55 protein-coding genes (1 of these 55 running past the window's edge) are annotated in these 57,671 nt (G+C 40.0%); 39 read left to right on the top strand and 16 right to left on the bottom strand.

Annotated features, from left to right (window positions below; genetic code table 11):
• A protein-coding gene (locus HF078_RS07535) for a GGDEF domain-containing protein (RefSeq protein WP_169290576.1) crosses the window boundary here: on the bottom strand, positions 1-507 show its 5' portion. 165 nt of this gene lie to the left of the window's left edge; only the first 507 of its 672 coding nucleotides appear in the window; it begins with the start codon at positions 505-507; its stop codon lies beyond the left edge, outside the window.
• 342 nt (positions 508-849) lie between these two features.
• Between HF078_RS07535 and HF078_RS21180 the strand changes: the two genes are divergently transcribed.
• From HF078_RS21180 to HF078_RS07505, 6 genes are all read left to right on the top strand, one after another.
• Positions 850-1,401 (top strand): bifunctional transcriptional activator/DNA repair enzyme AdaA, encoded by a 552-nt coding sequence (locus HF078_RS21180; protein ID WP_346775323.1) that lies wholly within the window; start codon positions 850-852, stop codon positions 1,399-1,401.
• 43 nt (positions 1,402-1,444) lie between these two features.
• A complete protein-coding gene (locus HF078_RS07525; protein ID WP_169290575.1) occupies positions 1,445-1,918 on the top strand; it encodes a DUF1203 domain-containing protein in 474 nt (157 codons plus the stop codon).
• A 586-nt stretch (positions 1,919-2,504) separates the two neighbouring features.
• A complete protein-coding gene (spxA, locus tag HF078_RS07520) occupies positions 2,505-2,900 on the top strand; it encodes a transcriptional regulator SpxA (protein WP_169290574.1) in 396 nt (131 codons plus the stop codon).
• 38 nt (positions 2,901-2,938) lie between these two features.
• Complete coding sequence (locus HF078_RS07515) at positions 2,939-3,349, top strand: RrF2 family transcriptional regulator (RefSeq protein ID WP_169290573.1); 411 nt, start codon at positions 2,939-2,941, stop codon at positions 3,347-3,349.
• 134 nt (positions 3,350-3,483) lie between these two features.
• A complete protein-coding gene (mscL, locus tag HF078_RS07510) occupies positions 3,484-3,750 on the top strand; it encodes a large conductance mechanosensitive channel protein MscL (protein ID WP_169290572.1) in 267 nt (88 codons plus the stop codon).
• Positions 3,751-3,921: 171 nt separating this feature from the next.
• Positions 3,922-4,137, top strand: a complete 216-nt coding sequence (locus tag HF078_RS07505; protein ID WP_346775322.1) for a nucleoside transporter C-terminal domain-containing protein — start codon at positions 3,922-3,924, stop codon at positions 4,135-4,137.
• A 3-nt stretch (positions 4,138-4,140) separates the two neighbouring features.
• On the opposite strand, the gene HF078_RS07500 is transcribed toward HF078_RS07505, so the two are convergent.
• A complete protein-coding gene (locus HF078_RS07500) occupies positions 4,141-4,338 on the bottom strand; it encodes a hypothetical protein (protein ID WP_169290571.1) in 198 nt (65 codons plus the stop codon).
• A gap of 83 nt (positions 4,339-4,421) precedes the next feature.
• On the opposite strand from HF078_RS07500, the gene HF078_RS07495 reads away from it, so the two are divergent.
• The 8 genes from HF078_RS07495 (at position 4,422) to HF078_RS07460 (ending at position 14,971) form a co-directional block, all read left to right on the top strand.
• Entirely contained in the window at positions 4,422-6,005 is a 1,584-nt protein-coding gene (locus HF078_RS07495; protein WP_169290570.1) for a diguanylate cyclase, read from the top strand.
• Between the two features lie 2 nt (positions 6,006-6,007).
• A complete protein-coding gene (locus HF078_RS07490; RefSeq protein WP_169290569.1) occupies positions 6,008-7,063 on the top strand; it encodes a HEAT repeat domain-containing protein in 1,056 nt (351 codons plus the stop codon).
• A 49-nt stretch (positions 7,064-7,112) separates the two neighbouring features.
• Complete coding sequence (locus tag HF078_RS07485; RefSeq protein WP_169290625.1) at positions 7,113-8,462, top strand: glycosyltransferase family 2 protein; 1,350 nt, start codon at positions 7,113-7,115, stop codon at positions 8,460-8,462.
• Positions 8,463-8,495: 33 nt separating this feature from the next.
• Positions 8,496-8,873, top strand: a complete 378-nt coding sequence (locus tag HF078_RS07480; protein ID WP_169290568.1) for a response regulator transcription factor — start codon at positions 8,496-8,498, stop codon at positions 8,871-8,873.
• Entirely contained in the window at positions 8,857-11,298 is a 2,442-nt protein-coding gene (locus tag HF078_RS07475; RefSeq protein WP_169290567.1) for an ATP-binding protein, read from the top strand. Before HF078_RS07480 ends, HF078_RS07475 begins: the two co-directional genes overlap by 17 nt.
• A gap of 66 nt (positions 11,299-11,364) precedes the next feature.
• On the top strand, positions 11,365-11,886 hold the full coding sequence (locus HF078_RS07470) for a YehS family protein (RefSeq protein ID WP_169290566.1): 522 nt from the start codon (positions 11,365-11,367) through the stop codon (positions 11,884-11,886).
• Positions 11,887-11,937: 51 nt separating this feature from the next.
• Positions 11,938-13,059, top strand: coding sequence for a Gfo/Idh/MocA family protein (locus HF078_RS07465; RefSeq protein ID WP_169290565.1), 1,122 nt, complete (start codon positions 11,938-11,940; stop codon positions 13,057-13,059).
• Between the two features lie 244 nt (positions 13,060-13,303).
• A complete protein-coding gene (locus tag HF078_RS07460; RefSeq protein WP_169290564.1) occupies positions 13,304-14,971 on the top strand; it encodes an SWIM zinc finger family protein in 1,668 nt (555 codons plus the stop codon).
• Between the two features lie 32 nt (positions 14,972-15,003).
• On the opposite strand, the gene HF078_RS07455 is transcribed toward HF078_RS07460, so the two are convergent.
• Positions 15,004-15,957 carry a nucleoside hydrolase gene (locus HF078_RS07455; protein ID WP_169290563.1) on the bottom strand — a complete coding sequence of 318 codons (954 nt, stop codon included), beginning with the start codon at positions 15,955-15,957 and terminating at the stop codon, positions 15,004-15,006.
• Positions 15,958-16,187: 230 nt separating this feature from the next.
• On the opposite strand from HF078_RS07455, the gene HF078_RS07450 reads away from it, so the two are divergent.
• From HF078_RS07450 to xylF, 7 genes are all read left to right on the top strand, one after another.
• The gene (locus tag HF078_RS07450; protein ID WP_169290562.1) at positions 16,188-17,297 is read left to right on the top strand and encodes a sugar ABC transporter substrate-binding protein; all 1,110 of its coding nucleotides are present in this window, start codon (positions 16,188-16,190) and stop codon (positions 17,295-17,297) included.
• A 244-nt stretch (positions 17,298-17,541) separates the two neighbouring features.
• On the top strand, positions 17,542-19,062 hold the full coding sequence (locus tag HF078_RS07445) for a sugar ABC transporter ATP-binding protein (protein ID WP_169290561.1): 1,521 nt from the start codon (positions 17,542-17,544) through the stop codon (positions 19,060-19,062).
• A 12-nt stretch (positions 19,063-19,074) separates the two neighbouring features.
• Positions 19,075-20,247 carry a sugar ABC transporter permease gene (locus HF078_RS07440; RefSeq protein WP_169290560.1) on the top strand — a complete coding sequence of 391 codons (1,173 nt, stop codon included), beginning with the start codon at positions 19,075-19,077 and terminating at the stop codon, positions 20,245-20,247.
• A 342-nt stretch (positions 20,248-20,589) separates the two neighbouring features.
• Positions 20,590-21,567: a sugar ABC transporter substrate-binding protein gene (locus tag HF078_RS07435; RefSeq protein WP_169290559.1), complete on the top strand. Its 978-nt coding sequence runs from the start codon at positions 20,590-20,592 to the stop codon at positions 21,565-21,567.
• A complete protein-coding gene (locus HF078_RS07430) occupies positions 21,564-22,991 on the top strand; it encodes a sensor histidine kinase (protein ID WP_169290558.1) in 1,428 nt (475 codons plus the stop codon). The genes HF078_RS07435 and HF078_RS07430 overlap by 4 nt, the downstream gene beginning before the upstream one ends.
• Before the next feature lie 182 nt (positions 22,992-23,173).
• Complete coding sequence (locus HF078_RS07425) at positions 23,174-24,715, top strand: response regulator transcription factor (protein WP_169290557.1); 1,542 nt, start codon at positions 23,174-23,176, stop codon at positions 24,713-24,715.
• Positions 24,716-24,736: 21 nt separating this feature from the next.
• Positions 24,737-25,795, top strand: coding sequence for a D-xylose ABC transporter substrate-binding protein (gene xylF, locus HF078_RS07420; RefSeq protein ID WP_169290624.1), 1,059 nt, complete (start codon positions 24,737-24,739; stop codon positions 25,793-25,795).
• 62 nt (positions 25,796-25,857) lie between these two features.
• Here the strand turns inward: xylF and HF078_RS07415 are convergent, their stop codons facing one another.
• Positions 25,858-26,565, bottom strand: a complete 708-nt coding sequence (locus HF078_RS07415; RefSeq protein ID WP_169290556.1) for a metallophosphoesterase family protein — start codon at positions 26,563-26,565, stop codon at positions 25,858-25,860.
• Positions 26,566-26,687: 122 nt separating this feature from the next.
• Here HF078_RS07415 and HF078_RS07410 point away from each other — a divergent pair, with 122 nt between their 5' ends.
• The 4 genes from HF078_RS07410 (at position 26,688) to HF078_RS07395 (ending at position 30,734) form a co-directional block, all read left to right on the top strand.
• Positions 26,688-27,638, top strand: coding sequence for a multidrug resistance efflux transporter family protein (locus HF078_RS07410; protein ID WP_169290555.1), 951 nt, complete (start codon positions 26,688-26,690; stop codon positions 27,636-27,638).
• A 231-nt stretch (positions 27,639-27,869) separates the two neighbouring features.
• Positions 27,870-28,907 (top strand): Delta(5) desaturase DesA, encoded by a 1,038-nt coding sequence (gene desA / locus HF078_RS07405; protein ID WP_169290554.1) that lies wholly within the window; start codon positions 27,870-27,872, stop codon positions 28,905-28,907.
• 281 nt (positions 28,908-29,188) lie between these two features.
• A complete protein-coding gene (locus HF078_RS07400; protein ID WP_169290553.1) occupies positions 29,189-29,743 on the top strand; it encodes a hypothetical protein in 555 nt (184 codons plus the stop codon).
• 64 nt (positions 29,744-29,807) lie between these two features.
• Positions 29,808-30,734 (top strand): HD domain-containing phosphohydrolase, encoded by a 927-nt coding sequence (locus HF078_RS07395; RefSeq protein ID WP_169290552.1) that lies wholly within the window; start codon positions 29,808-29,810, stop codon positions 30,732-30,734.
• 19 nt (positions 30,735-30,753) lie between these two features.
• Here HF078_RS07395 and HF078_RS07390 read toward each other — a convergent pair whose 3' ends face one another.
• Genes HF078_RS07390 through HF078_RS07380 form a run of 3 tightly spaced genes read right to left on the bottom strand, consistent with a single transcriptional unit; the run spans position 30,754 to position 35,077 of the window.
• Positions 30,754-31,140 carry a carboxymuconolactone decarboxylase family protein gene (locus HF078_RS07390; RefSeq protein ID WP_240951695.1) on the bottom strand — a complete coding sequence of 129 codons (387 nt, stop codon included), beginning with the start codon at positions 31,138-31,140 and terminating at the stop codon, positions 30,754-30,756.
• A gap of 2 nt (positions 31,141-31,142) precedes the next feature.
• Complete coding sequence (locus HF078_RS07385) at positions 31,143-32,810, bottom strand: thiamine pyrophosphate-binding protein (RefSeq protein WP_240951694.1); 1,668 nt, start codon at positions 32,808-32,810, stop codon at positions 31,143-31,145.
• Positions 32,811-32,827: 17 nt separating this feature from the next.
• Positions 32,828-35,077 carry an EAL domain-containing protein gene (locus tag HF078_RS07380; protein ID WP_169290551.1) on the bottom strand — a complete coding sequence of 750 codons (2,250 nt, stop codon included), beginning with the start codon at positions 35,075-35,077 and terminating at the stop codon, positions 32,828-32,830.
• Between the two features lie 323 nt (positions 35,078-35,400).
• Here HF078_RS07380 and HF078_RS07375 point away from each other — a divergent pair, with 323 nt between their 5' ends.
• From HF078_RS07375 to HF078_RS07360, 4 genes are all read left to right on the top strand, one after another.
• Entirely contained in the window at positions 35,401-36,066 is a 666-nt protein-coding gene (locus HF078_RS07375; protein WP_169290550.1) for a type 1 glutamine amidotransferase domain-containing protein, read from the top strand.
• A 75-nt stretch (positions 36,067-36,141) separates the two neighbouring features.
• Positions 36,142-37,305, top strand: coding sequence for an iron-containing alcohol dehydrogenase (locus HF078_RS07370; protein WP_169290549.1), 1,164 nt, complete (start codon positions 36,142-36,144; stop codon positions 37,303-37,305).
• Positions 37,306-37,332: 27 nt separating this feature from the next.
• The gene (locus HF078_RS07365) at positions 37,333-37,620 is read left to right on the top strand and encodes a putative quinol monooxygenase (RefSeq protein ID WP_169290548.1); all 288 of its coding nucleotides are present in this window, start codon (positions 37,333-37,335) and stop codon (positions 37,618-37,620) included.
• 74 nt (positions 37,621-37,694) lie between these two features.
• Positions 37,695-38,570 carry a LysR substrate-binding domain-containing protein gene (locus tag HF078_RS07360; RefSeq protein ID WP_169290547.1) on the top strand — a complete coding sequence of 292 codons (876 nt, stop codon included), beginning with the start codon at positions 37,695-37,697 and terminating at the stop codon, positions 38,568-38,570.
• Positions 38,571-39,077: 507 nt separating this feature from the next.
• Here the strand turns inward: HF078_RS07360 and HF078_RS07355 are convergent.
• On the bottom strand, positions 39,078-40,778 hold the full coding sequence (locus HF078_RS07355; RefSeq protein WP_169290546.1) for a transglutaminase-like domain-containing protein: 1,701 nt from the start codon (positions 40,776-40,778) through the stop codon (positions 39,078-39,080).
• 205 nt (positions 40,779-40,983) lie between these two features.
• Between HF078_RS07355 and HF078_RS07350 the strand changes: the two genes are divergently transcribed.
• The 3 genes from HF078_RS07350 (at position 40,984) to HF078_RS07340 (ending at position 44,225) form a co-directional block, all read left to right on the top strand.
• Positions 40,984-41,985, top strand: a complete 1,002-nt coding sequence (locus HF078_RS07350) for a DUF1835 domain-containing protein (RefSeq protein WP_169290545.1) — start codon at positions 40,984-40,986, stop codon at positions 41,983-41,985.
• Positions 41,982-42,935 (top strand): DUF4097 family beta strand repeat-containing protein, encoded by a 954-nt coding sequence (locus HF078_RS07345; RefSeq protein WP_169290544.1) that lies wholly within the window; start codon positions 41,982-41,984, stop codon positions 42,933-42,935. Before HF078_RS07350 ends, HF078_RS07345 begins: the two co-directional genes overlap by 4 nt.
• 96 nt (positions 42,936-43,031) lie before the next feature.
• Positions 43,032-44,225: an aminotransferase-like domain-containing protein gene (locus HF078_RS07340; RefSeq protein WP_169290543.1), complete on the top strand. Its 1,194-nt coding sequence runs from the start codon at positions 43,032-43,034 to the stop codon at positions 44,223-44,225.
• Between the two features lie 120 nt (positions 44,226-44,345).
• On the opposite strand, the gene HF078_RS07335 is transcribed toward HF078_RS07340, so the two are convergent.
• The 4 genes from HF078_RS07335 to HF078_RS07320 all read right to left on the bottom strand — a co-directional run bounded on the left by HF078_RS07335 (position 44,346) and on the right by HF078_RS07320 (position 46,300).
• Complete coding sequence (locus HF078_RS07335; RefSeq protein ID WP_169290542.1) at positions 44,346-44,876, bottom strand: DinB family protein; 531 nt, start codon at positions 44,874-44,876, stop codon at positions 44,346-44,348.
• An 18-nt stretch (positions 44,877-44,894) separates the two neighbouring features.
• Entirely contained in the window at positions 44,895-45,140 is a 246-nt protein-coding gene (locus HF078_RS07330) for a hypothetical protein (RefSeq protein ID WP_169290541.1), read from the bottom strand.
• A 24-nt stretch (positions 45,141-45,164) separates the two neighbouring features.
• On the bottom strand, positions 45,165-45,950 hold the full coding sequence (locus HF078_RS07325) for an endonuclease/exonuclease/phosphatase family protein (RefSeq protein ID WP_169290540.1): 786 nt from the start codon (positions 45,948-45,950) through the stop codon (positions 45,165-45,167).
• Between the two features lie 140 nt (positions 45,951-46,090).
• Complete coding sequence (locus HF078_RS07320) at positions 46,091-46,300, bottom strand: hypothetical protein (protein WP_148988601.1); 210 nt, start codon at positions 46,298-46,300, stop codon at positions 46,091-46,093.
• A 160-nt stretch (positions 46,301-46,460) separates the two neighbouring features.
• Between HF078_RS07320 and HF078_RS07315 the strand changes: the two genes are divergently transcribed.
• Positions 46,461-48,245, top strand: a complete 1,785-nt coding sequence (locus HF078_RS07315; protein ID WP_169290621.1) for a sulfatase family protein — start codon at positions 46,461-46,463, stop codon at positions 48,243-48,245.
• A gap of 58 nt (positions 48,246-48,303) precedes the next feature.
• On the opposite strand, the gene HF078_RS07310 is transcribed toward HF078_RS07315, so the two are convergent.
• Positions 48,304-48,936 carry a LysE family translocator gene (locus tag HF078_RS07310; RefSeq protein ID WP_169290539.1) on the bottom strand — a complete coding sequence of 211 codons (633 nt, stop codon included), beginning with the start codon at positions 48,934-48,936 and terminating at the stop codon, positions 48,304-48,306.
• A gap of 131 nt (positions 48,937-49,067) precedes the next feature.
• The gene (locus HF078_RS07305; RefSeq protein ID WP_169290538.1) at positions 49,068-50,288 is read right to left on the bottom strand and encodes a helix-turn-helix domain-containing protein; all 1,221 of its coding nucleotides are present in this window, start codon (positions 50,286-50,288) and stop codon (positions 49,068-49,070) included.
• Between the two features lie 127 nt (positions 50,289-50,415).
• Here HF078_RS07305 and HF078_RS07300 point away from each other — a divergent pair, with 127 nt between their 5' ends.
• Entirely contained in the window at positions 50,416-51,726 is a 1,311-nt protein-coding gene (locus HF078_RS07300) for an MFS transporter (RefSeq protein WP_169290537.1), read from the top strand.
• A gap of 185 nt (positions 51,727-51,911) precedes the next feature.
• On the opposite strand, the gene HF078_RS07295 is transcribed toward HF078_RS07300, so the two are convergent.
• Together HF078_RS07295 and HF078_RS07290 are read right to left on the bottom strand one after the other, a co-directional pair.
• The gene (locus tag HF078_RS07295) at positions 51,912-52,562 is read right to left on the bottom strand and encodes a class F sortase (RefSeq protein ID WP_169290536.1); all 651 of its coding nucleotides are present in this window, start codon (positions 52,560-52,562) and stop codon (positions 51,912-51,914) included.
• Between the two features lie 70 nt (positions 52,563-52,632).
• On the bottom strand, positions 52,633-53,991 hold the full coding sequence (locus HF078_RS07290) for a copper amine oxidase (RefSeq protein ID WP_169290535.1): 1,359 nt from the start codon (positions 53,989-53,991) through the stop codon (positions 52,633-52,635).
• Positions 53,992-54,146: 155 nt separating this feature from the next.
• On the opposite strand from HF078_RS07290, the gene HF078_RS07285 reads away from it, so the two are divergent.
• The 5 genes from HF078_RS07285 (at position 54,147) to HF078_RS07265 (ending at position 57,488) form a co-directional block, all read left to right on the top strand.
• A complete protein-coding gene (locus tag HF078_RS07285) occupies positions 54,147-54,770 on the top strand; it encodes a YdcF family protein (RefSeq protein ID WP_169290534.1) in 624 nt (207 codons plus the stop codon).
• A 38-nt stretch (positions 54,771-54,808) separates the two neighbouring features.
• Positions 54,809-55,393, top strand: a complete 585-nt coding sequence (locus tag HF078_RS07280; protein WP_169290533.1) for a hypothetical protein — start codon at positions 54,809-54,811, stop codon at positions 55,391-55,393.
• Between the two features lie 71 nt (positions 55,394-55,464).
• Positions 55,465-55,902 carry a cell wall hydrolase gene (locus HF078_RS07275; RefSeq protein WP_169290532.1) on the top strand — a complete coding sequence of 146 codons (438 nt, stop codon included), beginning with the start codon at positions 55,465-55,467 and terminating at the stop codon, positions 55,900-55,902.
• 127 nt (positions 55,903-56,029) lie between these two features.
• Positions 56,030-56,782 carry a hypothetical protein gene (locus HF078_RS07270; RefSeq protein ID WP_169290531.1) on the top strand — a complete coding sequence of 251 codons (753 nt, stop codon included), beginning with the start codon at positions 56,030-56,032 and terminating at the stop codon, positions 56,780-56,782.
• Positions 56,775-57,488 carry a hypothetical protein gene (locus HF078_RS07265; protein ID WP_169290530.1) on the top strand — a complete coding sequence of 238 codons (714 nt, stop codon included), beginning with the start codon at positions 56,775-56,777 and terminating at the stop codon, positions 57,486-57,488. The genes HF078_RS07270 and HF078_RS07265 overlap by 8 nt, the downstream gene beginning before the upstream one ends.
• Positions 57,489-57,671 lie beyond the last annotated feature (183 nt).

Raw genomic sequence — 57,671 nt, 5'->3', positions numbered from 1 at the left:
GAGGTTTTCGAGTTTATCCTCTAGTTTTTTAAGAACTGCTCCTATTCCCGTCTCTTCATGATAGTGTCCAATAATCAAAAATTCGTCCCCACCCCAACGAGCAACTATGTCACTTTTTCTTGTAGTATTAACAAGTATTTCACTTATCATTGTTAAAACCATGTCGCCCCTATGATGTCCATATGTATCATTAATAGTTTTGAAATTATCACAATCTACCACTAATACAAAGAGTTTACTATTTGTTCTCTCTGCCAAGGAAGTAATTTTTTCATATGTATTCATTACATATCTTCGGTTATAGATACCCGTAAGTTCATCTTTCTCAGAAAAAAATCTTACTTTATCGTATTGTTTACCTGCCCAATATCCAAATAAGATTAGAACAGGATAGGAGTAGAGATCAAGCGGTTCAACTGATTTATCACGGAAATAATAGTAGAAAATATAAACGAAGTGTAGTAAAAACAAGCTCAAACTTCCAACAATTCTGCCAGTATATTTCATGTTGAATAATCCTCCCTATAGTCTTAAAGACCTAATGAGAATTTTATCACATAATAGGTAAGGGTGTTATTAAAATCCATAATTAGTAGTAGTTGTAGTTGTTGTAAAAAAATGGAGGTTGTTCTTAATTGATTTTATAATAAACGCAACGGTACTAATGTTTAAGCTCAGCTACAGGACAATATTGGGACAATGTAATTCTTTACCAAGACTACATTAGATATCTTCCACTTCTACACCAGCAAGAACTAAGAGAGAATATGTTGGTGAAATACAGGAAGAAATTTTAGAACAAGTAGATATATAATAACTTTAGAAGCGAAGATAGAGAGGTGAAGGTCTATTACAAGTGAAGAAAAATGGAAAGCAGTTAGTACTTGTAATGATTATTATGATGGGTTGTTTTATTATGGAGTCATTACAACAGGAATCTTTTGCAGACCTTCCTGTAAGGCAAAGACACCTTTGAGAAAGAACACCATATACTTTGAAAATAAAGAGGTGGCGCTAAAAGATGGATTTAGGCCATGCAAAATGTGTAGACCAGATCTTAAAGAAACAACTTATGAACCTAATAAAGAATTAATAGAAAGAGCAAAAGACATCATTATTAACAGCTATAATATGCCGCTCAACCGCAAAAAAATGGCCCAAAAGCTTGGTGTGAGCAATAATCACCTTGCTAGATTATTTAAACATTATTATGGTATGACCATATCTGAATATATTATGGAATTAAGAATGGAAGAAGCAGCCAGGCTCTTGACACAAACAGACATAGAAATTACTGAAGTTGCACTTAAAGCAGGTGTTAAAAGCATGTCTAACTTTTATAAAGTTTTTAAAGATAGGACGGGTTTAACCCCAAAAGAATACAGAATGAAGAGTCTGTAAGGTAGATGTTTCACAGCTTTAAGAAAAAGGAGGGATAGAATAAATGAGAAATAACTTTCAAATCGTTGCGTTACAAGAGAAAGAATTTAGCAACCTATTTTTTATCAATGAAGAGTTATTAAAAAGTATTGGGGCATTAAAAATGATAGCAAATAAAAAGCCCGGATATCCCTGTAGGGTAAGTTTGAAGGATGCAGAGGTAGGAGAAGAGGTAATCTTACTGAATTACCAATATCATTGTGTTAATTCACCCTATAAAGCAAGCGGCCCTATCTTTATACGAAAGGGAGCAACTACCGCTAAGCTAGATGTAAATGAAATTCCCGAAATGTTAGATCATCGGTATCTTTCCTTACGCGGCTACAATCATGATTCAATGATGGTAGAAGCAAGGGGTACAGAAGGTGTAAATGTAAGAGAAAATATAGATGAAATTCTTGATAATAAAGAAGTAGAATATATTCACATACTTAACTCTAATCCAGGATGCTATAACTGCCTTGTTAATAGAGTGTGAAAAGTACGACATGAAAACATCAATAGTCCTTTTAGCATACTAATATCCTGCCATATGATAATGTGGCCTAATAAGAGCTAAGGAGGCCATACCCGTGAAGCCAAAAAGACGACAGGTGGGAGCGGAGATGACCGGAAGTTGAGAGTAGATTTTGATTTTGCGAGATAGTAAAAGAATTGTTGTAAACTTACCAGCAACCTGTGTTGCTACATACACTCACCACATGAGGAAAGTATGGCGAAACTAATAAAGAAAGAAGGCAACTAATCCAAAAGGTTGCCTTCTTTTTTCTAAATGGCATTAGTGTTCTGGGAGTTTTTTATGCTTTCTAGGAGGCCTTATAAGTTTTGGTCATTACTCCAATCCACCACTAAAACACAAAAATTTACAGTTGACTAATTTAACTGTAATGATTATATTTACAGTATAATCTTTAATAAGCTTGGTGGGCAAGAAGCATCAAAGTATTCTTTAAGTCTAATCCGTAAAAAAAAATATCCTTAAGGATTTATCTTGCATAAACTGTAATATAATTTGTTACATTTATTAATGAAACGAAAATATTTTTAAAGGAGTGTGTTCAAGTATGGTGACTATTTATACTACACCAAGTTGTACTTCTTGCCGAAAAGCGAAGGCTTGGCTGGAGGAACATCAAATTGATTATGTAGAAAAGAACATATTGGCGAGTCCACTTACTGTTGATGAAATTAAATCCATCCTTAGATTCACAGAAGATGGGACCAGTGAGATCATTTCAACCAATTCCAGAACTTTTCAGGAATTAGATATTAATTTGGAAGCTCTTTCGCTGAATGAATTTTATAACTTAGTAATGGAGAATCCAAAAATCTTGCGTCGCCCAATCATCCTGGACGAAAAAAGATTACAAGTCGGGTATAATGAAGAGGAAATCCGTAGCTTTCTGCCACGTAAGCTACGAACATTCCTGAATATAGAACTGCATAAAAAGGTAAATTAATTGGTTTTATTGAAAACAGTAATCTTAGGAGGCAGGCCATGAATAGTGATTTTACCCTTGCCGTTCATAGTTTAACTTATCTGGCATTGCAGCCGGACAGGATGTCAACAAGTGATGCAATATCTGAGAGTGCCGGTGTGCACCCTGTTCGCATCCGTAAAGTGCTAAGCTTATTGAAAAGACATGGATTCATTAAATCGAAAGAGGGTACAGGCGGCGGATTTATTTTTGCTAACGAACTCAATGAGGTCAATCTATGGGATATATACAGGATAACTTCTGAGGGAGCCCTTCAGCCTAAGTGCCCAGAATCCAGCGGGCAATGTATTGTTGGCGCAAATATGAAGGGTGTTCTCTTTTCCATTTTCCTTGGGGCGGAAGAACATCTTGGTGAGTATTTAAAGGAGTATACAATTAAAGAAGTGATCGATTTAGTTCATCAAAAGTGAATGGTTCCTTTTATATCACAGCCTGAATTCTTTAACCAGAATCAGGCTGTTTTTCTATCATCTCTATGTTTTGGACATATCTTCCCCTTCCTCACATATAGATTGTAGAAAATGTGGATTGTGAGGGTGGGGGTATGTGGTCGGAGTTTAAAGAATTTATCTCAAGAGGAAACGTTTTTGAGCTGGCGATAGCAGTGATCATTGGTGCTTCTTTTAATAACATCGTCAATTCCCTTGTAGAGGATATGATCATGCCGATCATCGGGATCATTGTAGGGGGAGTAAATCTGGAGGCTCTATATTTCCGGGTTGGAGGGGCATTTGTCTTTTATGGGAAGTTCATCCAATCGATGATGGATTTCCTCCTGATGTCGGTGGCTATTTTTACTGTCTGTCATTAAGATTTTTAATAGATACGGGCGGAGAAAAGAGAAGAAGGATTACAAGGTTAAGGCTATCACGAATTTAGAATAGCTTACAGAGATCAGGGACATATTGAAAAGACAAGAGCAAATCGGGAAAGATGCAAAGCCTGAGGAGACTATTATACGACTTAGAAGAAAAGTGAAGTAATAAATCGGGGGATGATTTTACCAAAAACAGTGGCCATTTTATCCGTTGCGCTTTGCAACTTCGCCAACCTTTCATCCATCGGACAATTGATTGTTGGATTAGATTCCCTCGAGCCTACCCAACAAAAGACCGTTTCTAAATTAAGCTTCAAGGCAATCGTGGCAGGAACCCTGGCAAGCTTTATTACAGCCATTATTATTAGTATCTTTCTATAAGAATCATAACGATTGGTAAGAGGTGCCTAGTAATAATGGAGGTAGCCGCACGATTTTCTCAGGAGGTACGCGATCATAAATATTCCATATTAATAGAAGGCGCCACTCATCTGAAGGAGTGGTGTCTTCTTTTATTGCTTCATTCAATTGATACAAGGACGTGGTGTGACAGTAATTATGAAAATTTATCCATGACATCATATTCATTCCTCTTTATAATTGTTATATAATATGTAGTTTAGAGGCTATACATCTGGAGTGTCTCATCGGAAGGTTGTGCTGTGTTGGATAAATATAAAACAAAATTAATTGCTACTATTTTAAATCAAATAGATCAGTGGGAAGCTAGCGCTAGCGATGTTCCCCATGAAGAAGTTTATCGGTTTGTTCACTCTATAAAGGGAACTGCTAGGACAGTAGGGCTGGATGAGCTTGGAGATATAACAGAAGCACTATATGAAAAGATAAACGTTGCTGAAAAGAAAACGTGGCAGTTGGAGGAATACCAATCATTTTTGCAAGAAGTTATCGTCTTTTGCAAAAAGGTAGGGACGACTCCTGAACAAACAAAAGATCAACCAAGGCTACTCATTGCCGATCGTGATCCGGCTTTACTTGTTGAGTGGAAAGAGTATCTGGAGAGTAAGTCTTTCCATGTATTAGTCAGTACAGATTTTGAAAAGACCATTGATACTTTCTATGATGTGAAACCGGATTGTCTGATAATGGACGCAGGATTGAAAGATGAAAAAGGGCTTTCATTGTTAGAGAGCCTTCAAGCAAGCGGTCAGCAAATGTTGACACCAGTTTTAGTGATTGGTGACAATCCAAACAGGGAAAACCGATTAGACGCTTACCGTGCGGGAGCAGATGATTTTATGTCCAAACCTTTGGATCTAGAGGAGTTTGAAGTAAGAGTCTCTAGGCAAGTGGGGAGAAAAAAGCAATATGACGATTTATTGTTGATAGATGAGCTCACAAAGGCGTATAACCGGAAGTACTTCCAGTCGTTTTTTGCGAAACAACAGTCAAATCTTACAAGAGTAAAAGAGCCGTTTAGTGTAGGAGTCATTGATCTCGATTATTTTAAACAAGTTAATGATACGTATGGGCATGTGGTTGGTGACGAGGTGTTGAAGCAGCTAGCATCGTACATGAAACAGAATATGCGCTCGGGTGATGTATTTGCCAGATATGGAGGCGAAGAGTTTGCTATGTTGCTGCCGAATACCGCTATAGAACAAGCAAAAAAGCTGGTTGAACGGCTTCTGAATGGTTTTATGCAATTGAATTTTCAATCGAATCAAGTATCTTTTACTTGTTCCTTTTCAGGAGGAGTTGTACAAGTAACAGAGGGTGGCTTGACATTGGAAAGAGTAATGGAGTGTGCAGACAAGGCTCTCTATGAAGCGAAAAAGAATGGGAAGGCAAGAGTTGAGGTATATGAAGGAGACCAGGAGGTTGTTACACAGAAAGTCAAGGTAGCTATTGTCGATGATGATGAAATTGTAAGAATGATGCTTTCTGAAGTGATTGGAAAACTGTCCCTTCCTGCAACTAGGACCATTGAAATAGAAACATTTCCGGATGGAAAAAGCTTTTTGCAATCGGAGTGGTTACAGAGTCAGGATCGCTATGTGGTCATTCTTGATGGAATGATGCCGAAAATGGATGGACTGGAAGTGTTACAAAGACTACGCTCGGAAAGACGCCATGACCAGTTTAAAGTTATGATGTTAACTTCTAGGAAAAGCGAAAGGGATATACAAAAAGCGTTGCAGCTTGGAGCGGATGATTATGTGACAAAGCCTTTTAAGCTTCTTGAAGTGGAAGCAAGACTTCAGCATCTGATAAAGCGGGGGATGTGACATTGATTAATAGTCTTGTTTCTATCGTACTGGTAATCATTCTTTCTTTTTTTATTTTACTCTCGATTTTATTTATCTATATGCTTTTCACCAAATTGATGCAGAACAGCCGACGTCAAAAAATTGACCAGCATAAAGAAGAATTAAGGGCTAAAGTTTTTGAATACTTATACAGGCAAAACCAAGACATTCTTGGACAGGAATGGAGCGGAAAACAGTGGAAAGCAATGGAAGAACTGTTTTGCGATTTTGCAGATGTCGTCCAAGGGGATGAAGTGCAGGAGCGAATTACGCTTTTTGCAAACACTCATTTTATGGGGAAGTATAAACGGAACCTTCTTCATCGTCGTTGGAGCATAAGGATGAATAGTCTTTATGCAATTGAAGATTTCCAACTTAAGAGCATGGTGCCTTACCTTCTTAATACCTATGAGAAGAGAAAACTGTCTCAAGAAGAAAGAAGACAATTATTAAAGATTTTAGTCCGATTTCAAACAAATCACTGGGAGGAATTAGTGAAAGAACCAAAGTGGCGTCTTTCGGAGTTTATGTACAGATCCCTATTTGGTGTAATGACAGAGAAACAGTTTCAGGCGATGGTTACAAATTTTGATGCCTTCCCTGGATACATTCAGCTTCCAGTGCTAGATATGATAGGGATTGAGGGGAAAAGGGAGTTTTTGCCCTTTCTCGAGGACCTACTTAGAATTTCTTCTGGAGAAAAGAAAATCAGAATTTTAAAAGCAATGAACGAATTGGGCTATTCAAAGATTCTAGGATGGATGAATCATGTAGACATGCCAGAGAGCACATGGGAAGAACGATTAATGCTTAGTAAATTACTAGGCAGGACCAATCGTAAGGAGAGCTTCTTTATTTTGACAGAGCTTCTAAGTGACAAAAATTATGATGTCAGAAATAACGCTGCCAAATCCATCTTATCCATCGAAGGAGGGGCAGACCTTCTCCATCAGGTACTAGAAACTTCAACAGACCGCTTTGCAAGAGATATGGCGGAAGAATGGTTGCAGAGAGGAGGGCAAATCCGTGGACTATAATTCTATTAATTTGCTATTACAGGGAATTGGTTTGTTTGTTATTGCTTATATGGGATTTGTCATTCTCTTTTACCTGTTCATGTTGCTGGTTTCCCTGTTCCAAGTCAGGAAGAATTATCAGCTGGATAATACAGAGCCATATGAGGACCTATTGGATGTAAGTTATTCTAAACCACTATCTATATTGGTGCCGGCCTATAATGAATCGCTTGGCATAGTTCCATCTGTTCGCTCTCTACTTAGCATAGAATACCCTCAATATGAGATCATTGTGATTAATGACGGTTCAAAAGATGATACGATGGAAAAGCTAATCGAGGAATTTCAATTGAAAAAAATAAAGAAAATAGTAAAACAAAAGTTAAAGACAAAAGAAGTAAAAGGTATCTACCAGTCTTCTATTTATGATTATTTATATGTGATAGATAAGGAGAATGGTGGGAAATCGGATGCATTAAATGTTGGAATTAACGTATGCACCTATCCATATTTCTGTTCAGTAGACGGCGATTCTATTCTGGAGAGGGACGCTTTCTTAAAAGTAATGAAGCCAATCATAGATTCTGATGGAGACGTTATTGCCACAGGTGGAAGTGTAAGGATCGCTAACGGTTCCGCTATCGAAAACGGATCCATCATGAAGGTGGGCCTTTCCTCCAATCCACTGGTCATCATGCAGGTTATTGAATATTTGCGTGCATTTTTAGTGGGGAGAATCGGGTTAAGCAGGCACAATCTTTTATTGATTGTATCAGGTGCCTTTGGGGTTTTCTCCAAAAAGTGGGTGATTGATGCAGGGGGCTATTCTCATACTGTTGGAGAGGATATGGAATTGGTCGTAAGGCTGCACCGGTATATAAAAGAAAAGAAGGCCAACAAGAAAATTGTCTATGTGGCAGATCCTGTGTGCTGGACAGAAGCTCCGGAAGAAATGACCTTTTTAAAAAGACAGCGGAATCGTTGGCACAGGGGGTTATTTGAAAGTTTGTGGATGCACCGCTCTATGGCTTTTAATCCTAAATATGGATCCATTGGTATGGTATCCATGCCATATTTTATCTTTATAGAGTTTTTAGGTCCAGTTGTGGAATTAACAGGCTATTTATATATAATCCTTTCTTTTTTTCTTGGTGGTATGAATGAAGAAATAGCATTGCTCCTTTTTTTGCTTTTTGTCATCTATGGTTCTATTTATTCCATGTTGGCCGTGTTGATGGAAGAGTGGAGTCTCAAACGATACCCTAAAGCAAGGCATATTGTTGTTTTATTCTTCTATTCTCTTACAGAAACCTTCTGGTATAGACCCTTAACCATAATCTGGAGATGCCAAGGCATCTTGGATGTATTAAGGAAGAAGAGAGGTTGGGGAGAAATGCAACGAAAAGGGGTATCCCAATAATCTGGAATCAAATGATAAGTGGAGGAGAAAAAGATGGCAAAGATATTACTTGCTGAGGACGAGAGTGTGCTTCGCATGCTCATAACAGATACACTAGAAGATGAAGGGCACCAGATAGTGGAGGCATCCAGCGGAAAAGAAGCGGTGGATATTTTGGAAGCGGGGAATACTTTCGATCTGGTCATCCTCGATTATATGATGCCTGTATACACAGGATTAGAAGTACTAACAAAAATGAAAACGATGGGGCTTAACCCTGTTCCTCCAGTCCTTATCCTTACAGCTAAAAGTCAGCAATCCGTTCGTGATGAGGTCGCAGCCTCGGGAGCTTCAGGATTTATGTCCAAGCCATTCAGTCCGATGGAGCTGGCAGGAAAAGTAGAGGCAATGCTAAATGAAGTGGAAAAATAGTATATCTACGAAATTTTTAACAATAAATGGAATCTTTTTTCTGGTTTTGGTCACTGGGATTATAACTCTGTTTGTTTACGAGTACTCCCTATCTGAAGAGTTTAAGGAAAGGAATAATGCGCTCGAAGCGAAGGAAGAGAAAATACAGGCTATCGATGATAATATTAATAGTTCTTTCCTTGATTATCGTGGATATGTGGCATTTTCTGACCGAAAGATGCTAGAAAAAGCAAAAGGGTATAAAAGTGAAATCGAAACTGATATTGAGATTCTAGCGAAGATGGCGGATAACAGGAATGATGAACAGTTTGTAAGTGAAGTAACAGACTTCTATCAATTCTATTTTGATATATATCTTCCGAAAATTGAGGGTTTATATGAACAAGAGAATATGAAGGAGCTTAAGGACTATCTGTTCATCCAAGGAACATCCGGGGATATCTTTGATTTTATGGATTACATGAAAGAATACCGGTATGAAGTAGACCAGGAAATAGAAAACAATGTGGATCTGATGTCAGATAAAATTCAAGCTAGTCAGCTTTTGTTTTCCTTGTATTTTCTGCTTGTGATTTCCCTACTGTTCATTATTACTTGGGTGCTTATTAAACAGGTAGGTAAACCACTGCGGGAACTTTCCGAGGCAGCCGATGAGATTACACATGGCAAGATAACAGAGCTTCCATCTCATCAGAATAGCTCCGATGAAATAGGTGTATTATCCAACGCGCTTCATACGATGGTAAATACGCTACAATACAATGAAGAAGAGTTGATGGCCCAAAATGAAGAACTGCTTGCTCAACAGGATGAACTGCACGCACAGCAAGACGAACTTCAAGCACAGCAAGTACAATTGGAAGAAAATATTTCAATAATTGAAGAGAGTAATAAGCAGCTTGAGGTAAGAAATAAGTTTATTCATGATATGGGAGAGACGTTAAGCAGAGAGCGTCTGCTAGAGAATGTTGTTCGAAACATGGGGAAGGTATTAAATGCAAATGTAGGCATTATGATGATGCTTAATGAAAAAAGGACAGTTGCTTCTATTGGTTTGTCAAAGAAAGCGGTAGAACAGTTAAGATTAGAAGAGAATAATGTATTCATTCAGCAATTGATGGAGGTTAAAAAAGCCTTTAATGTTGATAGAAAATGCAGTCGGATGGAGGCAACCTACCATTCTGAAGATATGGCAGCCTTTGATTTATTTATACCCGTCCTTACATCTAATGGAATAATATCGGCTTACATGCAGTTCACAAGATATGATGCGCCCTTTACTGAAAGAGAAATTGAAACAGGGGAAGCATTAGCCATGCAGGTCAGTATGGCTTTGGAAAAAGTTGATTTGTATGAGGATTCGGAAGAGAATCGCCTCTTTTACCAGGACATTCTAAACACCATACAGGAGGGTGTCCTATTAGTGGATGAAAGAGGTAGTATACTTCAGGCAAACACTAAAATGTGTGACGTATTGAACTTCCCAACTCCTAATCGGCTGTTGCAATTATCTTTTGAAGAATGGACAACGGTCCTGGTTGAAATGGCAGCCGACAAAGAAAAACTGCGAACAGATCTACTCACCACTTTTAGTGAGAAAGAGTCTGCTGATGATGCTTTAATATTTGAGTTGTATCAAAAGCATGAGAGATGTGTCTTTAAAATGTATAAGGAAAAAGTATCAAGACAAGACCTTTCCTACGGCTACATCTTGGTATTCCGTGATATGACAAAAGAGTATGAAGTGGATAGAATGAAATCGGAGTTTGTCAGTACCGTAAGTCATGAACTACGTACGCCATTGGCAAGTGTTCTTGGCTTTACAGAAAGAATGATTTACAAAGACTTGTCAGAAGAACGTAAAAAAACCTACCTGAAAACAATCTATCAGGAAGCAAAGCGTCTCACAGCGTTGATTAATGACTTTCTGGATGTACAGAAAATGGAAGCGGGAAAACAGATTTATCACAAAACAACAGAAGATATCGTGGAGATTATTCAGGAAGCAAGTGAGATTTTCAAACACAACACCAATACTCATCCAATAGTTCTTGAGATAGTGACGAATCAGACGAAGGTGGAAGCAGACAGGGAGAAGCTTGCACAGGTAATGGCTAATTTACTGAGCAATGCGATTAAATATTCTCCTGAAGGTGGTAAAATCCATATTACGGTTACTTCTAAGGGTGAGATGTTACAGGTTACAATAAGGGACCATGGTATTGGAATTCCTAATGAAGCGATTCCACATCTCTTTACTAAGTTTTATCGGGTTGACAATTCCGACCTGAGAAAAATTGGGGGAACAGGACTCGGGTTATCCATTGTGAAAGAAATTATCCATGCGCACGATGGAGATATAGGAATAACTTCACAGATGGAAGAAGGAACTGTTGTCACGATAGAAATTCCCTTGGCAAAATAAATGCTAAATTTATTGGTAAATGGTAATAAATATAGGGAATGAGCAATACAAAAAAGGAGTTTATACATGACTAACAACGATATACTAATTAGACTAAGATACGCACTAGACATTAAGGACAACGACATGGTCGAGATCTTTAAGCTAGGGGACATCGATGTAACAAAAGAGGATGTCCAGATGATGCTTACCAAACAGGTGGATAGCTATGATTATGAATCCGAGGAAGAATACGAGCAGGCGCTAGAGGAGGAAGAAATTCTTCCTATCAACAATAACAAGCTGGAATCGTTTCTAAACGGTTTGATTGTTTTTAAAAGAGGCAGACAGGAACCAAAACCTGGCCAGCCTGCAAAGCCCCCTTTTTCCAATGAACCGGCAAATAATATTCTTCTGAAAAAGGTAAAGATTGCCCTTACCTTAACAACAGAAGATATCATTGACATTATTGGTGAAGCTGGTGTTTCCATAACAAAGGGTGAATTGGGTGCTTTTTTACGTAAGAAGGGGCACAAAAACTACAAAGCTTGCATGGATAAGTATGCGAGGAATTTCTTAAAAGGTTTGGCAATTAAATATCGTCACTAATATACAATGTAGGACAGCACTTTCCGAATTAAAAAAGGAGAGTGCTGTTTTTTGTCGAAATTAAACTGGGAAGACCAATTACATAAAAGGGGAATCATCATGGAAAAAATAAGAGTAGGTATTATCGGAACAGGTTTTGGCGCAAAGGTTCACGTACCAGTGATGCAAAGTCATCCAGGGTTTGAGGTAGTATCCATTGCAAGTGTATCCCGCGGGAGACTCGATGAGATTAAAGAGGAAACAGGCATTGAGAAAATTTATGGGAACTGGGAGGAAATGCTGGAGTCAGAAGAGATAGATTTGGTTTCTGTCGCTTCTGCACCATTGTTACATCATGACATGGTAGTAAAGGCATTTACTAGCGGCAAACATGTTCTATGCGAGAAACCAATGGCTTTTGATGCGGCAGAGGCAGAGAAGATGATACAGGCAAGAGATACAGCTGATAAATTGGGCTGGATTAATTTTGAGTACCGCTTTTTACCTGCAAGACAGGTGGTTAAAGAAGTGATCTCAAGCGGGAAAATTGGCAAAGTGTTGCATGTGAATTTCTCGCTAAATATTGCTGGGTATGAAAGGTATGCTACAAGTAAACGCGGGTGGTTAAGTCAAAAGGATCAGGCAGGCGGGATGCTTGGAGCGGTAGGTTCTCATTTAATTGATTCACTGTTATGGTGGACAGACGCGAAGATAGAATCTGTTTCGGGCCAGCTGACTACTCATGTACCAGAGTTCACTGATGAAAACGGTGAGAAGGAAGTCCGTACAGCGGATGATGCTTTCCAAGCGATGGGTAACTTCGTAGGCGGGGGAACCTTTAACATCGGTTCCAACATTGCCGTTCGTCATGCAGAAGGATGGGAGCTAGAGGTTTACGGAACAGAAGGTACGATCAAAATGGTACAGGACAACAAAGTGCTTGTTGGATATGGAAATGATCCTTTGGAAGAAGTGGATATAGAGGAAGCTTTGTCGGTACCAGAAAGGATGAATCCGGTTGCTGCTGGTTATTACAATGCTTTTTATCGCTCGTTGGATGAGGTGTATAAAGCCCTATCTGGAGAAGGAGTAAACCCTCATTTGCCTGTATTGGAGGATGGCCATGGGGTTCAGGTAGTAATGGATGCAATTCGTCGGTCTCATGAGGAGAATAGAACGATAATAATTGATTGATTGATAAAATTGTTGCGATGGTGCAGTTGCTTTTAGGTGACTGCACTTTTACATTTTATGGGTTATATAAGACGTTTCTGATTAAATTTGGTGTGCTTCGGTCGTATAGAAGCGTTCTATAAGACGTTAGGAGCTGAGTGAGGCGTGCTTCGGTAGTATGGAAGTAGCCTAAAAACATTATTCTAAGAAGCTCTATCTAAAGTAAAGAAGTGATTTTTGTTACAATGCAAAAAGGAGGGATTCCATGAACATACACAACTTCCAAAACAATATAAATAAAAAAATACTACAAAGAGGTTATGATTATTTCTTAGACGGATATATCCTAGAAACCTATCTTATTGAAGAGAATAAATATGTCTTCCAAGTAGATGGGACAGAAATATATGAAGTAAAGGTTCAACTAAATAAAGAAGATGACATCACTCATTCCGAATGTGATTGTCCATATGACTATGATGCAATTTGTAAGCATCAAGTAGCAGCTTATTATAAGATAGGTGAAACGAAGAACAACGGAGAAGAACCATCCGGACAGAATGTTCAAACTAACCTACACTCAGTATTAAATGCTCTATCGAAGAAAGAACTGATTAACATCATTGAAGAACTATCCGAAAAAGACATAGCTTTAAAAGATACTTTAATGGTGAGATATGCAACACAGGATGAAAAACATGAATTGGACAGATGCAAAAAACTAATCTCTTCGATTGTGAGAAAACATAAAGATAGAGGCTTTATCAATTTCCGAAGTGTTTCTTCTTTTGCGATGGCAATGGATGAAGTATTGCAAAAAGTATATCGTACAAAGGATACACTTTTAGCCTTAGATATAGCTTTTTTATTATTAAGTGAAGCTATAGAAGCTTTTCAATACGCAGATGATTCTGGGGGAGACATTGGCAACTTAGTTACTGAAACAATCGAAGCGATTGAGGATACTGTAGATAAAGAAAGTTTATCTGCTGAATTGCAGTCAGAAGTATTCAATAGGCTTTTAAAAATTAGTGAGAGCGATATTTTTGAAGGATGGGATGATTTCAATACGAATATTCTTTCCATTGTTGCAGACATAGCTACAACAAATGAACTTAGAGAAAAACTTACCTCATATATTTATAAACTAATAAAGAAGAATGAAGAAGACAGCTATAAAAAGTATTATACTGAAAGTCTTCTCAATATCCTATTATCACTAGTAGAAGAACAAGGTGATGAAGATGAAGTAGAAAATTTTATCAAAAAGAATTTGAAGTACTCGTCATTTAGAGAGAAACTCATTGCCAAACATTTGGAAAATAAGGAATACGAAAAAGTAATAAGCCTAACATTGGAAGCAGAAGCAAAGGATAAAAGTTATGCAGGACTAGTGATACAATGGAAGAAAACTAGATATGAAGCTTATAAAAAACTATCATTAAAAAATGAACAATTACTCTTAGCAAAAGAACTTCTCTTACATGGTGAATTCGAATATTATGAGGAATTGAAAAGCCTCAATGATAAGGATCATCCATCATTTTATCAAGAAATAAAATCAGAATTGAAGTACGCACAGAGTTGGTCGGCACAGAGTGCTTTTATTAAACTAATTGAAACGGAAAATGATAATGCCGAAATTTTGGAGTATGTAAAAAAGAGTCCGCAAAGGATAGAATATTATACAAAAAGACTAGTGAGAGAGTTTCCTGAGGAAGTAGATGAGCTATATGTACAATATATCCTCGGACAAGCAAAAAGCTCTTCCAACCGTAAGCAATATAAACAAGTCTGTAAAGTTCTCCGTCAATATAAAAAAATTTGCGGAAGTGAGAAACAGGAAATTATCATAGAAGAACTCCAGCAACTGTATTCTAATAGACCAGCGTTTATGGATGAATTAAGCAAGATTTACATTAAAACAACATGAAATCCCACCAAGGGATCTCATGTTGTTTTTTCTTAATCATTCCTAATCAAAGTCCTCAACATTTCCAAAAAGAAAATACCTTCATCAATTTCCGTCGCAATTCTCACGCAACCTGCACCTGTGCATTGAGGCACGCCCGGTCTGAAGTCTGCAATGGAGAGGCCCTCTGCATAACCTTCCTTATATTCCACCTTCACCTCTTTACTTGTGTAGGTGAATAATCCAGGTATCTCTAGGCTTGCCATCACTGCAGCCATATCATGCTGTGGCGTCCCGGCAATCCCTGGTTCCAACTCTTGATAGGCCTCATAATAGTAATCAAGAATTGGTTTAATGATCTGCTGGAGGGGAGTAGTGGCAACTCTATCGATAAAGTCCACCACTCTAGGGGTAATGAGTGCTTTGCGGGTTACATTCAAGGGAATTATTGTCAGGTTGGGGGCATTTTGCGCAATGAAATTTGCTGCTATAGGATCTCCGAAAAAATTGGCTTCTGCTACCTCCGTAACGTTACCCGGCTCAATAAAGGCGCCTCCCATGATATACGTTTCTTTTACTAGCTCCATCACAGAAGGACTCAAAAACCAAGCCATAGCAAGCGATGTACAGCGTCCGACATTCACAATGGTTAGTTCATTCGGGTTTTCCTTAATAATGCGGAACAATTGACTGTAATTTGTTCGATTCATAAAACGGTCTGCAGGGACGGGGGGAATGATAGGGCCAAGTCCTTCTTCTCCATGAATTTCCGGGAAGAATTCCGGTAGCTCACCACTTAGTGGTCTTGTACTTCCAGCAATGACAGGAACACCTTCCTTCCCTCCCAATTCCAATAGATATTCTGCATTTCTCGCGCTTCGATCGCGATCCGTATTTCCATAACCTGCAACAATCGCTTTCAACTCTATCTCAGGATTTTTCAATGCATAGATTACGGCAATTGCATCATCAATTCCCGTATCCGCAAACAAGATAATCTTTTTCATTTTATATCACCTCCTACTATTATTAATGAAAGATTAGTAGAAGGTGCTTGTATGAAAGTACTAGAGTTAGTAGAGAAATTATTCCTCTTGAAGTATTCCCAATTATTAAAAAAGTACAGACAATACCAAAAGAGTGCTAGTGATAGCGCTTACAACCCTTTTAACCCCTGCCATATAATTAAGTTGTAATCAAATTAATGAAACAAGCCAAAACAAAGGGGGAGCAACAAATGAAGAAGACTTGGAAAGCTATGTCTTTATTACTGGTTTTAATGCTTTTTACAGTTATGCTTGCGGCATGTAACAGCAGTACAGGGGGAAGCGGCAGTGTAAGTGTGGGAATTGTTTTGCCAACAAAGGATGAGCCAAGATGGGTGCAGGACGAGCAACGATTCAAGGATGCATTGAAAGATTCTGACTATACAACAGAAATCCTCTTTAGCCAAGGTTCTTCCGCTAAGGAAAAAGAGAACGTTGAAACATTAATCAACAAAGGAATTGAAGTGCTGATTATCACTCCTCAAGATGGAGATGCAGCAGCTGCAGCAGTAGAAGCGGCTAAGAAAGAAGGAATCACGGTTATCTCTTATGACCGTTTAATTACAAACACAGATGCAGTGGATTACTATGTGACATTTGACAGTGTGGCAGTTGGTGCTGCTCAAGGACAATACCTGATCGATAATGTACAAGGATCTGGCGTTCCGCTTTACCTATATGCGGGTGCAGCTTCTGACAACAACGCTTTCCTTTTCTTTGAAGGAGCTTGGAGTGTGTTACAACCAAAAATTGCAGACGGAACGTTCAAAATTGCAAACTCCAGTGAAGCGGAGGCTTTAAAAGACACAGCTGAACTTACTCGTGACCAAATGAGTAAAATTCTAGGACAGGTAACAACTAACTGGGATCCAAACGAAGCGAAGAACAAAGCACAAACACACTTAACTGCAGTGGGTGCTGATATGAAAGGTGACGTGGCGGTACTTGCTCCAAACGACGGTACAGCGCGTTCTATCGCAGACGTGTTCGCAACTGATGGGGAAGTATCAAGCTACTTAGTAACAGGTCAGGATGCAGAAAAAGCTTCCATCCAATATATCATTGATGGCAAGCAATCCATGACAGTATTTAAAGATGTACGTACATTAGTGACGGATGCTATGGGGATTGCAGTAGAAATCCTAGACGGCAAAACTCCAGAAACAACTGGTTCTTACGATAACGGAGAAGTCGAAGTCAAAGCAAAACAAACAGATGTCATCGTAGTGGAAGAAGAGAATGTACAACAAGAACTAATTGACTCTGAATACTACGAAGCAAGCGAATTTACAGGACTATAAGTCAAAGTTAATTCTTTAAAAAAACATTTCCCTGTAGATTGCAGTGCAAGGTGTGAGACTCCAGCGGGAGGTAGCGATAGGTTGAGACCCCGCAACGGAGTGAGGAGGCTCAAGCATCGCCCCGCGGAAAGCGAACACCTGGAACGGAAATCTACAGGAGTTAAATCAGATACCTAGCGAAATAGTGATGGCAACTTTATCACTATTTCGCCATTGTCATTGCTTTTGTTAAGGGGGGAAAAGGATGGGCAACTATATACTGGAGATGAACGATATCTCTAAAGAATTTACAGGAGTCAAAGCGCTGAGTAATGTGAATTTCAAAGTGGAAAAAGGCGAAATTCACTGCTTGATCGGGGAGAATGGAGCAGGAAAATCCACACTGATGAAGGTGCTGAGCGGAGTGTATCCTTTTGGAACATACGATGGAGACATCGTATTTGAAGGGAATGTTCAGCAATTTAACAAAATCAGTGACAGTGTAAATACCGGCATCGCCATCATCTACCAAGAACTCGCATTGTTTCCAGATTTATCGGTCTATGAAAATATTTTTGCAGGAAACGAAATGAAGTTTGGTGGAGTGATTGATTGGAACAGAACGATTGTCGAAGCAAAAAGGTTATTACGGAAAGTAAAGCTCGAAGTTAACCCTGATACACTTGTAAAAGATTTAAGTGTCGGAAAACGCCAACTTGTAGAAATAGCGAAAGCTTTAAGTAAAGAAGTTAAGCTCCTCATTTTGGATGAACCGACGGCAGCACTTAACGAAGACGATAGTGAAAACTTGCTTGAACTTTTAAAAGAACTAAAAAATCAAGGGATAACGTGCATTATGATTTCCCATAAGCTGAAAGAAGTAATTAGCATCGCAGACAAAGCAACCGTCATTCGTGATGGCAAGACAATCTGTACGCTCGATGCTAAAGAAAAGGAAATAACCGAAAGTGTCATTATCAAGAATATGGTAGGAAGAGAAATTGAAGACATATACCCTAAAAGGACAAAGGAAGTAGCAGGAGAGAACCTACTGGAACTTCATAACTGGTCGGCTTATGATCCGCAACTTGGAAGACAGGTAATTAAAAACGTTAACCTTCACGTGAAAAAAGGAGAAATCGTTGGTATTGCTGGTCTTATGGGGTCAGGTAGAACAGAGCTTGCTCTCAGTATTTTCGGAAATGCCAAATCCTACAAAATCCAAGGCGATATGATGTGGAATAACACTCCTACTACCCTTAAGCATACTAGTGATGCAATCAAGGCAGGAATTGCTTATGTAACAGAGGACAGAAAAGGTGATGGACTTTTCCTTTTACAGGATATTAAAAGTAATATCACTGCGGCGAATTTAAAAGGGATAGCCTCGCAAGGTATTATAAATGACAATGAGGAAATCAAGGTCGCAGAACAGTACAAACAATCTCTTCACATTAAAGCCTCCTCTTTAGAACAGCTTGTTGGAAACCTTAGTGGTGGGAACCAGCAAAAAGTGTCCATTGGGAAGTGGCTATTTGTCGGACCCAAACTACTTATTCTAGATGAACCAACACGCGGGATTGACGTTGGGGCGAAATTTGAAATTTATACCGTGATGAACAAGCTTATTGAAGAAGGACTTAGTATTGTGATGATTTCATCAGAGCTTGGTGAGGTACTTGGCATGAGTGACAGAGTCTATGTCATGGCCCAAGGAGAAATAAAAGGGGAATTAGATATAGAACAAGCAGACCAAGAAAAAATTATGGAGCTTGCTACGCAATAGGGGGGTATTACAATGAATGTTATACATGAAGCCAGAACGCTTATACATGAAAACATCCGAGATTATGGGATGTATATCGCATTATTTGTTATTATATTAACTTTTACTTTTATGACAGACGGATTGTTCATGTCATCCCGTAACATTAGTAACCTACTGGACTCTGCCGGTTATATTGCTGTGTTGGCAGTAGGGATGACCCTCGTTATCGTTATTCGCCATATCGACCTTTCAGTAGGATATGCGGCAGGGTTCCTTGGGGCAATTGCAGCTATCTTGCTTACACAAGCAGGGGTATCAGTATGGGTAACGATTCCGGTTATTTTGTTATTAGGTGTTGCTGTTGGTCTATTTAACGGTGTACTTATTGCTCAAATTGGAATTCCATCCTTCGTCGCCACTCTTGCAGGAATGCTTATTTTTCGAGGGGCTTTGCTGCAAGTGACAGAGAAGACTGGTACTATCATCATTCAAGATGATGCCTTTAACGCGATTGGTAATGGCTATATTCCTTCACTTGTGGAAATAAACGGTTTGCACCTATTATCCCTTTTAGTTGGTTTGGTGGGTATCTTACTTTACATCTACAGTGAGATCTCGACCCGAAGAAATAAAATCAAGTATGATTTTGAAGTCGTCTCCAAGCCGATTTTTGCACTGAAGTTATTCTTTGTTTCCGCCATAATAGGTTATATAACTTGGATTCTAGCAGGCTATAACGGATTTTCCTGGACCGTCATTATTATATTATTAGTAGTCGTAGTTTATCATTTCCTGACTACCAAAACAGTGCTTGGACGTCATATCTATGCTGTCGGAAGTAATCCGGAAGCTGCTCACTTGAGCGGGATTAACGTAAAAAAAATTACCTATATAGTTTTTGGATCAATGGGAATGCTAGCAGCTCTTTCTGGTATTCTATTTACAGCACGTTTGCAATCTGCAACAACAACTGCAGGGACTCTTTTTGAGCTTGATGCCATTGCCGCTGCTTATGTGGGCGGGGTTTCTTCTGCTGGTGGTGTTGGAAAAGTAACAGGCGCCATAATCGGTGCGGTTGTAATGGCTTCCCTATCCAACGGGATGAATTTGCTAGGCGTGGGTATCTCCTACCAATACATGATTCGTGGAGGAGTTCTTGCTGGAGCGGTAATCTTTGATGTCATGACACGTAAAAAAAGATAATGAAAATATAAATAACTGGCAATCCCTGTTGAATCTGTTATTCACCAGGGATTGTACTATTTTCATTAGGTGCTATGATGAAATTAGTACACCTCAATTGGGGAGGCCACTGAAAAACTGATATGATTTAGTATTTGGTAATTTCGAGCTGTGGATTGGAGCAAAAGGCGAAGACTCCTAAGGAAGATAGCGCTAGGTGGAGACCCCGCAGGCTTGCCGAGGAGGCTCCAGCAGCGCCCCTAGGAAAGCGAAGCCATTTGCGGAAATCCACAGCGGTGTATAAAGAATATTTAAATTCAAAGACATTTTCAGTGGCCTTATTGGGGGAGGGGGATATCATTCTTGCGGAGAACAGGAATTCTAGCAATTTGTATCATTATTATTCTATTATGTCATCTTACTTTTTTATCCGCACAAAAAATCTTCCAATCCGATTGGCAATTGCCTCAAGCGCTAAGTTCTAGCAGAGAGGAACATCGTTTAGTTCTTATTACGCAAGATATGGAGACGCCCTTTTGGGATAAGGTTAGTGAAGGTGCCAGAAAGCAGGCAGAACAAAGTGATGTGAGCCTTGAAGTATGGGGGAGCTATGGAAAGAATCGAGAGGACTTCCTAAAAGACATAGAAATTGCCATTCAGTCCAAAGTGGATGGGATTATCATACAGGGGTTGGATTCAGAGGAATTCAAGGAATTGACGAAAGTGAAGGCAGGCTTCCATGGTATTCCAATTATTACGGTGGCAAATGATGTGCCGATGGAGGAGAGTATCCGACGTACTTATGTCGGTTCTGACCAGTATGAAGCGGGGAAAATGATTGCAAGACAGATATTGATTGATATGGGGAGAGTGGGGAATGTCGTCGTCATGTATGACAAGAACCAGGAATACTATCAAAAGCGGCGCATGGAAGGGATTCAGGATATTCTAAAATTTTATGATACTATCCATATGATTCATGCGACTACTGATGACACAAGAGAACAAGTCATTACCACCACACAAGATGTAATGAACAAAGAGCCAGAAATAGACGCGTTCATCGCCATTAATGCCAACGTTGTCGGTGCGATGATTGGGGAGATAAGTAAGCGCTCCCAGGTAGAACCGTACCATATCTATTCTTTTGACGATGGAGCTGAGACACTGACCTTGTTAGCGGAAGGGAAATTGGATGGGGTCATTGAACAGTCACCTGAAGAAATGGGAAGAAAAAGTGTAAAGCTTATGAAGGAATGGTTGACCGGGGAAACTGTGCCGCTTAATAAAGATGGCTATTTGACAGATATCAGAATTAGGAAAGCAGCAGACTTACAATGACAAGTATCCAAAAGAAAATTCTAACTCTTACTACGGTAGTATTGGTGATTATGTCGGCAATTTGGATAGCGCTTACATATTACAATCATAAAACCCATAAACAATATAACGATATTTTGCAACGATACCTGAGCATGAATGAAGTGACAAAAGCGAGTCAACAACTAGTTACAGATTTGAATAACTATACCATTGATCCAACACAAGACAGCCTAGACAAGCTTGCGACAAGCAAGGAACAAGTACAGCAAGCAAAATACGGCGTATATCATTTAAGAAACACAGAAAACGACTTTACCTTAACCAACTATATGAACTTGATTGATAGCTTGGTGGAAGCAACCGACAGATCAATTGTGTTTCAGTCGGAAAATGATACGGAGGCCTCCGCGCAGGAATTTGCAGAAGCCACTCGAATTACCACCTATATTTCCGAAATGACCTTAACATTAATAGATACAGAATTGAATACATTTGATAAATTTTACAGGGGAATCATTGAACAATCCGCTGAAGTTATTAAGCTCGGAATTTGGAGCCTGCTGCTGATCACCTGTCTATTGCTTCTTGTCACCTACTGGTTCTCTCTTACAATCACACGGCCTGTCTTTCAACTGACAAAAGCGGCAAATGAACTATCCAAAGGGAATTTTGACCAGCAGGTAAAAATAGAAACCAATGATGAAATTGCCTTTTTGGCAAGGACTTTCGATCGAATGCGTATTAATATTAACAACCTGATATCTGAGATTAAGCAGAAGGCAGCGCTTGAGCGAGAGCTTCAGGAAAGTAGGATTCTTTTACAAGAAAGCCAGTTTAGAAGCCTGCAGAGTCAGATCAACCCGCATTTTCTTTTCAACACCTTAAATACCCTTTCCAAAAAAGCCTATCTAGAAGGGTCTGAAGAGACGAGTGATCTCTTGGTAAGCGTTGCGGGAATTCTGCGTTACAACTTAAAACGGCAAGATCGCTCTGTAACGCTTCATGATGAAATTCAAGTATTAAAACAATATATGGACATTCAGAAGGCGCGTTTTACAGACCGGCTACAGTTGCATTGGGATATCGATGAATCATGCCTAGACTTGAAAATCCCAGCGCTGACTCTCCAGCCAATCATAGAGAATGCCGTCATTCATGCGGTGGAACCAAAGGAAGATGGAGGAAACATCTGGTTCCGAGTCAAAGTGGATGGTAACCGGATAGTAATAGAAATTGAGGATGATGGCATGGGGATGCCGGAGCAAAAAATCATTCAAATTTTAAACGAAGAATCCCCTCTGCCTACTGAAGGCCATTCAACAGGTATCGGTTTCAGTAATGTCGTAAAACGACTGCGACTTTTCTACGGCTATGAAGATGTCATTGATATAAAAGGAATACAAGGACAAGGAACAAAGGTTATTTTGAAAATAAAGTACTGAAAACAGAATTTACCTGTAGATTGCAGTGCAAGGTGTGAGACCCCTGCGAGGAATAACGGTAGGTGAGACCCCGCAGGCAAAGCCGAGGAGGCTCAAGCACCGTCCTCTGGATAAGCGAACACCTGAAGGGGAATCTACAGGAGTTAAATAGGATACCCAAATAATGAAAGGAGTCAAACTGAATGATTAAACTCCTCATTGTAGATGACGAACAAATTGAACGCGAAGGCATGCAAACTATTCTCGAAAGAAACTTTCCAGACCTACTAATCAAACAGGCCAAAAATGGGAAAATGGCAGTAGAAATGGCGGACGATTACACCCCGGACCTAATTCTGATGGACATCAAGATGCCTGGATTGAATGGGCTAGAAGCTGTCGAACAAATCAGCGCCAGGCATCCAAAAACAAAATTCATCATGGTCACCGCTTATGATACATTCGGATATGTTAAAGCGGCCATCAAACTTGGTGTCAAAGATTATATACTGAAGCCTAGTAAAATCAGTGAAATTAGAATGACAGTTGGAAAAGTCCTGGAGCAAATTCAAACGGAAAGGGCTGAACAAACAAAAAACAAGCTTCAGGAAGAGACATTAGAAAAAACCCTGACTCTTGTTGAGACGGATGTCGTAACACAGCTGTTGTTCGACCACGTGCATGAAGTACATGTGGACATGTTGATGGAGATGCTTGATATTCCCTCAACGAATGAGATGTTTGCCATGATCGTCCTATTGCCATCAGGATCTGAATCCAACTATTCCTTGATTAAGGAGAAAGTCAGGCAGAACAAAAGCGGATGGGTAGGAGCACTTTATGGGAATCAGCTTCCAATAATCGTGTTCCGTCAGCCAGATAAAACCTTCCGTTCCCAAGCTAGTACACTTGCACGAGATGTTTTAACTATTGCTAAAACAGGACACCATACAGATTGGTTTATTGGGATAGGGGAGGTTTGCAGCTCTCTTGACCAGGTTCGACAATCCTATCAGGATGCCCTCATGGCTACTTTAGATACTAAAGCTGTGACGAACTATCGTTTTTATGCAGATATACATACAAATGTGGATGTCCGTAAAAGTCATTTGGACAAAAATCAGCAAAAAGAATTGGCTGATTTAATTCGGCTTGGCCAATGGGAAGATGTTCAAATGTATGTCATGAACATCCTTCAATGCTTTGAGAAAGAAGCGGCCAATTTATTGCACACCCAGCAACGGATGCTAGAGATTCTTTGGATTACTTCACGTGTACTGAATGAAATAGGAGTGGAAACTGCCACGCCGCTTTATTCGGTACAAACCACACAGTATCGTCAGCTTCGTTCCGAAACAAAGCAGCTCTTGGAAAAGATGAAACGATCTTATGATGACCACTACAACCACTTGGAGGCAGACACCATTCAGCAGATTAAGCAATACATTATCGATCATTCCCATCAAGATATATCGCTCGATACACTTGCACAGAAAGTGGGCTTGAGCCCAATATATATTAGTAAAATGTTCAAGGAAAAGCAGGGTATCAACTATATCGACTTCCTCACAGAATGCAGGATGGAGAAAGCGAAACGGCTCATGAATGATTTGGAGAAGAGTATTAAAGAAATTACCTTTGAAGTGGGCTACCATGACCCTAATTACTTCAGCAAGGTATTTAAAAAAATGACCAATGTTTCACCGAAAGAGTATCGTAAAACATTGCTCCGAAATAAGGCTTAGAAGGCAGAGAGGATGGAGAAAATGGAGCTCGGAATACGTAAATTACTAACATTGATTGTTTCGCTGACTCTGTTTTTTGTAGCCTCAGGATGTGAGAAGGCAGATAAGTCCCTTCAGCAGGACAAAGGGGCAACTTCTGAGGTGGAAAAAATAAAAATCGGTTTTTCTATGGATACCTTAGAAGAAGAAAGGTGGCTGAGAGACCGGGCTTTATTTAAGTCAGCGGTAGAAAGCCTAGGAGCGGAAGTAGAAATACTAGCAGCAAACGGAGATGACGCACTGCAGGTGTTACAGGCGGAAACCCTAATAAGCAAAGGTGTGGATCTTCTTGTTGTAGTTCCGCATAACGCAGAAGCAACAGCAACGATCGTTAAGAAAGCACACCTGGCAGGAATCAAGGTTCTTTCTTATGATAGGCTAATAAAAAATGCAGAAATTGACCTATACGTTTCTTTTGACAACGAACGTGTCGGGGAGCTGCAGGCAGAGGCAATTACAAAAATTGTACCTAGAGGCAAATATGTTTATATTGGCGGAGCGGAAACGGACAATAATGCTCACCTGTTTAAAAAGGGGGTCTTCAATGTCCTTCAGCCACTGATTGATAAAGGAGAGATCACTGTCGTTTATGACCAGTGGACCAAAAACTGGCTCCCAAGTAATGCTTACGCCAACATGAAGGAGGCTCTTATTGCAAATGGGGGGAAAGTAGACGCGGTGATAGCAGCAAACGATGCGACAGCAGGAATGTCAATTGAAGCTCTCGAGGAAGCGGGACTTGCTGGAAGCATTCCTGTAGCCGGACAGGATGCAGAGCTTGCAGCGGCTCAGCGGATTGTGGAAGGCACTCAGACGATGACGGTGTATAAACCGATACCAACTCTCGCAGAAGAAGCGGCGAGACTAGCAGTTGCTATGGCAAAAGGAGAATTTATTGATACAGATCGCAAAGTAAACAATGGGAAAGTGGAAGTGCCATCTGTGTTGCTTCCTCCAATTGCCGTGAACAGGGCAAATATCGATGAAACGGTCATTGCAGATGGATTTCATACAAAGGAGGATGTGTATACAGGGGATTAGCGATAACGGGTGTGTGATGAAATCTCAGAGGTACTCTGTTTAGGGCACCCTTGAGATTTTTTTTATTCTGCATAATATACCATTTTTTCTAAAACTTCCAAACAATACAGTCGTCCTCCATAAGCACAACCGCCATCAATCCCAATGATATTATTGTCACCGAAGTAAACCTCTGGCTTTTTATGGAGGTGCTTTGTTGGGGTATGTCCAAAGACTACTGTCTTCTCACCTTTATATCCTTTATGAAAGTCTTCTCTGATCCAAACTAAGGTGTAAGGTTCAGTGAGTTCCAATGCTGTCTCAGGGTGTACTCCTGCATGGACGAAAACATGAGTATCTGTTTCATAATAGTAAGGAAGGGTTTTTAGAAAATCTAAATGCGGGCGAATTTCCTCATTTATGACAAGTGCTTCCGGCATCTCCTCTGTCTTATACCAATATTTCGCATCGTCTATTTCAACAATGTATCCATAATTCTCCAGGGTTTTAATGCCTCCGTTATAGTACCACCTTTTCAAATGAAGCGGGTCTTCAGGGTGTTCAAAAGCGTCAATCATCATTTTATCGTGGTTTCCGATCAGGGCTATGGCTCCTTCAGCAGTCAATTCCATCACCTTGTCCAAAACCTGACGTGAATGTGGCCCACGATCCACATAATCTCCGAGTAAAAGAAGTTTGTCCTGTTTGCTGTCAAAGTTAACTTTCTCAAGAAGTCTTTCGAATTTTTCTAAATCACCATGAATATCACTTATTGCAAGTACACGCCTCATTGTCATCGATTCCTTTTCTTATAATTATTTAAATTTTATCACAATATTCGAAAAGCGAAATATTCCGTACGATTTTCCTTTATAATGATGAAAAAGATAAATCGGAGGGAAGGATGTTTTCCGTGAAAGCAATTTTAATCGGCGTAATAGCTTCTATGTTTTTTGCTGTGACCTTTATACTAAACCGTTCAATGGAACTCTCAGGTGGTAGCTGGCTATGGAGTTCGTCCTTGCGCTTCTTTTTTATGGTACCGTTTTTGCTTTTAATTGTATGGTTGAGGGGGAATCTTGGGCCACTATTTCGTGAAATGCGAACGGCCCCAATCGATTGGTTTCTTTGGAGTTTTACTGGCTTTGTCCTCTTTTACGGACCTATTACATTTGCTGCAGCATATGGCCCGGGCTGGCTTGTTGCAGGAACGTGGCAACTGACCATTATCGCAGGTGTTCTTTTAGGGCCCGTCTTTTATAAAATAGTGCAAGGAGTAAAAGTTCGTGAACGTATTCCAATGAGAGGGCTTATCATTTCTATGGTCATTTTTGCAGGGGTTTTGTTGATTCAGACACAACAGGGAAGTGATCTTACTGGATCCATGGTTATCTATGGTATTCTTCCTGTCGCCATTGCAGCCTTTGCCTATCCGCTTGGAAATAGGAAGATGATGGAGGTGTGCGGAGGTAGGCTGGATACGTTTCAACGAGTACTTGGCATGACTTTGGCTACAATCCCAGTCTGGTTACTTGTCGCTGTAAGGGGATATATAACGGTAGGCATACCTTCTGAGGAACAGGTTCTCCAGACTTTTATTGTGGCCATCAGTTCAGGAGTCATCGCGACCACCCTGTTCTTTATCGCTACTGACATGGTGAGAGGCAGTCAGGAAAAACTAGCCGCAGTGGAGGCAACACAATCGACGCAAGTCTTGTTTGTATTAATTGGAGAGATATTTCTTTTATCAACACCAATGCCCAATGGGATAGGGCTGCTAGGGTTATTCATCATAATCATTGGCATGCTTTTGCATAGCTTTTTTACGAAGAAAAGAATAAAACCAAAACAACTTGCTGCTTGAAGAGTGATTTTCTAGACTGAATCACTCTTTTTTTATTTTTTTATAAAATATTTTACCATTTTCAGAAAGTGAAATCTCAAGTGTCCCAACGTTTTTGAAAGAGGTCTGACAATCCTTTACAAAAACTATATGACATTTGTCATACTCTACATATGACACCTGCTACTAACTAAATTTTTTATATTGGATATAATAAATTTTATCAAGTCAACAACGAAGGGATTTAATAAAATGTCAATTCAAAATGAGATGAAAAACCTTAGAAAACAAGTTGCTCCTTTCGAAAAATCACAAACTAAAAAGAGTATCTGGCAGTTGATCAATACGCTAACTCCATTTTTCCTGTTATGGTATCTCACTTATATAAGCCTATCAGTATCTTATTGGCTGGCGTTGGTACCAGCCATCTTTGCTGCAGGGTTCATGACACGTATCTTCATTATTTTCCATGATTGCACACACCACTCTTTCTTCAAAAATAGAAAGTGGAACCGTGCAATAGGAACCGTAACGGGAGTACTAACTTTATTCCCATTCGATCAATGGGGACATGATCACTCCGTTCACCATGCTACAAGTGGAAACTTGGACAAGCGCGGTGTTGGTGATATCTGGACACTGACTGTGGAAGAATATAAAGCAGCATCTTTTAAGACTCGTTTATCTTATCGTCTGTATCGTAATCCTTTGGTAATGTTCGGATTAGGACCAATTTACACCTTCCTGATCAGAAACCGTTTCAACCGAAAAGAAGCAAGACAAAAAGAACGCAACAACTTATATCTGACAAACGTACTAATCGTTGCTGTCGCAGTATTATTAAGCTTAGCAATCGGTTGGCAATCATTTTTGATTGTCCACGGTACCATCTTTATGATTGCGGGAAGTGTAGGAATATGGTTGTTTTACGTACAACATACGTTTGAAGACTCCTATTTTGAAATGGATAAAGATTGGGAATATGTATTAGCTGCAGTTGAAGGAAGTTCCTACTACAAGCTGCCAAAGGTATTACAATTCCTAACAGGAAATATTGGCTACCACCACATACACCATTTAAGTCCAAGGGTACCAAACTATGAACTAGAAAAGTGTCATCATAATACACCACCACTTCAACATGTACCGACGATTACGTTGGCAACAAGTTTAAAATCATTGAAGTTCCGTTTATGGGATGAAAAGAGCAAGAATTTTGTAACCTTCAGAGAAGCAAAAAAGATGGTACACAACACAGTATCTAGAACAGAGATGAAACCAGAAGTTTAAAGCGATGAAAACCAATTCCAATTAATCAGGGATTGGTTTTTTTTATTGAAAAGCAATAAAGAGAGAGAAGTCCCCTATATAAAAATCTTCGTTAGCCGATATAATGAATAGGACATGTAAGAAAAAACAAAATATTACAAAAAAACATAGATTTAAGCATGTGTAACTTGTATAATTATGGTGATATATAGGAAAAAAGCACGAAATTACATAACGTTACTTCAGGAGAAAGTCACAGAACACATCGAGAGAATAATATAAAAAATTTGAGGGGGATTAAAATGAAGAGATTAGGTTTGCTTGCTTTCTTTACCATTTTGTTTTTAGGGGTTTCATTAGGACTATCTTCAAATGCGCATGCAGCAAGTGATGCAGATGTGGAAAAAGCACTAGAAATTATTGACGCAGCAAATATTGAAATGGATATGATTATTGAAACGGGTGTACAAGACGCTGACGCTTTATGGGCTGTGTACCTGGAAGAATTAGCAGTATTAGAAGGCGAATTAACAGAGTTAAACACTGAAATAGAAGAACTAGAGACAGCATTGGTAAACTCCACAGACAGCGTGCAACAAGCTGAACTTGGAGAAACACTGGAAGCTCTGCAAGTAGAAAAAGGATTATTAGAGGAGCGAATCGCTCAAAGAACGGCTCAATTTGACCAAGAGGTTGATGCAATTATTAGCTACGTATTTGATATTACTTTGCAAATGACACAGGATACCATTGATGAAGTGGCAGAATACGGTGTCGTAGCGGAGTGCTTCTGGAAGTATGTTAGATTTGCTGACCGTTGGGCTTGGATTGATCCTGTGCGAGTTGTAGCAACTTGATGTTAAATAAGTCAATATAAATTCTTTTGGGTTCGGGCTAAATTGATAGAGGTGAGTGAGTAGAGTGGCTTTTACGATTGGAAAGAAAGGTACTAGCTTAGAACAAGTTACTTTGAATAATTATGACATGAGTCTTATTGCCAAAGGTAACGCAACTGAAGTTATACTACAAAATATAAACAAAGGTAATATTTTTTATGTTTATCCAAGCGAAAATGAAGGAGTAATGGAGTTCTTTTTCATTCTGAGTGGAGAGTTACTTTGTGAAGTAAAAGGGGAAAAAATATACCTAGGTCCTGAAGATTACTTTACAGCGACAGATATAGAAGTCCCTGTTCATTTCTCAGCTATTACAAATGTAACTTATTTATGGGTAATTACAGAACCAACCTTTCATCAAATGAGTAATAGTATCAAGTCACTTAAAGACGTTGTTCAAAGAGTTGAACAAAGGGATGTTTACACTTTCAATCATAGTGAGAGAGTTGCTGAGTATTCAATAAAAATAGCTAAAAAGTTCTCCTTGTCTACTGATAGACTTGAGAATCTTTTTCTAGCTTCCATTCTTCATGATATAGGTAAAATAAATATTCCATCAGAAATCCTTAACAAGCCTGCTAAACTTACAGATGAGGAATTTGACCTTATTAAGAAACATCCTGAAGACGGAGCAGAAATGGTAAAAGACTTGTACTATGGTGAGACCATAGCTAAGATCATCGAACAGCACCATGAACGTTTAAATGGAAGAGGATATCCAAGAGGCCTTAAAGGAGAAGAAATTGTACTCGAAGCACGCATCATTGCAGTCAGCGATACCTTCGACGCAATGACAGAAGATCGCGCATATCGTGGTGCTTTCACTCCTGAATATGCCATAGACGAACTCCAAAGGCTGTCTCCATCCCAATATGATTCAGAAGTAGTTAATGCCCTTATCGAAGTTCTTCAAGAAGAAGGAAAACTAAAAGAAACAAGCCCTAAAGCATAATCTTGCTTTAGGGCTAGTTTTATTTCTTCGCTTTCTCGGCTTCGTCGGCAAATATGACACTCGCCATTTTCATTGCTTGTACAGCTTTGGGGAATCCTGCATACCCAGAACATTGAATGATGACTTCTTTTATTTGGTGTTCTGTCAGGCCAACACGTAGGGAAGCCCTAATATGAACATCTAGCTGTTCAAACGCACCTTGTGTGATCAAGGAACTTAGTGTGACCAGTTCTCTTTCAGCCAAGTTGAGTCCTTCGCGAGGGTAAAGCTCTCCGTATCCGAATCCAACAATCATTTCCCAAAAGTCAGGTGAAACTTCTTTCATTTTCTTCATTCCTTCTAGTGATTCAGCAGGGAACATTTTTTCAAGTGTTTCTATTCCTAATTCAAATCGATTCTTTTCCAATTTTATTGCCTCCCCATGGTAGGTGGTATTTCATCAGGGTCAACGATAACTTCGATGACGACTGGCGTTTTTTTAGTTTCTACAATTGTTAAACCTAATACAATCGCATTTTTTAAATCTAGTGGATTATAGCATTTATATGATTCAAGGCCCATTGAATTTGCAAAGGCCGCAATATCGAGTGGAGAGCTGTAGATGGCTCCAATTGATTTTCCGTTCATTTTCTTCATGCCTTTTTCCACCATATCCAGCCTACCATTGTTCAATACAATAAATAGGACAGAAGATTGGTAATTTAATGCAGTGGAAATTTCCGTTCCATGCATGAACATGCAACCGTCACCGACAAGGCACACGATTGGCTTATTTGGGGCAGCTATTTTTGCTCCTATTGAATAGCCAATTCCATGACCCATAGCACCGAATATATCATCAAAAATAAAACTGCCTGGCTGAAAAATGTCAAAATGTTTGATTCCGTAAAAGGTGTGGCTGCCATCGTCTCCAAATACGATGCTGTCTTCAGGAAGTTCGTTGCGCATTACTTTTATCGCTGATTCAGCAGACATATATTCAGAGGCCTTATTAAAGGGTACATCCTTAAGTTGCTTTGGTAGCAAAAACTTCGAACTATTGGTGGTTTTCACTCCTGCAAGATCTAATAAATGTTGAAGGTTGGAACGGATATCCCCCATCACTGGTGTAGTTGGCACCTTAATGCTTTTTCCAATGAAAGTAGAATCATAGTCAAAGTGTATCAAATGGTTAGGATACATATCTGGTGTAAATCCTGCAGTGGACATATCACTTAATTTCGACCCAATAACGATAAGTAAATCTATACCGGAACGAAGGTAGTCGGTTGCTTCTTTTGTTCCTCCCAATCCAAAAGCTCCAAGTGATAGGCTATGGTTGGAAATAAACGCGCCTTTTCCTCCCGGGGTAGTCATAACTGGAATTTTCCAATGTTCAGCTAAGAGCTGGATTTCCTGATATGCCTTGCTAGAATGAACCCCTTTTCCTAAGAATAGCAAAGGTCTTGTTGCATTTTGTAGCTCCATCTTTACTCTTTCGAGGTTGGTGGAGATCATTTCGATAGGTTTTGGTAGGTTTATTTCAAACGGTTCTATCTCTTCTAGTAAGATATCAAAAGGAATGGACAAGTGTACAGGGCCTTTTACACCTGACAAAGCCTTTTCCAAAGCATGTTGGAGTAGTGGTTGTAACATATCCCCACGTTCCACTCTGGCGCTGAATTTGGTGACATGCCGGAACATTTCTACAAGATCCGTGCCAAATATAGAGGAATCCTGTCCCATTCCTTTGCCTGTGTCTTTCATGGAAGGATGTCCGGTAATAATTAATACAGGAATATGTGATGCTTTTGCTTGGCCAGCAGCAGTTAATAGATTCGTTCCTCCAGGTCCGGAAGTCCCAATAGCAACCCCTATTTTACCGCTCATGAAAGAGTAGCCTGCAGCTGCAAAGCCCGCACCTGTTTCATGCTTACATAATACAAATTCAATATCTTCTTTATCAGATGCGTAAATGATGGGTGATATAGCCTTTCCTGGGATTCCAAATATATGTTGGACTTCCCACTTTTTAAAAAGTTTCGCCAAGATGGCAGCAGCAGTATCCATTTTCAACATTGTAGCAGAAGTATTCATTTGTAAATCCGATCCCCTTATACGTATATTTTCTCTATCTCTTTTAATAGCATTGGGTGTAATTGTTCAAATTGTTCTACTGAGATTGGCTTACTAAAAAGATAGCCTTGAATGGTGTCGCAATTGTATTTCTTTAAAAAGTCTAGTTGATCAATCGTCTCAACGCCCTCGGCAATAACGCGCAAACCAAGGTTGTGAGCAAGCGTAATAATAGCTTTCACAATATTTACATCATGATTATCTTTCAATACATCTCTTACAAAGGAACGGTCAATTTTCAGATAGTCAATAGGAAAGCTTTTGAGGTAACTTAAAGAGCTGTAGCCTGTCCCAAAGTCATCGATACTGATATAAACACCCAGGTCCTTTAATTGCTGAAGCACTTTCAAAGAATAATCAAAATCCATCGCCATAGATTCAGTGATTTCTACCACTAAATATTGTGGATCAAGGCCGGTACGCTCTAGTACACCTTGAACATGGCTTACAAGGTTCAGTTTGAAAAATTGTTGGGTGGAGAGATTAACAGCCACTTTGAACGGGGGCATGCCGGCATCTATCCATTTTTTGTTCTGTGCACAAGCCTCTTCAATTACCCATTCCCCAATATTAGTGATTAGTCCAGTTTCTTCGGCGAGGTCTATAAACTTATCTGGATAGATTAGACCGAGGGTAGGATGATTCCATCTGATTAATGCTTCCACGCCAATCATAGCTCCAGTATTGTTGCAAATCTGAGGCTGATAATGAAGGACAAACTCATTTCGTTCCAGCGCTTTACGCAAATCGGTTTCCAATTGTAATTCTTCTATTGCATTATGTAACATATCAGATGAGTACACTACATAGCGGTTCTTTCCTTGTGATTTCGCTTTATACATTGCATTATCGGCATATACCATGAAATCTTCAAGTGTAATTGAATTGTTTGGGTATATTGCCACACCTATACTGACAGTGGTATGAAACTCATGGGAGTTCACGGTAAATGGCTCCTTAAATTGCTCTAGTACATTATTAGCCATTTCCGTAACATATTGTTCGGACTCAAAATCTCGCAATAAGAAAATAAATTCATCCCCACCCATACGTGCAACCTTATCCTTTTCACCAAGGCATCCAACCAACCGATTTGTCACCTCAACTAGTAGAAGGTCACCATTGGAATGACCGAACGTATCATTAATGATCTTAAATCGATCCAGGTCAAGGAATAGAATGGCCATCTTCGTCTGTTTTCCTGATCGATTGTCTTGGATAAGAGATTCAATTTCCTTTTGTATGTAGCGTCTGTTTGGAAGATCCGTCAGGTCATCATGGTATGCCAGATAATTAAATTTTTCTTCTATAAAATAACGATCCGTAATATCACGGAATTGACCGAAGGCACCAACCATTTTATCTTCTTCATAGATCGGTTGTGCGTCAAAAAGACAGACTACCGGGTCACCATTTGGATTATTGAACTTTATTTCAACATTCTCATATTTTTTTTGATTTTCAATCACTTGTTTAAAATATTTACCTGTCAGTTCAGACTCAAAAATGGTCCTTCCAATCACAGACTCCCTTGTGCGATTAGAAATTTGCTGAGCAAACTCATTGAATTCTGTTGTGACGCCTTTTTCATCTGTAACTACAATTCCATTTCTCGTCCTACTTAACATTATTTGGTTCATAATGTTGAGTTTTCTATTTTGTTTCCTTAGTAAAAGTTCGCGTTCAATAGAGTCCACCACTTGCGATAGCATGGTTAAGAAGAGCGGGTTTTGGGATTGAATTGGCATCATAATACATACGCTGCCAAGTAAATCATTATCATCAGTATAATGTAATGCCGCACCGTAACAGGCAATTTGATGGAAAGCTTTGTGATAATGGTGATCTCCAATCAGGCTGATAGGATGGTTCTGTTGTAATGCTAAACTGATCACATTAGTACCAGTATCCGCTTGAGTAAATTGACTCCCCTTTTTAATACCAAACCGTTCAATTGTAGATTTAATCATTTCGTCCCCATCAATCTCCAGTAAAAATCCCTCAGCATCAGAGATTACGACAAGGATTGGTGTCCCTTTTAACGAGTTCAGCAACTTATTAGAAAAAAAACTAACAACAGATAAAATTTCTCCATAAGCTCGTCGCTTTTCTGCCAACTCTCCCCTTGTCATGAATTTTTTCGGACTTGGAATTTCTTCCGGGTCCATACCGCTCTCCAAACATCTTCTTTTAGAAGAAGCAATAAAGTACGGTTCTTTTTCACTCATTTACCAACACCTCAAATAATTAACAGTTACGTATAATTTCATATTAAGTGTATTAAGGGTAGATAGCAAAGGATAATTTACACAAATCGACATAAATTGTCGAGTGGGTAATTAGGAATGGGTACTTAGAACTGTTTTTATCTAGATGTTAAAGCATAAGTGAGTTTAAAAATTTTTTATTGGGTAATGTAAATGAGAGAGGAGAGTGGGAAACTATAAAATTATTTATACATAAAGCGAAATTATCTAATTTGTATTATAGATAATCAGGTACTACAATGAAAGCTGTAAGAAATGAAAACAACTTTTAGGAGGAATATGAAATGAGTAAACATATATTAATGGTAGTAACTACTGCAGATAAAATGAAAGACGGACACGAAACTGGACTATGGCTTTCTGAATTTGGCGAGGCGTATATAGAGTTTGCTAATAAAGGTTTCGAGATAACTGTTGCAAGTCCACTAGGCGGGAAAGCTCCTGTGGATGATAGAAGCTTAGAAGGTGGAGAGACACCTCAAGAAATCTTAGAAACAGCTCAATATTTAGAAAACACGATTAAATTAGACGAGGTCACTGACGTATCTAAATTTGACGCGATCTTCTTACCAGGTGGTCATGGTACGATGTTTGACCTGCCTGATAACGAGAAATTACACCAACTAATTCGCGACCTTTATGAAGCGGACAAGCTAGTTGCAGCAGTGTGCCATGGTCCAGCAGGCCTTGTGGGTGTGAAGCTTTCAGATGGAACTCCACTTGTAGCAGGCAAAACAGTAACAGCATTTACTGATGATGAGGAGAGAGAAACAACATTGGACAAGTATATGCCATTCCTATTGGAAACACGCTTACGCGAATTAGGAGCGGAAGTTATTGTAGCAGATAACTGGACAGATCACATGCAAGCAGACGGAAACCTTATCACAGGTCAAAACCCACAATCCACGATCAGCGTGGCAAAAGAAGTAGTGAAAAAACTAGGTTAAACACATTTATCCTGTAAGCAAGACTGCTCTTGCTTGCAGGAATTTTTTTGAGAATAATTGGATAAGGAGATTATCATGGAAAACTTTCAATACTACAACCCTACGAAATTAATTTTTGGTAGAGGGCAATTAAAAGCTTTAGAAACTGAAATTCCCCATTATGGAAAGCGCATCTTACTAGTATACGGCGGAGGGAGCGTCAAACGTACTGGACTATATGATCGTGTAATGAACATCCTCAATGAAATGGGGGCGCATGTGGAAGAACTGGGTGGCGTAGAACCAAACCCTCGCCTGACAACTGTTAACAAAGGAATTAACCTTATCAAAGAAAACAACCTCGATTTTATTTTAGCAGTGGGCGGCGGCAGTGTTATTGACTGCTCCAAAGCGATTGCAGCTGGAGCAAAGTATGATGGAGATGTATGGGACATTGTCATGAAAAAACATGTGCCAACTTCTGCTACTCCAATTGGTACGGTGTTGACTTTGGCTGCGACTGGGTCGGAAATGAATGGCGGGGCAGTCATCACTAACTGGGAGGAAAATGACAAGCGTTCATTCGGTTCCATTCTTACCTATCCACGCTTCAGTGTACTTGATCCAGAATTAACATACTCTGTCCCACGTGATCAAACAGTTTATGGAATTGTTGATATTATGTCTCATGTATTTGAGCAGTATTTCCATACAACTGAAAATGCACCTTTGCAGGACCGTATTGGTGAGTCCATTCTACGGACGATGATGGAAACGGCTCCTAAGTTATTAGATAATCTGGAAAGTTACGAACAACGTGAAGTAATGCTTCTTAATGGAACGTTTGCCCTAAACGGAACGCTATCCATGGGAGTAAAAACTGACTGGGCGACGCATATGATTGAGCATGCGGTGTCAGCTGTATATGATATTCCTCATGGTGGCGGCTTAGCTATTTTATTCCCACACTGGATGGCTTATGTGGCCGAGCAGAAGCCGGAAAAAGTAGCGCAGCTTGGCGTTAGGGTTTTTGATATACAAGCAAAAGGGAAATCATTGGAGGAAATTGCGAAAGAAACGATCAGGTCTTTACGTGAGTTCTGGACAAGCATTGGTGCTCCTGTGGCATTGGCTGACTATGATATCTCAGATGAACAGTTGGACCTTATGGCAGAACGTGCAATGGTACGAGAAACAATTGGAGGATATGTACCATTGGAAAAAGAAGATGTGAAAACTATCCTTCGACATGCATTATAATTTTTTTAAGGAAGGTGAGTGTTGTTGATGAAACCTATCACAATTAATGCCATTATGACTGCCAAACCTGGTAAAGAGGATGACCTGTTTCAGGAAATGCAGAAAATGGTGGCACCATCGCGCGCTGAAAAAGGCTGTGAGGAATACTCCTTGCATCAGTCCGTTGAGCAAGAAGGTGTCTTCGTTTTCTATGAAACTTGGCAGGATGAAGATGCTTTAAAAGAACATATTGAAACAGAACACTATCAAAACTATCGACGTAAAATAGAAAGTTTAGTGGAAAAACGGGAAGTATATAGACTAACTAAGGTCTAAATTAATATATGAAATTGCACCGTTCTTCTTAGTGAAGTGCGGTGCTTTCGTATAGGAAAAGGAATGCAAAAAGTGTGATTGATTTTGAATGGTATCGCAGTTTTATAAGTATATACAAACATGGTTCAGTATCTGCAGCAGCCAAGGCGAGAATTCTAACGCAGCCGGCAATGAGCCAGCACTTGGCTGCATTGGAAGCAGAGATGGGAGAGCCTCTTTTTGTCCGTGCCCCTCGCAAAATGATTCCCACAGAAAAGGGGAAAGAGCTGTATACAAAAATTGTTCCTTTGATTGAAAAGCTAGAGATTACCAGCATGGAGTTAAGGAATGATTCCAACCAACCTTCCCTTGCACCAATAGTTAAGCTTGGTACCCCTCCAGAATATTTTACAAAAGCCGCAATTAAAAAGTTTAAAGGATTAGATCTTCGGCTATCTGTACAGTTTGGGGTGGCACAGGAATTGCAGGAAAAGCTTAGTGCAGGGGAGGTAGATTTGGTTATTACCACACAAAAAACCCCTTTCGCAGGCGTTGAATATAAGAAAATTGAGGACGAAGTGTTTGTAGTAGTGGCACCGGTAGATAGTGAGACTGATTCTGGTGCGAAGTCCTTGGAACAGATAGAAGATTGGTTAAAGGGACAGAAGTGGTTAAGTTATGGAACCGAACTACCTATTGTACGACGATACTGGCGTGAGCATTTCAATAAACGACCCGAAATCCAGCCGTCTCATGTGATTCCAGATTTAAGAGCTGTGTTGGGAGCAATAGAAAACAACATGGGGATAAGTGTGCTGCCTACCTATCTGGTAAAGGATTCAATAGAGGCAGGAAAAACAAAGATATTATTCCCGCAACTCTCGGTAGAAAACACTATTTACCTGGCTTTTAAAATGGAAAACAGTGATCATCCACATGTTCGGGAGATTTTGAGGAGATTGAAGCGGTAGGGGGGGGCTGGTGTCTCTCCGCCCGAAGTGCTGTTGGAAAGTGGGGAACGGTAGTAGAGAGAGCGTCTCTCCGTCCGAAATGGTGAGGAAAAGTGGGAAACGGTAGTAGAGAGAGCGCCTCTCCGCCCGAAATGAAGAGGGAAGATGGGAAACGGTAGTAGAGAGAGCGTCTCTCCACCCGAAATGAAGAGGGAAAGTAGGAAACGGTAGTAGAGAGAGCGTCTCTCCGCCCTAAATGAAGTGGGAAAGAGTGAAACGGTAGTAGAGAGAGCGTCTCTCCGCCCGAAATGAAGAGGGGAAGAGGAAAACGGTAGTAGAGAAGGTGTCTCTCCGCCCGAAATGTTGTTGGAAAGAGGGAAACGGTAGTAGAGAGAGCGTCTCTCCGCCCGAAATGAAGTGGGAAAGAGGAAAACAGTAGTAGAGAGTACGTCTAAAAAAAGTGGACACATAGCTAACGCCCATGTGTCCACCAACATTACCTAATGCAATAGAACCCAACCCACCTCATTAATACCTAACCCCAGTCCGCGTATGCGTCTTCTTAAACTCTTCCGGATTCGGATCAAAATAATCCTCATTAAAAGCAGCGACAAATTTATCATTACGATCAATATAGCCCGAACCCCAAGTTGGATCCATCTCGACCCACTCACCACTCAGATTCGCCTCTACCCATGCATGGTTCCCTGGCCATGGAGAGCCAGCACGACCCTCCACATATCTAGCCTCGACCCCACTCGCACGCAATATAGCTATTGCAAGGTAAGCATAATCTTGGCACACGCCTGTCATGGAATCCAAGGTCTTCAGTGCACTATCGTCCCACTCGAATTCATTGTTTTTATACTTTTGCACATCATAGCTAACATTCTTTGCTACATATTCATAAACAGACTTGGCCTTGGCGCGATCAGAATCCTTCCCAGCGGTCAGCTCTTCAGCAAGTTTGATAATCTCCGGCGCATCAGACTGGACACCTCGAGAAGGCAATAGATCCCGTTTATCTTCAGCAGAAGCAGTCACTTGAAATTTAGCAAAACCATAGTAACGGAAAAAATCACTATTTTCTTCTTGGATTTCTGGGACACTTAGTGTTACTTCATACTCACCAGGTCCGAAACGCAAATAGAAGGAACCATCAAACTCATAGTTTTCCACAGGAATTACATCAAGTGCCTCATCGTCCCCTTTTTTCGTACTAACATAAATGTGTGTCGTTTCCGGACCGAACTCGGCTTCAGGATCAATTTTCCCTTTTACTGAATAAGTACCTTCCGCCTCGTCCCCTCCGTATTGGGGAGATTCAAGTGTCACACCGCGCTCTTTATAAGCAGTATAATATTCTAAAGGCTGCATCACTCGTTCAGAGGCATTGTCTATATAAAAAGTTGATGCAAGCTGATAGTAGTCTTCCCTTTCACCATCGGGGACCATTACTTCAAGCTGGTGCAATCCTTTTCCGTAGAACAGTGGAATGTCCGTGGAAAATTGGCCATTTTCTACAGTGACCATATGCTTCCAAATGTCGGAGTCCTTTTTCAACTGCAGCATTATAGTATCTCCGTCCGATAGCGCAGATGCTTTCCCTTCAAAAGAGAATAGCTGGTTCTCCTTTAAATAACCAGATTCAACATCGAACTGAAGGCCCGCATCATGTCCAAAAGGAGTTAAAGAAATATCGTAGGTTGATTCAGGGTTCACATTATGGACGGTGAAACTAGCAGTATCGTAATAATAGTTTTCACGATCTGTGTCTGGAAGTTGAACGGTGACCCGATATTCCCCTGCGCCATTAAAAAAAGAAATGTTCTCTTTAAACTCGCCATCTTTTATTGGTGCATAATACTCCATCAGAGCCCCTGTAGGTCCGTCCTCATCAGAGCGCACCTTAATCCAAACGTACTCCCCTTTTAAATCAGCATGCTTCTCAACAGTACCGGCAATTTCTATTTGTCCGTTTGCACTGAATTCCTTGTATTCAGGTGCATGGAAAGTCGCATTCACTTCTTCGGCATAAGAAGTTAGCTCTAGGGCTTCAAGCTCCAATTCTGCATTCTTTTTATCCATAAGTTGTTCATATTGATCTTTCACTTTTTCTTGCTCAGCAGGCTGATTTTCCTCCACACTTGTATCTTTATCTGAACAGGCAGAGAGAATTAAACTTCCGCTCAATAACAATGCGGTCATGTATCGGCTTTTAACTGCCATTGTATCCTCCTCGGGACGGGTCTTTCTCGTCCAATTAAGTTGTATCTTTTATATACGTATGTACAAACTATAAAGTTTCTGATGCTATCTTACTATTAAATTGAAAAACTTTGAACAGGAACGGCAAAACAATGAAGTGGTAGAATTAGCCATTTGAAGGTGGTATAGTTAGTCTATAGGTAAAATGTTCCTTGGAGGTCGAACCATGCTAGAAGAATTAAAAGAAAATATAGATCAACTTTCCGAAAAAGATGCAAAAACTTGGCTCTACTTAACATTGCTTCGTTTGGATCAATTAACGGAAATTGATCTTCCAAAAGAAGAAATTATAGAAGAGATACAAAATATAGTAAAAACAATTGAAAACAAACCTCTTCCTCGAACAGATTATAGCATCATTCATATTGCGGGGAGCGAATCTATTGCTGGATCGCTTAAGGTGGGCTTAGAGCGAAACCACAAGGTGATTGGTTTCTGGGAAATGTTCGATATTGGCCCGTTATGGGATCCGGCTGCCAGACAAGAGTGGCTCCAAGATCATATTAATATTTTTGATGAATCCATAGAGGAAGAGTTTAATAGAAAATTTAAACAAGCAACCGAAGAATTAAACAAAATTCCTCCACATATTCCTGTAGTTTTGTGGACAGCTGATAACGCCCACGAACAAATTTTTCATAGATACATTCTTCACCACTTGCGTAACAGTGAAAATGACGTGGTTCTTATAAATGCAACCAAAGTGTACCACCAACTTTCTTTTTCCAATCAATTCGAGCCTACTTTTACAAGTGATATCATGCCAGAAATGTTGAAAGATATTTTTGAAAAAGAACGAAATAACCCTTTGTCATCAAATGCTAGAAATCAATTATCAGACGAGTGGCTTCAACTAAAAGAAGCGAAGAGCCTGCTTCGTATTTGGAAGAACGGGGAGATACAAGAGGTTCCGGAAGACTATATAGATCAAGAATTACTGCATTGTGCAAAACGAGTCCAAAAGGATTTTGCCGAAAATGAGTTTGTAAAAGCAGCACGAATTATTGGTGAAATGCATGGCCAGTTAGAAGGAAGATTCAATACTGCGTTTTTAGAATATCGCCTTCGAACTCTTGTCTATCAAGGGTATTTCACATTAAAAGGAATTCCGAAATCCATGCGTCATTATAGTGTTATGGTGAAAAATAAGGAGGAGGAAAATGCATGAAAAAAGTATTATCGTTTTTGTTTGTGCTCATTCTTTTAGCAATTGGGGCCACAGTTGTTTTTGGCCAATTTAAAGAAACGTTTAGTTTTAATTTTAATGCTACTTCTATTGAACAAGAAGAAACAGTGAGCGACAGTAAAGCAAAAAATTTAGAAATCCATACCACATCAACGGATATCAAGGTGGTTTCTGTGGATAGGGAAGACATTTATGCAAAGTTATCAGGAGATGTTAGTGAAAAAAATAAGGATAAATATAAATTAAAAGTAAAGGAAGTAAACGGAAACATACATATTGAAGTACAGCAACCTAAAATGGAATTTCAATTTGGTACTAACATCACCAGACTGAAACTTGAAGTGGAAGTGCCGGAAAAAACTTATACAGAGTTATCCACTTATTCCACATCAAGTGATATTCAAATTTCAGGTTTGCAAGTGGGTTCATTGAGAACAGAGCTGACTTCAGGGGATATTTTGATCGAAGGTGTTACCGTAACAGATAATTATTCAATTGATCTGACAAGTGGTGATGTGCGCATTGAGAACACCGAAGCTAAGGATATAGCCATTACTGGAACTAGCGGTGACATCACCTTCAAAGAAGTTCTTGCTGATGTTCAAGTGGATACCACATCCGGTGATATCAATGTTTGGGGTGTACAAGGAAATGTTGACGTCGAGACTACATCTGGAGATATCGATATAGAAAATGAAAGGGTAACAGGCAATATCGAGGTGGAGGTAACCAGCGGAGATGTAAGAGTCAAGTACGACGAAAACCCTGCCTCTCTAGCAGTTGACTTCAAAGGGCAATCAGGAAAAGGAACCGTAAACTTAGAGGGAATGCAATATGAGGAGAAAAGTGAGAAGGAAATAGCCGGTAAGATTGGAGAAGGAGAATTCTTCCTTAAGGTACGAACGACTTCAGGAGATTTTAGATTAAACTAATAATTTCATTATTATCCTTCTTCTCTCTATTGTTTGTCACCCGAGTGTAAGTTTAAAATAAAAGGAACATATAAATGAGAAAGGTGTCTGGTATGAATGAACAAGGAATCCTTTTTTCCTAAAAACATCAAAGCAGCCTTACAAAATAACCCGCCCGGCGAATGGTTTCCATCCGTTCCCGCTAAAGCAATTCTTTTGCATTCCGGATATCCGGCACCACCACTTGTTCCAAGTAAAGAATTAAAAGATGCAGTAGCTCAATTGCTCGAAGAAGAAAACGACCTTCCACTTCATTACATAGGAAGCCCAAGAATTGACAAGTTGAAAGAATGGGTGAGGATGAGGCAGGAAGAGCGAGGTATGCTCGCAAAGGATGACGAGCTTTTAATCACATCCGGTGCATGCCAGGCGATAGACCTGATTGCACGTATTTTTCTTGATGAAGAAGCAGTCGTAATAGTCGAGTCCCCAACATACATGGAGGCACTCGAGATTTTTCATAACTACACAGATAGAATAATAACAGTTCCAATTGATAAAGACGGTCTTCAAACGGAACTGTTAGCGGAGACGCTTGCGGAGAGAAAGAAAAAAGGGATGACGAAACCAACCTTTTTATACACGATACCAACGTTTCACAACCCAACTGGAACAACTATGTCCGATGAGCGGAGACGTCATGTTATAGATCTTGCAAAGGAATACGACTTTTTGGTGTTAGAAGACGATGCTTATGGTGAGCTTGGTTTTACTAACAACCCTCAGACACTCAAGTCCATGGATACAGAAGATAGGGTTCTCTATGTCGGGTCCTTGTCAAAAGTGGTGGCTCCTGGGATGAGGATTGGATGGGTTCATGCTACAGAAAGATTCATCCAAGCTTTGTTCTGGTTTAAAAAAGATTTGGAGCATCCTTTCTCACAAGCGACCATGGCCACACTTTTGGAGAATACAGATTTTACATCGCGGTTGCAGACTTTAAGTAAAGCCTATCAGAAAAAATGTCATGTTATGCTGGCAGCCCTTGAGAAGTACCTCCCAGAAAATGCGACCTGGTTTGTACCTGGGGGCGGTTATTTTATATGGGTGAAGGTTCCGGATGTAGACACAGAGAAACTACTTGTAAAGGCAACCGAGGGAGGGGTATCTTTCCTACCCGGCAAATACTTTTTCCTCGACCAGACAGAAGGGGCCGAATTCCTTCGTCTATCATTCAGTTATGAGAGTGAGGAGAATATTGAGAAAGGTATTCAGAGATTAGGAGATGTCGTTAAATCTTTTTCGAGATAAATGAACGGGGCGGCTCTGTTGCTATGGAAGCGATAGAGCCGTCCTTTATTATTTTTATATTTACTTGTCAAAAAGGTCTTCAGAACATATTACAAGCTGTTAATCACAGATTGTAATTGTCTATTTGTCTTCTAAATCCCGAATATCCCTCAACAACTGAAAAATCTGTCCCCGATGGTGTGCTTCATGCTCAATAAGGTGGTAAATTACCCACTCAGGAGTTACATCATATTCCTCGAGCACTCTAGCCCTGCGCCAGTCCTCCATATCCATAGAACTAAAATGGGAAAGCAGGGACTCTCTAACTTTATTTAACCGGTGAAGATGAATTTCAATAGTGTCCCCATCTATATGTACCAATGTTCCGTTAGGCCATCCATCCAATGGGAAAAGTTCTTCTATTTCCGAGTCCCATGCGTCTTTTTCCATTACTTCCCCATACAGCCAACCAGCTTCTACATAAGCAATGTGGTACAACAGAGATCCGATGGAATGTCTAGATTCTATTTTTCTATCAAGCTCACTTTGGCTGATTCCTATTAGTTTCTTAGTAAGGTTGCGTCGAACATCTTCTAAACACCACAGAGCACGTCCAATTTCTTGTTCGTAGCCTGATAAAGATGTTATTTGCAAAACGGTTTTGGTGGTCATTTCTTCTTTCCTCCTTTTTTATCCAATCACGAATAAGGTTACACTCAATAACAGTGAAAACAATCCAAAGCCAAAGGCTATCCGATATAAGTGAAATCCTTTGTTATTCTGGTGTTGAATCATAAGGTTCCCCATAGATAGTGTGACAACCAACGTTAGAAGTAGTGGGAAAATATCATTGTTGCCAGAAAGACCTGCCCAAATTAGACAGAGAGTTGCTGTTACAATCATAGCTAATAAGAACACCTTAAGTTTATTTTTCATCTTAATCACCTTCTCCAAAGTCTATTATGTGAGCTTAACCTTTGCCAAAACCGGATAATGATCTGACGGATACCTGCCAGCAAAACTGTCTCTGATAATGGAGGCTGTAAGAAACTCGACCCCGTTAGCACCAAATATGTAATCAATCGGACTCCCGTCAACTCCGCCATTATAGGCATGAAAAGTAAGACTGTTTTCCTTTTCTTCTTCAGTAAAACAAGAATAACAGCTTTCCATCCACGAAACTTCTGCTAATGCTTCACTCTCCGGCACATCATTGAAATCCCCGGTAAAAATAACTGGCAAACTTTTCTCGTTATCTTTACTTCGAATCACGTCACGAATTAGTTTCAATCCTTCCTTTCGCGCAAGCTTCCCCATATGATCAAGGTGGGTATTAAAAAAACGCAAAACTGGTGCGTTTTCTCCCTTTGGAACAAGCTCCACCCAAGAACAAATTCTTTCGCAGTGTGCATCCCAGCCCATACTTCCGATAATATCTGGAGTTTCAGATAACATAAAAGATCCTTTTGGACCTATGGTAAAACTGGACTTTTTAACAAATATGGCACTGAATTCTCCTACCTCCGTGGAAACGGTGCGATTGACTGCGTATACTTCATAGGACTCTTCGAATCTATCTGTTAGCCACTCTAGCATGGGAATGGTTGCTTCCTGTGTGCCGATAACGTCAGGCGTGTAAGTATTAATGGTTTCTGCAATCCAGTGTTTACGGTCTTCCCAGTTGAATGGATCAGAGGGTACGATAACACGGAGATTAAAGGACATGACGGTATATGTATGTTTCAAAGGGCATTCCTCCTTAAAAGTATTCGATAACAACTATTTCGATAAAACAAATAGAGTTCCTGCCACTGGATGGTTTAATAAACATGTAGGAGACAAAACAAAAAAGTGCCAAATTCAATTGGCACTTTTAACAGTATCTATTAACGGGAAGCCTTTGGTGGCTGACACACGTCACATTTGCGTTGGTTATTATTTTTGAATTTTGTAAATGTCTTTTCAAAGTTACTGCCACAAGCACATTTAAACAGTAACTTCTGAGAGAATCCGTGGTATTCAGTCGATAGCAATTTACTATCTGAATTCTTTTCCACAAATTCATTTATTTTACCAATAGTCCATCGTTTATTCATTTCCTTACACCTCACATCCGTTCCTATTATAACATGGTCATGGGTAGAAGCGACAGGCGGTTTTACCCGATACGTCTTAAGATACCTGTCCTGAAATAAGCTAAAACTTCTGTGCATATAGTAAAGAGGGAACAGATTGAACAGAAAAGGTGGGACAACGATGGCTAAAGAATCACGGACAATCAAGAAACCAAACTTTCTCATCCTTATGGTGGATCAGCAGCGTTATCCAAGTGTCTATGAAAACGAAGAGCTTAGAAAGTGGCAACGGGAAAACTTGCACACTCAACAGCTTCTTAAGAAGAACGGCTTTGAGTTTACGAAACACTATGCCGGAAGCACTGCATGCTCTCCAAGCAGAACTACTCTATATACTGGGCAATATCCTTCCCTTCATGGAGTGACACAAACGAGTGGTGCGGCAAAAACCTCGTTTGACCCTGACATGTTTTGGCTTGATCCTAATACTGTTCCGACGATGGGCGAATATTTCCGGGCGGCAGGCTACAAAACCTATTGGAAAGGAAAATGGCATGCCTCGGAGGAGGATATTCTCATTCCCGGAACCAAAAACTCTCTTCCAAGCTATACCTCTACAGGCAGACCTGACAGAAGAAATGTTGAAAAATATCTGGCATCCAACCGTCTTGGTGGATATGGATTTGATGGCTGGGTGGGACCGGAACCGCATGGCTCATCCCCTCGGAATTCAGCAAGCTCAGCAGCAATCGGATTGAGCGGAAGGGACGTCATCTATGCCCAGGAAACAGTGGAACTCCTTCAGTCGTTGGAACATGATTGTGATAGAGATTCTCCTCCTTGGTTTGTCATGTGCTCGCTTGTCAACCCGCATGACATTGCGATCTATGGCATTTATACAGAGCTAAGTCCATTGTTCAATTTTGAAATTGATCCATCTGTGCCTTTCATCCCGCCACCGCCGACAGCCAATGAATCTTTAAGTACCAAACCATCCGCACAAAAGAGCTACAAGGAAATCTATCCAAAGGCACTCCAACCAATCAGAGATAACGTTTCATACAGGCAGCTCTATTATTCCTTACAAAAGAAAGCAGACCAAGATATGGGCAGAGTTTTTCGTACCTTACAAGATTCCACTTTTTATGAAAATACCATAGTAATCTTTCTTTCTGACCACGGTGAACTGCTTGGTGCGCATGGAGGCCTTTATCAAAAGTGGTACAATACTTACGAGGAATCCATCCATGTACCGCTTATTGTCCACAGTCCGAAGCTTTTTTCCGGAAAAGAGGCCACTGACATGTTAACAAGCCATGTTGATGTACTTCCGACCATGTTAGGACTCGCAGACATCGACGTAGAAGAGGTTCAAAAACAACTCAAACGTGATCACACAGAAGTTCACCCACTAGTAGGGCGTGACCTAACACCGCTTCTCATGGGGAAGAACAAGTTTTATCGTGCCGACGAACCACTTTATTTTATGAGTGATGACGATTTTACCCAAGGTCTAAATCAAGTATCTGCAACAGGGGAACCCTATCATTCTGTCATTCAACCAAACCACACCGAAGCTATTATCACGAAACTTTCCACAGGTGAGAATGGGTCAAAAGAAATATGGAAACTGACACGTTATTACGACAACCCACAATTTTGGAGTGATCCGGGAGTCGAGAACGTCACAACTACTCAAGTCTCACAAACATCCACAGGTGATCATGTTGATTGTGCATTGTGTATCACAACTACTAAAACGAGACCAGTCCCAGATCAATATGAATTATATAATTTGACTAGTGATCCATTAGAAGAAACCAATCTTGCATATCCATCCAATCGAACACCGGAGACAATAGCGATCCAGAAGCTCTTGATGGTGGGCCTTGAGGAACAGTGTAAGCAAAAGAGGTTGGAGCCATCGAGCGGGGAAGTGCCTGGAATGCCTTCATGTAAAAACTAAAAAAAGCCAAACGGCCTAATCACATAGGTTGTTTGGCTTATTATTATTTTGATTATTATTACTGTGAACCCTTCTCCAATGCCAACTTCACCCCAAAACCAATCAACACGATACCTGTAATCGATTCTATCACTGTGGTTGTCCGTGGCCTTTTCATGAATGCACTAATTTGATCAACTAAATAGATATAAAGGACAAACCAAATGGCTGTCAAGATGGCGTAGGTAACTCCCATTAAGAGGAACGGTCCAATTGTGTTCGTTCCTGGGTCAACGAATTGTGGCAGGAAGGTCAGGAAGAAGACGGCAACTTTTGGATTAAGCATATTAGTTAAGAACCCTTGTTTAAAGTGGGATTGATTTTTAAATTTATTTGCAACGTTGCTGTTCATTGGAATTTCCTCTTTCTTGTTGCGAAGTGCCCAGATTGTTTTAACCCCCAAATAGACAAGGTAAACAGCACCAACATATTTAAAAACAGAGAACAGGAAGGCAGATTTAACAATGATTGCGGATAGACCAACCACGGCTGCAATGGTATGGATGAGGATCGCGCAAAAGGTACCTAAAACGGTTTTGAATCCGCCAATTCTCCCGGCAGATAAAGTGTTTTTCGTGGCGATGGCAGTGTCAGGACCAGGCAGAATGATAAGTAAGACACTCATAACGACAAATAGAAAAAAGTTTTCCATGGTGAAAACCCCAATCTCAGTGGAATGTATTTAGACTCATTCTATCAGATATCAGAATATTTTTAAAAGTATTTTTATGGGCTTTAGGGACAGGCACTGCGGCCTATAGTGGGCCGAGGTGCCAGTCCCCGTTACCCACTAACTCTCTCCAACACTTGTCTACTGAAGTCCTTCATTTTAGAATCTAAGAGGGGCTCAAAGTTGTCGACAGCTTTTTGAGCGGCAGTTACGGCCTCTTCTGTTTTACCAAGCTCCATCAGGATGAGAGCCTGATAGGATTCTTTTAGATAGAAGTTGGAAAGGTCAATGGGGTGGTGGATGTCGGGAGTAACCACCTTTTCAATAGATTGAAGTGCCTCCTCAAACTTGCCGAGATAGTAGAGTGCTTTTGCTTTTTCGAGAATGAACCACGGGGTATAAAACTCCAATAAATCTTCTGAAGAGAGGCATACCTCAACTTTTTCAAGTGCTTTAGTATATTCTTTACTTTCCGAAATCAATTCAATTATTTCGAACAGTTCACAAAAGTAGATGGAGGAGATATGGTCTGCAAATTCTCCATATTGCTTTAACTTCAAAAGGTAATAATCCTTTTCCCTCTTATTCCCCTCCATCATTGCATGTGCGGCTGCAAGGCGGTACAGGTCATCAATCAGATAAAATATCCTCTTCTCTTTGGAGTAGGCAAGTGCCTTTTCCATGGTTTCAATAGCAGCCTTCGAATTCCCTACTGCATATAAAGAAATCGCTTCACTGTAATCAAGGTCTAGCCTTGCCATTGGTTCAATGTATGTGTGTTTAGCTTCAATTTCTTTTCGTTCGGCCATTAAGATATGAAGCGCCTCATGATAGTTGTGCTCAAAAAAAGCGATGTTGGAACGAAATATTCCAATGGTAGTACGATTGGAAGAGATATTCATCTGATCGAACATGTCAGCCGCTGTAGCTAGAAGGCTTTCCCATCCTGGCTTTTTCTCGTTTTGAAGAGCGTAGCTGTATATTTCCATTAACCTTGCACTTTCATACCCATTGGAAAGCTTCCCGATGTGGGGCTCAATCAATTCAATTAGCAGGCTATATTTATCTAGAGAGTCCTGGTTCCTGAATGGAATGTTAAAAATCTTTTCCGCGCGTTCCAAAGTTTCCCTCAATTCCTCGGAACTAACCTCTCCCAATAGATCTCCTATTTCCACACCAAGCTGACGGGCAATATATGTAAGACTCTCCATAGAAGGGTTGGCCTTGTTGTTTTCAATAAGGCTAAGCATCCCTTTTGTCAGCTCTGTCCCAGCCATCCCTTCTAACGTCATTTTCTTTTGTTTTCTTAATTTTCGTATCCGATCTCCGAGCATTTGGGTGTGCACTCCTAGAAATGAAATATTTTGTTTAATTATATTAAACTTTTCCTTGAATTGGAATACCTTATTATGGTACGATTTGTTTAATTAAATTAAACTTTTAATAGGCGGGGTGCTTTTTATGGAAGAAACCTTAAAGTTGAAACGAGCGACATATCATCTTTACACCTTTATGATTAGTAAGTTAATCTCCACTTTTGGATCGCAGGTATATGCATTTGCCATCAGCTTCTATATATTACAGCTAACTGGATCTGCGACTAGCTTTGCGACAAATCTTCTTTGCAATATACTCCCACGAACGCTTGCAGGACCATTTGCTGGAGCCATCACTGATCGGTATTCTAGAAAAAAGATTGTTATTTTCTCACAAATAGCCACAACTCTTGCCATCACAGGACTTCTCATCTATACCTTAACATCAGGACTCTCCCTCATAGCAATTTACACAACAACTAGTATCCTTTCTTTGACTTCTATGTTTTCAGGAATTGCATTTTCTTCATCTATTACAGGACTAATTGATCAGGCTCGAATTCAAAAAGCAATGGCGATGAACCAGATGGCCATTTCATTTGCTGCAATCGGAAGCCCTGCTGTTGGTGGGCTGTTATATGGGACTGTTCCCATTCCTGTATTTCTTGTGATGTTTATTGTTGCTTCCATAATTGCGGTAATTTTGGAATCGACGATGAATTTCCGCTTATTTTCTGAGGTTAAGGCGAGCGAAGATGAGGGAAAGAAGAAGGAATCCATGTGGCAAAGCATGAAAGCAGGCTTAAGCTATTTACGATTCCAAAAAACCATCATGGTCATGCTTTGGATTAGTTTACTCATTAATTTCCTTTTCGGAGCTTATGAAGTGGGGTATTCGTATATCCTGATTGAGAAATTGAAAATAGAGTCGCAGCATTTTGGCTTGACACAAGGAGCTTTTTCTCTTGGAATGCTGCTTTTGTCGATTTATTTTTCTGCTAGAAAAGAAGTGCGATTTCCCCTGCTACTTTCAAAACGGGGAATTGTAGGTCTTGGGGCAGTAATGGGATCAATCGCTCTGCCACTTTTATTATCAATGGATTATTGGCTGATGTTTTCTTACTTTATGGTACTCATGTTCAGTTTTGGTTCGCTCATCATTATCGTTAATACGCCATTGCAAGTAATGCTTCAAAAGACCATTGCCGATGAATTCAAAGGTCGTGTATTTTCCATTATTGAAACGACGGCCATGGCGCTTATTCCACTTGGCATGGTGATTTATGGGGTGTTGTATGATATCTTTCCTGGCGAGTGGATCTTGCTCCTATCAGCAGGTGCACTTATCGTAATCACGCTTATCATGGCGAGACCGTCGGTTATACGAAAAGTACATCCTGAAATTGGTGAGAAGAAGAGGGGCCGTGTTGTAGAGGCGGGGAGTGTGGCACGGTAAAGGAGTATGAAGACCTTAGTTAGCGAGAATTAAGCTGAGAGCGGTCTTGATAGATGGAATGAAGACTTCATTTAGAGAGAATTAGGGTCAGAAAGGTCTTGATAGATGGAATGAAGACTTCAGTTAGCAAAAAATATGGTCAGAGAGGTCTTTATAAAGACCTCTCGCCATTCAAAAAGCATATATCACTTCTTCAAACTACTATACACAACCAACCGATCGGAATAATTCCTGCTTTCCCGATTAAACGTCCCTGTGCAGGTAATTAGGTTTAAATTGCTCTGAAACGAATAATCAAAAATTGCTTCAACAGGAGACTCATTCTCAGGGTAAGTTTCTATTCTATCCACCACATATGTCAGGGATTCGCCGTCGGCACTAGAAACAATGATTTCGTCACCGGCTTCTAGATTCTTCAGGTCAAAAAATACAGCAGGGCCGTTACGGCTGTCGACATGGCCGGAGATGACGGAGTTTCCACGCTCTCCCGGCATTGGGCCTTCATTGTACCATCCGACAGTTTCAAAAGATTCGGGTACTCCCATCTGACCGTTTTCGATAACGCCTACTTGTTCCACAAGTGCATCGACTCCGATTGAGGGGATTTCGATTCGGTGAGGTTCGATGCTGATAGATTCGTCTTTAATAACTTTCCCGTTTTCATTCGTGGTTTGGGTACGGGTAGGGAGGGGAGTTTTTTGATTTGCAGGGGCCGCTGTTTCGCTTGACGCGGTTGCTTCGTCGGTTGGAGTATCCATTTCAGTAGCCTGTTCACTCCCCGAACTACATCCGACCAGTAAAAGAAGCATGAATGATAAAGTGGTTAATAGTCTCATAGTTATACTCCTTCTAGAAAATGATAGTAGGAAAGAGAGGGATAAGCCCCTCTCTTCTTAGCTAAAACTATTATTCTTGTGTAGCTTTTCTTCTATATGCAATGATTTGCGTTAAAACAATCGCGGAAATCAGTCCAGCAATCGTCCATGCAATAGCAGCGTTCATTCCATTGTCAGCTGCACCACCCATACCTGCTGCAGGCATGTCAGTTGGCATGTCTTTTTCAAAGTTCTCTGGGAATTGATCAACAATAGCACCAGACATCATTTCGCCTACACCGAACATGTGGGCATATGACTCACGGATAGTGTTGTAAGTAGTTTCATAGTCTGCTTCGTTGTAGCTATTGAAAGCTAGAAGCAGCTCATCAACGTGCATTTGCAAGCCTTTTTCAAGATCTGCGGCTTTCAAACGACCCTCTGTAGCTGTGTCTAAGAATGCAGCTTGTTCAACTTTATACTCTTCTAATTCAGCGATTGCTGCTTCACGACCTTCTTCATTGTCCTCACCAGTTGCTACTACATAATCTACGAAATATCCGATATGGCTGCTCCAAATCTCTTCAAATGCAGCTCCGCCTTCTTCACCATAAACAGAAGCTACAGCAGCAGATAGGTCAGCTGTGTTTGCATTTAAAGCTCCAGCAGCATTTTCAAAATCTCCAGCTCCATCAATTCCTTTTTGCATCGAAAGTACTGCTAATGCAGCGTGCTCAGCAAAAAGGTGGTTCAGGTCAGCGCGTAAGTCTGCTGCTGGTGTGTCAACACTAGTATTCTCAAATTTGTCAGGGAATTGGTCAGTGATTGCCCAAGATAATCCTTTTCCAGGTGCGTACATGTGCTCAATTGCGTGACGCATGTTTTCGTATGCTTTTTCAAAGTCGCCTGCCACATAGTTGTCAAATGCCCATACTAGCTGCTCGACGTGCATTTTTAATCCAGCTTCTAGTTCACTAGCTTTTAGGCGACTTTCTGTAGCAGTATCAAGAAACGCGGCTTGTTCTACTGTATATTCATCTAATTCTGCTAACGCCTGTTGTCTGCCTTCTTCATTGTCTTCCGCTGTTGCCGTTACATAATCGACGAAGTAACCAATATGGCTGCTCCAAATTTCTTTGAATGCAGCTCCGCCTTCTTCCCCGTAAACGGAAGCGACTGCTGCGGATAAGTCATCTGTGTTTGCATTTAATGCGCCAGCTGCTTGATCGAAGTCTTCTGCTCCGTCAATTCCCTTTTGCATGGCTACGACTGCCAAGAAAGCATGCTCTGATAATAATGCATCCAAGGACGCTCTCAAATCCGATGCCGGGGTGGAAACGGATGCAGTGTGTTGATGTGCTCCATGGTCATGTGCACTTGCTACTTGAAAAGTCGGTACTAATAATCCTACGCTAAGTGGTACAGCTACCATTGCTTTTTTCCAGTTCATGTTCTAAGCACTCCTTTTTTAGTTGATTTCACTTACCTAACGGAGCGGATCAGAAACTGGATCACTTTTTTTGAAAAAAATAAAAAAGTCTCTAATTTTGTATGTATAATGGGAATAAGAGTTAGTCAAAAAATACATATCGTGGGAGAAATACCATGAAGCTACCTATTTCACAATTGAATGAAAATAATCTCACTGATGAGCAGATGACTGACCTGCTTTTTAGAAATATAAAAGATGACAAAAGAAATGGCGACTGTATTTTCGTGCCAGGTAGTAGCAAGGCTGTCGATTACCGTTTGCCTCCAGCCATTGAGCTGTATAAGGAAGGAAGAGCAGGGAAAATATTATTTTCCGGCGGAGTAGTTTGGAACGGTAACCAGCTTAGCGAGGCGCAGCTACTGGCAGAGAAGGCGATGGAATTAGGGGTGCCATCTGAGGATATCCTCATCGAGAACCAGTCACTTCATACGAAGGAAAATGTATTGGCTTCTTTACTAGTATTGGATAGAGCCCTTCACCTCCACAAAATAAGGCGGTTGCTAGTGGTAACAAGTCATTACCATATGAGGAGAATGAGCCTCAGTCTCAAAAGCTATATGCCAAGTTGGATCGACTATACTCTTTGTCCTGTTAATGATAAGACCACTCGGGAAACCAATTGGTTCCTTAATCCTTATGGTAGACAACGTGTCGAGGCGGAGTCTGCTAAATTGATCAGTTATGTGAAGCAGGGAATCATCATAGATCAGGAATTGGAATTTACAAATCACCCATAAGAGGTACGAACATTCTATTAGACACCTGGAGGTACACATTGAAAAAAAATATAACTTTTCAATTTCCAATCGAAAAACAAGATTATACCGAACTATTTCGGTATATGCCTTATTTTAAATCTATTTTCAAAATGGCGACTGTGGGGAATTTGGTCGCACTCTTTTTATTTTGTAGCTACAACATTATTGCTAACCTTCAGATAGCACAAGATGGAACGCAATTTCTTATATTGAACATTGTTACCGTCGTTATTGGATTTGTCATGTACTATGTCATTTTGTTCTTAATCCGTTTATTTTTCAGGAAGATTATTGAGAGTAGAAGCAATAAACTTCACTCTCTATATTTTGACTCCAATTCTAATTATCTTATTGGGTTTGATCCTCGTTTTGATTCCTTTATACTCGGTAAGGAAAAGGTGAAAATTCCTGCTGACCAATCCTTAACGGTTATTGAAACAGAACGTAATTTATTGTTTTATGTAGGTAAAGGAAAAGGGAAGGATGATAAGTTCTTAATTTCAAAAGCGGTAACTTCTCCCGACCATGCGCTAAAGCTCGAACGTGTCACCAATATGCTACAAGAGAAGGGACTCGCCATTCAAACTGCAAAACCAATCTAATATTACCGGTTTTAGAAAATATCAGAAACCAAACTAGGCGTTTTTTCATACTATGGTGTTGAGGTGAAATTATGGCTAGAGTTAAATTTACGGATTCAGATGTAGCGTTGGTGGCAAGGATGATGAGAGCGGAAGCAGAAGGTGAAGGCAAGCAAGGAATGCTCTATGTCGGAAATGTTATAACCAATCGTGCAGTAGCCGATTGTTTAGACTTCAAAGAGGTAAGAACCATTCCTCAAGTCATTTATCAAGTGCAGGGCGGAAATTATTCATTTGAAGCGGTTCAAAAGGGTAATTTATTTTATAACAGGGCAAGATCAGTGGAGAAAAACTTAGCAAGAAAGACGTTGACTTCTTGGAGAGAGCATCCAGCTAAATACGCTTTATGGTATTTCAATCCTTACGCACCATGTCCTCCAACCTGGTATGATCAACCTTTTTCCGGTCAATATAAGCAGCATTGTTATTATGAACCGATTGCGGGAACGTGTGCTAGTGTTTATTCTTAAAGTTCATTACGTATCAGGAACTCATTGTAAGCTTTGAGTTCCTTTTTTTATTTCCTGATATTGGGTTCATCATCCTGGAATGGTAGAATAATAGGGAGAGATTTACAGGAGGATGGGAGTGTAGAAGTTGGGTTTTTACTTGAGGTATGAGGGGAATATTATTGATTTGCTTAGTGTCATTTTTGCATGGGTAATTATTGCTGTGATTATTGTTCGTATCTACCGTATGCAGAATGTGGAAGAACGACCTAAAATATGGAAAATAATCATTGTTGTATTTTTAGGACTTTTTTCATTTTCATATACTTTTCCGCTGTTTAATGAACCTTTTTCTATTGCCATTCTTCCGCTAGGAGTTTGGATATTGTATGGACTATTGAATAGAAAAGAGCGTTGGGGAGCTTACAGAAAATATGCATGGACTGGATTTGCAGGGAATTTCATCTTTTTAGGAACGGCGCTTCTTGCCATTGGCTTGGCTGCTCTTTTTTATCCAAAGGATGAGGTAAGGACGTATCTTACAGATGTCTCGGGAGTAGAGTTGTTGGTGATTCATCCTTCCGGTGAGGTTGCAGAACTAGACCTGACAAGGCTGGATGACGATTTGTCAACTTTTATGTATGAAGACTCAGATGTCATCATGTGGTATGAAGAAATTAGAGAACAGATTTGGCCAGAAGAAGAGAGTGAAGAACCTGTGAACGTCCAAGAGAAGTTTCCTTATTTGTTAACTGGCGTAAAAACGAAAACTAGAGAAATGATGCAAGTGTATGTCGAACAGGATGGTAAGGGATTGCTTATCACGACAAAGAGTAACCAATACTATTTTAGATCTAAAACAGCTTCCTTTTTAGAAGTTAGGGGCATGCTGAATGAATAAAAAATTAGTAGTGATGATGTCTTCATTTGCTGTTTTACTAATCGGTGCAATTGTAATGTACTTAATGATGACTCCAAAAGCATTTTATACAAAAGATGAAATCCTTCATAAAATGGGTGTTTTGACTCAAGAAATGGAAGTCCAAGATGTTATGCAGTTGGATGAGAGAACTTATTTTGTACCCTTACTATCAAATGGTGAAGCATTTGGTACTAGCATATGGGTTTGGAGCGGTTGGAAATGGGAGTGTGTTAGTGAATCAAATGGATCTGGTCCACACATAGTAGTAAATGAGGGGAACTCTTATATTTATTGGAATGTTCACCCTGAAGACGAAATACGAAAATGGGAGTTTTATTTAACTTCTGAGCGAAATTACAATGTGACCTCGGTAGGGGATAATAAGCAAGTCGAAGTTTATCATCCTAAGATTCAAATGAAACAAACAGTAGAGTTAGGAAAAAGAAGTTATGGTTATGTGAAAATGCCAAGAGATTGGAAAGAAGTTATTGGATCCTTTGATCTGTATCCAGCCGAAACAGGTTACATCCCTTCTGGCCAATCCTATCTTTTTCAATGGCTAGCTTATAATAGTAAAGGTGAATCAGTCCGTCTTGAGCATACGTATCGTAATGGTGGGGGAGGTACTTCAACGGGGAATCATGTTCAATATATGCAACAATTAGATCCTGTAGGGTTGGAATAGAAGTGCTCTATAAGCCCGAAGCATGGTGGAAATCGGGTGAACGGTCAAATAGAAGTGCTCTATAAGCCCGAAGCATGGTGGAAATCGGGTGAACGGTCAAATAGAAGTGCTCTATAAGCTCGAAGCCCCGGGAAAATCGGGTGAACGGTCAAATAGAAGTGCTCTATAAGCCCGAAGCACCGG

It is taken from the genome of Bacillus sp. RO2 (assembly GCF_012911845.1).
Taxonomy (GTDB): domain Bacteria; phylum Bacillota; class Bacilli; order Bacillales; family Bacillaceae_I; genus Sutcliffiella_A.
This window is presented reverse-complemented; position numbering and strand designations above follow the sequence as displayed.

Excerpts from the sequence above, each read along its gene's own strand:
- HF078_RS07525 (WP_169290575.1), top strand. The coding sequence starts at position 1,445 with ATGAGAAATAACTTTCAAATCGTTGCGTTACAAGAGAAAGAATTTAGC.
- spxA (WP_169290574.1), top strand. The coding sequence starts at position 2,505 with ATGGTGACTATTTATACTACACCAAGTTGTACTTCTTGCCGAAAAGCG.
- HF078_RS07515 (WP_169290573.1), top strand. The coding sequence starts at position 2,939 with ATGAATAGTGATTTTACCCTTGCCGTTCATAGTTTAACTTATCTGGCA.
- mscL (WP_169290572.1), top strand. The coding sequence starts at position 3,484 with ATGTGGTCGGAGTTTAAAGAATTTATCTCAAGAGGAAACGTTTTTGAG.
- HF078_RS07500 (WP_169290571.1), bottom strand. The coding sequence starts at position 4,338 with ATGATGTCATGGATAAATTTTCATAATTACTGTCACACCACGTCCTTG.
- HF078_RS07485 (WP_169290625.1), top strand. The coding sequence starts at position 7,113 with ATGGGATTTGTCATTCTCTTTTACCTGTTCATGTTGCTGGTTTCCCTG.
- HF078_RS07480 (WP_169290568.1), top strand. The coding sequence starts at position 8,496 with ATGGCAAAGATATTACTTGCTGAGGACGAGAGTGTGCTTCGCATGCTC.
- HF078_RS07475 (WP_169290567.1), top strand. The coding sequence starts at position 8,857 with ATGAAGTGGAAAAATAGTATATCTACGAAATTTTTAACAATAAATGGA.
- HF078_RS07470 (WP_169290566.1), top strand. The coding sequence starts at position 11,365 with ATGACTAACAACGATATACTAATTAGACTAAGATACGCACTAGACATT.
- HF078_RS07460 (WP_169290564.1), top strand. The coding sequence starts at position 13,304 with ATGAACATACACAACTTCCAAAACAATATAAATAAAAAAATACTACAA.
- HF078_RS07455 (WP_169290563.1), bottom strand. The coding sequence starts at position 15,957 with ATGAAAAAGATTATCTTGTTTGCGGATACGGGAATTGATGATGCAATT.
- HF078_RS07450 (WP_169290562.1), top strand. The coding sequence starts at position 16,188 with ATGAAGAAGACTTGGAAAGCTATGTCTTTATTACTGGTTTTAATGCTT.
- HF078_RS07445 (WP_169290561.1), top strand. The coding sequence starts at position 17,542 with ATGGGCAACTATATACTGGAGATGAACGATATCTCTAAAGAATTTACA.
- HF078_RS07440 (WP_169290560.1), top strand. The coding sequence starts at position 19,075 with ATGAATGTTATACATGAAGCCAGAACGCTTATACATGAAAACATCCGA.
- HF078_RS07430 (WP_169290558.1), top strand. The coding sequence starts at position 21,564 with ATGACAAGTATCCAAAAGAAAATTCTAACTCTTACTACGGTAGTATTG.
- HF078_RS07425 (WP_169290557.1), top strand. The coding sequence starts at position 23,174 with ATGATTAAACTCCTCATTGTAGATGACGAACAAATTGAACGCGAAGGC.
- xylF (WP_169290624.1), top strand. The coding sequence starts at position 24,737 with ATGGAGCTCGGAATACGTAAATTACTAACATTGATTGTTTCGCTGACT.
- HF078_RS07415 (WP_169290556.1), bottom strand. The coding sequence starts at position 26,565 with ATGAGGCGTGTACTTGCAATAAGTGATATTCATGGTGATTTAGAAAAA.
- desA (WP_169290554.1), top strand. The coding sequence starts at position 27,870 with ATGTCAATTCAAAATGAGATGAAAAACCTTAGAAAACAAGTTGCTCCT.
- HF078_RS07400 (WP_169290553.1), top strand. The coding sequence starts at position 29,189 with ATGAAGAGATTAGGTTTGCTTGCTTTCTTTACCATTTTGTTTTTAGGG.
- HF078_RS07385 (WP_240951694.1), bottom strand. The coding sequence starts at position 32,810 with ATGAATACTTCTGCTACAATGTTGAAAATGGATACTGCTGCTGCCATC.
- HF078_RS07380 (WP_169290551.1), bottom strand. The coding sequence starts at position 35,077 with ATGAGTGAAAAAGAACCGTACTTTATTGCTTCTTCTAAAAGAAGATGT.
- HF078_RS07375 (WP_169290550.1), top strand. The coding sequence starts at position 35,401 with ATGAGTAAACATATATTAATGGTAGTAACTACTGCAGATAAAATGAAA.
- HF078_RS07370 (WP_169290549.1), top strand. The coding sequence starts at position 36,142 with ATGGAAAACTTTCAATACTACAACCCTACGAAATTAATTTTTGGTAGA.
- HF078_RS07365 (WP_169290548.1), top strand. The coding sequence starts at position 37,333 with ATGAAACCTATCACAATTAATGCCATTATGACTGCCAAACCTGGTAAA.
- HF078_RS07355 (WP_169290546.1), bottom strand. The coding sequence starts at position 40,778 with ATGGCAGTTAAAAGCCGATACATGACCGCATTGTTATTGAGCGGAAGT.
- HF078_RS07350 (WP_169290545.1), top strand. The coding sequence starts at position 40,984 with ATGCTAGAAGAATTAAAAGAAAATATAGATCAACTTTCCGAAAAAGAT.
- HF078_RS07345 (WP_169290544.1), top strand. The coding sequence starts at position 41,982 with ATGAAAAAAGTATTATCGTTTTTGTTTGTGCTCATTCTTTTAGCAATT.
- HF078_RS07340 (WP_169290543.1), top strand. The coding sequence starts at position 43,032 with ATGAACAAGGAATCCTTTTTTCCTAAAAACATCAAAGCAGCCTTACAA.
- HF078_RS07335 (WP_169290542.1), bottom strand. The coding sequence starts at position 44,876 with ATGACCACCAAAACCGTTTTGCAAATAACATCTTTATCAGGCTACGAA.
- HF078_RS07330 (WP_169290541.1), bottom strand. The coding sequence starts at position 45,140 with ATGAAAAATAAACTTAAGGTGTTCTTATTAGCTATGATTGTAACAGCA.
- HF078_RS07320 (WP_148988601.1), bottom strand. The coding sequence starts at position 46,300 with ATGAATAAACGATGGACTATTGGTAAAATAAATGAATTTGTGGAAAAG.
- HF078_RS07315 (WP_169290621.1), top strand. The coding sequence starts at position 46,461 with ATGGCTAAAGAATCACGGACAATCAAGAAACCAAACTTTCTCATCCTT.
- HF078_RS07310 (WP_169290539.1), bottom strand. The coding sequence starts at position 48,936 with ATGGAAAACTTTTTTCTATTTGTCGTTATGAGTGTCTTACTTATCATT.
- HF078_RS07305 (WP_169290538.1), bottom strand. The coding sequence starts at position 50,288 with ATGCTCGGAGATCGGATACGAAAATTAAGAAAACAAAAGAAAATGACG.
- HF078_RS07300 (WP_169290537.1), top strand. The coding sequence starts at position 50,416 with ATGGAAGAAACCTTAAAGTTGAAACGAGCGACATATCATCTTTACACC.
- HF078_RS07295 (WP_169290536.1), bottom strand. The coding sequence starts at position 52,562 with ATGAGACTATTAACCACTTTATCATTCATGCTTCTTTTACTGGTCGGA.
- HF078_RS07290 (WP_169290535.1), bottom strand. The coding sequence starts at position 53,991 with ATGAACTGGAAAAAAGCAATGGTAGCTGTACCACTTAGCGTAGGATTA.
- HF078_RS07285 (WP_169290534.1), top strand. The coding sequence starts at position 54,147 with ATGAAGCTACCTATTTCACAATTGAATGAAAATAATCTCACTGATGAG.
- HF078_RS07275 (WP_169290532.1), top strand. The coding sequence starts at position 55,465 with ATGGCTAGAGTTAAATTTACGGATTCAGATGTAGCGTTGGTGGCAAGG.
- HF078_RS07265 (WP_169290530.1), top strand. The coding sequence starts at position 56,775 with ATGAATAAAAAATTAGTAGTGATGATGTCTTCATTTGCTGTTTTACTA.